Here is a 57,671-nt window from a genome sequence, read left to right as displayed (position 1 = left end):
GGCATTCAATCCCATTCCTGGTGCTTGCGCATACGGTACGTTTGCAAAGAGTCCCATGACCAGCGTTCCAATGACAGAGGCAATGATGGTTGCCAGAAAGACTGCTTGAAAAGGCATACCAGATGCGGAAAGAATCGAAGGATTAACAAAAAGAATGTAGCTCATTGCAAAGAAGGTGGTTACCCCAGCCATCACTTCTGTTGAAACAGTTGTTTTATTTTCTTTTAATTTGAAAAACTTTTCCATGTAAATCGTTCACTCCTACAAGATTAGTTAGTGTTTCTGAAAAGAAAAGAATAATTGCACTTTCCATCGAACAATTACAAATTATAGGCGAATCCCCTCTATTCCACAATAAAAAAATTAACAAAAACCAAATATTTTATCCGAATGTTCGTGTTTTATCGAGAAGCTGATTTTTTCCAGAAACTTACCATCCCCCTTTCATCTCTTGTGAAATCAGTAAAATGTGTTACACTTAAACAACTAGAAAAAGAGAATGGAGCGAGTCGAGTGAACAAAAAACTAATTGCCATCGATCTAGACGGCACTACTTTAAATACAGAGTCCCAAATTTCAAAGCGGACATTTGATGTTTTGACACGAGCAACGAAAGCTGGACATTATGTGACCATCGCAACCGGTCGTCCTTTTCGAATGAGTGATCAGTTTTATCGTCAATTAGCCCTAAAAACACCTATGATCAATTTTAATGGAGGTTTGGTACACAAACCTCGTCAAGTATGGGCAAATGAAACAGAATTCTCTGTGTCAAAAGAAATCGCTTTTGAACTAATGGCTCAAAAAGAGAACCTGAACTTAGATTTTGTTGCTGCAGAAAATCGGGAAACCTTTTTTATCGATCAACTTGAAGGCTTTGATCAGCGTTTCTTTTCTTCCGATAGTATTACTGAAGAAAACTTATTGAAGAACATGAAATCTGATCCGACTTCTTTATTGGTCAAAACACAAAATGAATTCGCTGAGTCTGTTGCTTTACGAATCAACGATCAATTCAATGACACGGTTGATGTCCGTACATGGGGCGGTCCTCATGCAATTTTGGAGATTGTTCCAAAAGGGGTCCATAAAGCATTAGGTCTATCAGTGATTTCCGATTATCTGAAGATTGATCCCAAAAATATTATTGCCTTTGGCGATGAACACAATGATCTAGAAATGTTGGAATATGCCGGCTGGGGTGTAGCTATGGCAAATGGAACCGCACAATTAAAATCTATTGCCAATGATGTAACGGATAAAACCAATGCCGAGGACGGCTTAGCTGACTACTTGGAAAATTTATTAGCCCTATAAAAAGACAAAAAGAAACACGAGGATTCGATGTCTCTCCTCTCCAAAGTCTGTATGAAAATGGACTTTAGAGGGACTACATCTGTCCTCGTGTTTTTAAATTGTTTCGTAAATGATTGTTTCTGCCTTAGGAATTTTTTCATCAATGAAGAATACTTTATACCAGGTCAAGAAAGTGTAGATCGTCCAGATTTTCCGTTGAAGTCCTTGTTTACCGGCGCGATGATCAGCCAATAATTGCAAAATCTTTTCTTGGTCAAAGAATTCTGCAGCAAAATCCGCTGTAAATAGTTCTTTGACGGTTTTGTAACCAGTCCCTTCTTTCAGCCATGCTCGAATAGGGACCGGAAAACCTAATTTTTCCCGATTGGCCCATTCTGTTGGGAGGTGACGATTTGCTGCTTGACGAAAGACATCTTTCGTATTGTACTGATTGATCAAATATTTTGTCGGAATCGTCTGTGCTACTTTCATGACTTCAATATCAAGTAATGGCACCCGTAATTCCAAAGAACTAGCCATTGACATCTTATCTGCTTTTAATAAGATGTCTTTGGGCATCCATTGATGAACATCCAAATACTGCATTTTGTTGACTTCTTCATCAAGATCTTTGACTTTTTCATAGTATGGGGCGACGATTTCCGCCACTGATGGTCCACTAGTATAGTCTGGATGCAATATCTCAGTGGCTTCTTGCTCTTCAAAGACCAGTGCTTGCCCGATAAAGAAATCTTTTGCAGGTGCGGTGGCTTCATAGAGATGAATTCGTCCATGGAAGTTTCTCATATTACCAATTGTCCGGCCTAATTTGAATCGAATATTCTTAGGTAATTTTTTCAATCCTTGAGCAAATACACGAATCATCTTGGAGTTCGTATGCCAACCATAAGCAGCATAGCCGGCAAATAATTCATCTGCGCCTTCACCAGATTGTACAACACGAACATGTTGCGAGGCGAGATTAGCTAAAAAGTAGAGCGGGACACAACTCGGATTGGAGTCAGGCTCATCCAAATGATACTGGATCAGTGGAAAAGCGTTGAAGGACATCTCGCCATCAATCACCGCTGCTGTATTGTTCAATCCCAGCATCTTGGTCAATTTTCTAGCTTCAATTGCTTCATTATAGGTCTTGTCATCGAATCCAATTGAGAAAGAATGATCTGGACGCAGAACAGCGGCAACATAACTTGAGTCGACACCGCTTGATAAAAATGACCCTACTTCTACATCACTGATTTTGTGTGCAGCAATCGATTCTTGAACGGTTTCATCGATTTTTTGGACCCAATCTTCTTTGCTATAGTTTTCTTTATGACTGTAGTCTGCATCCCAATATTCATGAATGTCCATGACGCCATTTTTATAAGTAAAATAGTGACCTTCTTGTAAGCGATAAACGCCTTTAAAGAATGTTTCGCCATTTAGCGGCGAATATTGAAAAGTCAAATAGGGTTTTAAGGCATCCTTATTCAATTCTTTTTCAAAATCTGGATGTGGTAAAAAACTCTTGATTTCTGAACCAAACATGAATGTACCATTCATTTCCGCGTAATAATAAGGTTTGATTCCGAAATGATCTCTTGCCCCAAAGAGTTCTTGCTTTTCGCGATCCCAAATGGCAAAAGCAAACATGCCGCGAACTCTTTGCAATAAATCAGTTCCCCACTCTTCATACCCATGAAGAAGAACCTCAGTATCTGCATGAGTCGTAAAGACATGTCCAGCTTGGATCAATTCTTCTCTTAAAGATTGAAAGTTATAGATTTCACCATTAAAAATGATTACTTTCGTTCCATCTTCATTATAAATAGGCTGCGTACCGCCTTCTAAGTCAATAATCGATAAACGCCGAAAGCCAAGAGCAACTTGGTCATCAATGAATTTTCCAGAACTATTAGGACCGCGATGAATGATTCGATCCATCATCTGTTCAATGATTTCGGCTTTTTGGTCTTTAGTATTAACGAAACCTACAATTCCGCACATATTTTCACATCCATTTTCATTTTCCTTTTTCATTTTCCCTGAAACAAATCTTATCTTACCATAAATTGAGTAAAATTAAATTTAAAAAAAATATAATAAATTAATTATTTAACCCAACAAAAAGAGTTTTTCAAGCAAAACCGCTTCATACCGCTTTTTACTCAGATACTAGAGGAGCTTCCTTACAAATTTGTTATTTGATTTTTTTAGATAACTTCTGTTCTCCTTAATAAATTTTTAGTAAACTTCCTCTACCATTCAGTTATTATTGGACAGACGCCAAGCAACGTGTTATTCTGATCATGGAATTTCGTTATCAACTTAACCGTTGCCTTTCGTTACGAATAACACTGAAAGGAGAATGACTATGACATTCTATAACACAGAACTACAATATCGAGTTACTCTAGATACAAAACTGAACCTTTTTATCGTTTTTGATAAAAAAGATGCTAACCGTTTTGCAACTGGTGTGACGATCGAACAAGCTGTACAAGAATTGACTAAAACTGCATAAGGAGTTCATCCAAATGAAGGATACCGATTCGTACTGAAAGCACCTCGCTAAGACTAATAGCAGGTGCTTTCTTGTTTTGTTATGAAATTAAACAGCTACTCCAACTGCTTTTCCTCTTCTGGCTCTTTCTTTTGTCCACTCTGCTGTTCATCCAACTGCATGATCTCATCTACTGATTCATCCTTCAAAAAAACGGATAGTCCCTTAACAGCTAATTTCGTTTGGCGCATGACATAATCTTTTTCAAACTCAGCCATTTTATCACCTTCTGCTTTCTTGTTCTCTTTCTTCTAGTTTAATCGATTTCGTTCAAAAAAAGAAGCAATGGCATGACATTATCAAAACTCGTTTCCTAAGCTCTCACTGCTGCCTGAATCAACTAATCAACTCATTAATTAAATTTTATGAGTCGTGTACGATGCTTTTCTCATACCTCGGGCCCCTCCTCCCCATGTCTTTACTTACAAAACAAAAAAAGCCTATCACCAAGGATAGGCCAAACGCTTCAAAGCGTTACTGTAAGGAGAGTACAGGATTTGAACCTGCGCGCCGGGATGAACCGGGTCGGCGGATTTCGAGTCCGCTGCATTACCACTCTGCCAACTCTCCATAACGTTTATTTTCTACTTTTTTCAGAAAAAGTCAAGAAAAAATCTGCAATCCATCCGAAAAAATGGTTGCAGATTCGTTATTATTGAAAAATAAAAATGTCTGTTCTATCTAAAATCCCAGTGATCGTTTCCTCGATCACCTTAATGATTTGTTCCTCCGTTGGCGTAATGATTCCAGCTGACATCAATGAAGCAATGCCGGTAACAACGATCCAAGCACCATTGTGCAAGGCTGTAATCGCTTCTTCCGATAGATCCGCATACTTTGGTTCGGACTTGATCAATTTTTTGAAATAATCAGACGAAAAATCGTGCATCAATTTCCCTCCGCCATAGTCATCTACGAAAAGAGCAATATACAAGTTGTGTTTTTCTTGTGCGAAGTGAATGTAGTTTAATCCTAAATCAATGACTTTATCACCAGTCCGTTCAACAGGAAACACGTTTTCTGAAAGATCTTTGAAGACCGCTTCAACTAAAGTGTTTTTCAAATCCTGCATGTTTTCAAATTCCAAATAAATCGGTTGTGTTGAAATCCCCATTTGCTTTGCTATATTTCGGGCGGTAAAGTTGCCAAATCCTTCTTTATTGATCAACTCATACGCGGCCTTCAAAATATGTTCTCTTGTATAGACCTTTCTTCGCATCAATAAATCCCCCTTTTCCTTTATCTAATTGTAACCGAGATTTTCCAAATTGAAAAACAATATACTCATTTCGTTATCTTATAACTGTCTGAATTGTTCTACAATTATATCCACACCGCTATTTGTGAAGTTTTTTACCAATTTAAATAAAATGGTTGCTTTCAAAAAATAAGATATTTTCTTTATTATTAGTTATTTAACTCACCGGATACTTCTCTTGTTGAATTGGAATGAAAAAGGTAAACTAATAGGAGGATTACTTTTCAAGATAGAGAGGCGTTAAAATGCAAGAAACAAATGAGTTATTGTTAGAAACTTGCCTCTTGGCAGGAAAAATCATGATGGAGAATGGTTCCGAAGTTTATCGAGTCGAAGATACCATGAATCGTATCGCTGCTAACGCTGGCGAAGCCAATAGTATCAGTTATGTGACCGCTACAGGCATCTTTATGGGATTACGAAGCAGTCACTACGCTCAAGTTGAAAATGTTCATGATCGTGTGATCAACTTGGAGAAAATAGTGGCCGTCAATCGGCTTTCCCGGTCGTTCGCAGAAAAACAGATCACATTACCGCAGTTGTATGCATCTCTTAAAGAGATCAATCAAGTCACACCAAGCTTTCCTCTCTGGTTACAAGTATTGAGTGCTGGAGTGGTCAGCAGTACATTAATGATTATTTTTGGCGGCAATTGGTCTGATTTCATTGTTACTTTTTTCATTGGCAGCATCGGGTTCATTACAGGTCTCTGGGTGAAAAAAGCGATTGATATCCGCTTTTTGGATATGTTCGTCGCCTCTTTAGTGATTGGCTGCTTAGCGATCCTATCTGTTCGCGGGGGCTTGGCGGGAAATGTTGACAACCTGATCATTGGTGCCGTGATGCCGTTAGTTCCTGGAGTGGCCATCACAAATTCATTTCGTGATATTCTAGCTGGCCATCTGATCAGTGGAACTGCGCGAGGAACTGAAGCTATCTTTACTGCAGCCGCAATCGGCGTAGGAATCGCTACAGTCTTCACCTTGTTTGGGGGGTTATCATGACCATTTTGATTCATGTCTGTTTTAGTTTTTTAAGTACCGTCACCTTTGGCATATTAACAAATATACCGAAACGTGCATTGATTGCAACCGGGATCGCTGGAACTGTTGGATGGATGATTTATTGGCAGCTGCATGAAATGGGTCATGGCATTGGTAGTGCCAATTTTTATGCTGCCTTTGCGGTTGGCTGTGTCAGCATCTTTTTTTCACGACGCAAGAAAATGCCCATGATCATCTTCAATATTCCTAGTTTAGTTCCTTTGGTCCCCGGTGGTCCGGCTTATAAAGCTGTTCGTGAATTTGCCTTGGGAGATAACCTTTTGGGATTAGAAAACCTCATGATTGTTTTGATCACTGCAGGAGCAATCGCGGGCGGGTTTATGATGACGAGTGTCGTTGAAAAGACCATCGCAAGTTGGCAAAACAAACGAAGAGAACGACTTGATAAAGAGGAGATAACTAGGAAATAAATATAAAAAATGAAAGCAATAACTAAGGATGAAAACAACTTGCCTATCGATCACTCGTGATAATTTGTACATGAATTGCTAAATTTTTCTTATTTCAGACTTTAGTACAATGCCTTCTTGCTATTCTTCTTTTATAATAAGGGTATCAAATCTTACAAATTTGTTTGACGAATGTCATTTATTTTGCTGGATTTTTCTAATTACACCACGTATAGTGGAATTAGAAACGAATAAAGGAGATGAAAGTCTGTGAGTATCGCCACTTCTCGTCGTATCATTAATACGATATCAATTATAGGATTAGGGCTATCTATTGCCTTAACGATTTACTTCATTAATCTAGGTGTCTTTAAAGATATTAATGCACTGCGTGGTTTGGTAGGCAACTCTGTTATTTTGGGACCAATCATCTTCATGTTGCTACAAATTTTACAAGTTGTAATTCCGATCATTCCTGGTGGGATATCCAGTGCGGCTGGCGTCTTGATTTTTGGACCATATCTTGGATTTGTCTACAATTATGTTGGCATTAGTATTGGTTCAGTGATCATCTTCTTGCTTGGCAGAAGATATGGTAAACCATTTATCCTCAGTATGGTCAGTGATAAAACATATGATAAATATATTGGCTGGTTGGATAACCAAAGTCGATTTGAAAAACTCTTTGCACTTGCTATCTTTTTACCGGTAGCACCGGATGATGCCTTGTGTTTGATGGCTGGACTAACGAATATTTCAGTCAAGAAATTCACTTTGATCATTTTATTGGCAAAACCATTATCGATTTTCTTATATAGTATGGCATTGATTTATGGCGGTACGTTTTTAACAGGGCTATTAGGCGGCTAAGTGCCGGGCTTAATAGCAAAAATAAATACAGGAAATTCCCGAACTATAGATGGTGGTCATTCCTTTCATTACAGGAATCAAACACGATAGTTCGGTTTTTTATAGTCTAGAGTTAGGATGAACAACATGAAATATCTAAAAAATAGTTTGATCAACACTTGGGATTTTCTAAAGGCAAGCGATGCTTATTTTCGAGATGTTCTGCTAATGCATGGTTTCTTGCTTTTTTTGGTTATCCCACTGCTTTCTTCTTCAACAAAATTTATCCTGCGTCGTGGGGGATTAGCCTATTTATCTTTCGACAATATAGGTAGTATTTTTACAGAGCATCCAATGGTTCTATTCTCGCTCTCTCTAATCTTGTTGTTGATTTTATTAGCAGTTTTTTTTGAGTTTACATTCCTGCTGCTGAGCGTCTATTTCATCAAGAAAAAGCAGCCGGTCCGATTGCGACAGCTGTTGCGAATGACATTTTTACAAATTCGCAAATTACGCCCCATGACCTTTTTGTTTTTCTTGTTTTATTTCTTTTTGATTTTGCCAATTGGCGGGCTAAGTTTTAACTCAGATTTGCTCTCTAAAGTGAAAATCCCTGCTTTTATCATGGATTTCATCTTTACGAATCGTGTATTGATTATCGGAGCCGTGGTTCTTGGCTACTTACTTTTGATTTATCTAGGGATTCGTGTGATTTTTGCTTTACCAGAAATGATCTTACGTGACCTTCCTTTTCGACAGGCCATTCGAGAAAGTTTGCAGACAACGAAACGCCGTTTCTTTGCGATTGTTGGCCAATTTGTCTTTATTGGCGGCGCGATCTTATTCATTTCAACAGTAGGATTTACTTTTTTGATTATCCTGCAAGCGATCATTGAAGAACTTTTCGCTGATTATGCGCTGTATTCAGCAGTCTTCATTATGACGCTCCTTCAACTCGTTTTGTTGTTGAATATCATTTTGTCTACCGTTGCCATCTTCTATATCATTGTTGATTTTATGGACGATGAAGGTTTCTTACCTGAGATACCACAATGGTTCAGTGAAGAACCATTGCCAGCAAGAAATTTTCAACGACTAAAAGCCTCTTTGATTACTGTAGTAGCCGTCTTCTTCGGGGTAGGAGTAAGTTTATACAACATGAATTATCTGACCTCTGCCGCTAATACTCGACCATTGACGATCTCGCATCGCGGCGTCAGCAATGGTCAAGGCGTTCAAAATTCATTAGAAGCACTGCGCTTCACTAGTGAGAACTACCATCCTGATTACGTTGAAATGGATGTTCAACAAACTAGCGATGGTCATTTCATTGTTTATCACGATTTTTCATTTAAAGCGTTGACTGGCTTCAATCAGAAACCGGAGCAATCAACTTTGGCACAAGCACAAAAATTAACCGTCTCTGAAAATGGACAAACGGCTCCGATTGCTACATTTGATGACTATTTATCCTTAGCGAATTCGTTGAATCAGAAATTGCTAGTAGAAATCAAGACACAACAAAAAGATACGACAGCATTAGTCCATTCATTTCTTGAACGCTACCGTGAAAATCTAGCCGAACATGAACATATTCTACAAAGCTTGACCTATAATGTAGTGGAAGAATTGAAACAAGAGGCTCCGGAACTAACTGCTGGGTATATCATGCCCTTCAACATCGTTGGCCCTCCATTAACAAGTGCTGATTTTTTAACGATGGAATATAGTACGATCAACCGCAACTTTGTTTCATCTGCTAAAACGGATCATAAAGATGTCTTTGTCTGGACTCCAAATGATGATGCCGAGATCAGTCGGATGCAGTTCTACGGTGTGGACGGCATCATTACCGATCGGATGGATATTTTGAACCAAACCCTCAGTGAGTCCACCGATGAAATGACTTACTCAGATAAGCTACTGAACTTTGTGATCGGCGTCGGCTAATTCACGCCAGCTAAAAAGAAAGACTGGACTCTAGTCAATAAAGATGAATCAGTGCCTACAAGCTGACTTTTCAGCATGCTGGCATAATACATTTTTATTAGCGAGTTCCAGTCTTGTTTTTATTAAGCCACAGCCACTGCGGTAATCTTATCAAATTTTACCAACATCCGCTGATTGCACTCCAATACAATGGATTGATCCTCCATCTCATAATCGGTCACTTTCACAAGAGCCGTATGCTCATACAGCTTCTCAATTACACCGACTAGCGATTTTTTTGCCCCAACAGGTTGACACACATAGGCATTTCCAATTTCAATATCTAGCATCTTACCACCTCAGAACTTCTTTTCTAAAAATATAATAACAAAAATACCGATTTATGCAAGCGCTTTTATGATAAATTTGGCACCTACTTATTTCCGCAGACAAGATGACAAAATCGTTCGCTTCTTATGACTGATGTGTTCGTGCATCTTCCAGAAAGTCCTAGTAACATAAAGGAAAGGAGATGAACAGAATGCCAGTAATCCAAACATGTATTTTTGGTCTCTTGACAGTCGCATTATTGATTGGTTTAAAGGAAAATCGTTGATGACTCCTTGATTGGTTAACTGTTCCTAAAGACCACAAATCAATGTCCTATTGTGACGGTCATTTTATGGTTAAATGAATAAGCGTCCTTATTCTGAACCATCCGCTTATATAAATGAAAAACCAGCCCTCAGAAGAATGATCGGAGGACTGGTTCTTTTTAGTTAGAACGATAAATTATAGACGTTCGTTCAATTCTTTTGCAAGCTCTTCAAAACCTGGTTTGCCAAGTAAGGCGAACATGTTTTTCTTATAAGCTTCCACGCCAGGTTGGTCAAATGGATTCACACCATTCAAGTAACCAGAAATACCTACAGCGATTTCGAAGAAATACATTGTATAACCTAATGTGTAGGCATCCATCGTTGGGATCTTAACCAATAAGTTTGGTACATCGCCATCTGTGTGAGCCAATAACGTTCCTTCGAAGGCTTTGGTATTTACAAAATCAACTTCTTTTCCTTGTAAGTAGCCAAGTCCATCAAGGTCAGCTTCTTGCGTAGGAATTGTGATTGATTTACGTGGTTTTTCAACTTTAACAACAGTTTCAAAGATGTTGCGGCGGCCTTCTTGGATATATTGACCCAATGAATGCAAATCAGTTGAGAAGTTAGCACTTGAAGGGTAAATTCCCTTTTGGTCTTTTCCTTCTGATTCTCCAAATAATTGTTTCCACCATTCAGAGAAGTATTGCATTCCTGGTTCATAATTGATCAGCAATTCGGTTACTTTTCCTTTGCGGTAAAGGATATTACGCATTGCTGCATATTGATACGCTTCATTTTTTTCAAGGTCATCACTGGCATATGCTTCACTAGCGTCTGCTGCACCTTGCATCAAAGCATCGATATCCGCACCGCTTGCAGCGATTGGCAATAGACCTACAGCTGTCAAGACAGAGAAACGTCCGCCAACATCATCAGGAATTACGAATGTTTCCCAATTTTCAGCATCTGCTTCAACTTTAACGGCACCTTTTGCTTTATCTGTCGTTGCATAGATACGTTTGTTTGCTTCTTCTTTGCCATATTTTTCGATCAAGCGTTCTTTGAAGACACGGAATGCGATCGCAGGTTCTGTCGTCGTTCCTGACTTAGAAATGACATTGACAGAGAAATCACGATCACCGATGATTTCGATCAAATCAGCTAAATAAGTCGAAGAAATTGAGTTTCCGGCAAAAAAGATTTGTGGTGCTTTCCGTTCATCTGATGAAAGCAAGTTATAGAATGAATGGTTTAAGAAATCAATCGCAGCTTTTGCCCCTAAATAAGAACCACCGATACCGATAACAACTAATACTTCTGAGTCCGATTGGATTTTTTCTGCTGCTTTTTTGATTCGTGCAAATTCTTCTTTATCATAATTTTTAGGCAAGTCGATCCAGCCTAAAAAGTCGTTACCTGCACCAGTACCTTCACGTAAGAGTTTATCTGCTGCTGTAACTTGACTTTGCATGTAGCTTAATTCGTATTCATTCACGAATGGTGCTACTTTTGAATAGTCAAATTTGATGTGTGACATGATTTGTCCTCCTTGAAAAAAATTAGTTTTTCATACAAGTACTACTTTACGTTTTTTTTGAACTTTTTTCAAGTAATTCCTTATTATATCGCCTATCTGGCAGAGTTAGACAAGTCCTTGAGAAAACATTGCTTTAGCAACTTTTTCAAATCCAGCCACATTTGCTCCTAGCATGAAATTATTTTTTTGATCAAATTCTTCTGCAGTGTCACGGCAAGCATCATAAATATTCTTCATGATCTCATCCAATTTTTGATCGACTTCTGCCTGCTCCCACTGCAAACGTTGTGAGTTTTGACTCATTTCTAAAGCAGAAACCGCTACGCCACCCGCATTAGCCGCTTTCCCAGGACAATAGTAGATTCCTTGCGCAATAAAATATTCTGCCGCTTCAAGAGAGCTTGGCATATTGGCACCTTCAGAAACAATCCGGACACCATTCGCTTTTGCCCGTTTGGCTTGTTCTAGATTGATTTCATTTTGAGTCGCACAAGGGAAGGCTAATTCCGCTTGAACATCGAAGTCCCAGACAGAAGCGCCTTCATGGTACTCTGCTGAGGGGCGTGCGTTGGCATATGCTGTCAAACGTTCCCGTTTCACTTCTTTGATTTCTTTCAATAATGCCAGATCGATACCTTCTTTGTCATAAATGAAGCCAGAAGAATCAGAGCAAGTGATGGCTTTTGCGCCCAACTCATGCAATTTTTCAATCGCATAAATGGCTACATTGCCGCTTCCAGATACAATTGCCTGTTTCCCTTGGAAGTTTTCCTTTAAATCTTTCAACAGATGCTTAACAAAATAGACTGCCCCGTAACCGGTAGCTTCCGTCCGATTTTTACTTCCCCAAAAGTCCAATGGTTTTCCTGTAAGGACACCAGCATCATATTGTTTCAGACGTTTGTAAGCCCCAAAGAGATAGCCAATTTCACGGCCACCAACACCAATGTCCCCCGCAGGCACATCTAAGTCAGGTCCGATATGTTTTGCTAATTCCGTCATGAAACTTTGACAAAAACGCATGACTTCTCCATCTGATTTTCCTTTTGGATCAAAGTCACTTCCGCCTTTGCCGCCACCAATCGGTAATCCAGTCAAACTGTTCTTGAAAATCTGCTCAAAAGCCAAAAATTTCAAGATACTTAAGTTGACGCTGGGATGAAAACGCAGGCCGCCTTTGTAAGGCCCTAATGCAGAATTAAATTGGATCCGATAACCGCGGTTGACTTGCCAATTGCCTTGGTCATCTTGCCATGGCACACGAAATTGAATAAATCGCTCTGGTTCTGTTAATAAATCAACCAAATTCGATTCAATGTATTCTGGATGTTTTTCTAAGAAAGGAATGATTGTTGGTAAAAATTCATCTATCGCTTGTAAAAATTCCGTTTGGTTCTGATCTTTTTCGTGCAGTTTCTCTTGGATCGCTTTTACATACTCTGAAGCATTTGTCATCAGGCATTACCTCCTTTAGTTAAATTCTATTTTATAGAAAATTTCAGAAATTGCATCTATTTTTTACGAAATTGTCAGAATTTTTTTTCGATTCATTGAACAAACAGCTTTCTCCCCGCTTGTTCCTGCAATATGGTACAATCCACAAAGAGGTGAAGGAAGATGAAGAAATCCTATGATGTGATCGTGATTGGTGCTGGGACCAGTGGCATGATGGCCGCTATTTCAGCAGCCGAAAACGGTGCAGACGTATTACTTATAGAAAAAAATAAAAAAGTTGGCAAAAAATTGCTTATGACCGGCGGCGGTCGTTGTAACGTGACCAATCATCGCTCTGTCGATGATTTGATCGCCCATATTCCCGGCAACGGAAAATTTTTATATAGTACATTCTCGCAATTCAATAATTTCGATGTGATGACCTTTTTTGAATCCCATGGTGTCCCTCTGAAAGAAGAAGATCACGGACGGATGTTTCCTGTCACAGACAAATCGAAAACGATCGTTGAAGGCTTATTACAGGCGCTCCATGAGAAACAAGTCACTTTATTGACCAATACAGTCGTCACTAAATTACTTCATGATGGGACTCAGATCCAAGGCGTTCGAACAGAATTCGAAGAATTTACTGCGCCCTGTGTGATCCTGACGACTGGTGGTCGAACTTACCCTTCGACTGGAGCAACTGGAGACGGCTACAAAATGGCCAAAAAAGTAGGGCATACCATCACACCGCTTTATCCTACCGAGTCTCCCCTCATATCAGAGGAGACATTTATCAAAGAACGCACACTGCAAGGGATCTCTTTACAAGATATTGCTTTATCTGTTTTGGATTCTACAGGAAAAACCGTTGTCTCTCATACCATGGATCTCTTGTTCACGCATTTCGGGCTTTCGGGTCCAGCTGCACTGCGCTGTTCTTCTTTTGTCAATCAAGAATTGAAAAGTCATACACCTGTCACAGTGATGCTGGATTGTTTTCCAGAAAAAACAGCGAATGAATTGGTGAATGAGCTAACAGTGGCAGCCCATTCGAAGAAAAAATTAGTCAATGCACTGAGCGGCATCTTGCCGGAACGTCTGCTAGAGTTCTTTATCCATCGACTGGCACTTTCTGATCTGGTGGCTGAGCAAACAACTGAAGACCAGCTACAGGCTTTAGCAGCTATCATGAAAGGCTTTTCTGTCACAATTTCTAAAACATTTCCACTGGAAAAATCTTTTGTGACGGGTGGAGGGATTCATTTAAAAGAAGTGAATCCCAAGACAATGGAAAGTAAGTGCATCAATGGCCTTTATTTCGGCGGCGAATTACTCGATATCAACGGTTATACCGGTGGATTCAATATCACTGCTGCCTTTTGTACTGGTCATGTCGCTGGCAAGCATGCGGCAGAAATGGCGAGCTATTTCCACTATTCACAAGGATAGTCTTTATTCTCTTAACGATCTGACACAATGAAATACAAGGAATTTCGAATCTTTCGCAGACTTGCATTTGAGTAAAGTTGCTGTCACATCCCATTGCTAGCGGGGTAGTGACAAAGCTTCGTTTTTTTGTTTGCATTTCTAGAAATTGCTTATTAGTTGGCGATTTTTGTGAGAAGGCGTAGACTGAAAGAGAACTTAAAGGAGGTTGGACAAATGAAACGTATTTCAAGAGGCAAATTTGAAAAAATGCAGAAACTTTCAAATGAAGATGGGGTGATTGCGGCATTGGCCATTGATCAGCGAGGATCAATGAAAAAAATGATGAAAGCTGCCACAGGGCCCGATAATTTTAAAATGGAACAAATTTATGACTTCAAACGGTTGGTTTCACAAGAATTGACAAAGTATGTCAGCAGCATTTTATTGGATGAAGAATATGGATTTCAAGGCATCGAAGCGAAAAATCCTAATGCTGGTTTAATTCTGTCTTATGAAAAAACCGGTTATGATGTCAATACTCCAGGACGATTGCCGGAGCTCTTGCCAAATGAGTCTCTGCAACGTCTAGTCCAAAAAGGAGCTGACGCAGCTAAAGTGCTGGTTTATTACAATCCTGATGAACCGCAAGAGATTCTTGATACGAAACATGCTTTTCTAGAACGTTTAGGTACGGAAGCACAAGCAGCCGATATCCCAATTTTTGTCGAACCAATCGTCTATGACGATGAAATCACCGACGATAAATCACCGGCTTTCGCTAAAATCAAACCTGGAAAAGTCATTCGTACGATTCAAGAATTGACCAAAGACAAATACCATATCGATATTTTAAAAGTTGAAGTACCCGTACAATTTGATTTGGTTGAAGGGTTTCAAAAAGAAGGCTTAGAAGCTGTGTATACCCAAGAAGAAGCTGCCAACTACTTTAGAGAAGCTAGCGATGCCGCTACTCGTCCTTTCATTTACTTAAGTGCAGGGGTTCCCGCAAACATCTTCCGAGAAGAATTACGCTTTGCCGGCGAACATGGGGCAAAGTTCTCTGGTATTCTTGGCGGACGTGCAACTTGGCGAGACAGCGTGGAAATCTATGGAAAACAAGGGGAAAAAGCACTGCTTGATTGGTTAGATACGCAAGGCCGGGAAAATGTCGAAGAACTGAATGCTATTCTAAAAGAATATGCTACACCATGGTACGAATTTTATGGTGGATTAGATAACATTGAAGTCTTTGATATTTCCGTTATGGAATAATTGTCCATAGAACAAACAACAGAGCCGCTGCATTGAAGTAGGATACTTCAATGCAGCGGCTCTGTTGTTTTGTCTGTTCCTGTTTAATCAACTTCAGAAATAGCAGTCAGCGAGACAAACTGTCCGCGGACTAATTTGCTCAAATCTGTTGGAGACAGTCCGATTTGTAAACCACGCTTTCCTGCTGAGATGATGATTTCTTCCAAATGTTGCGCACTTTCATCAATATAGGTTGGAAAGAGCTTCTTCATGCCGATCGGTGAACATCCACCGCGAATATACCCTGTGGTCTCTTCTAGGTCTCGTAAGTGCAACATTTCTACTTTTTTGTTGCCGCTGGCTTTAGCAATTTTCTTCAAATCTAATTCGTGATCTCCAGGGATGACTGCGACGATGGGACCCGTTTTATTGCCAACTGCTACCAGCGTTTTATAGATGGCTTCTGGATGAGCGATTTGCTGAGCAACAGACCCTGCATCCAAATGATCTTCTGACCATTCGTACGTATATTCCTGATAGGAGAGTTTCTTTTGTTCTACCATCCGAATCGCATTTGTTTTTTTTACTTTTGCCATGACGCATTCCTCATTTATCCAAACTTCTGGTTCTTTCTTTACGACTTCAATTTTAAGAGTCTCATTTAAGACTGCTCGAAACTATAGGACTAGTCTGCCCCATTTTTTTCTGTTTATGTTCCCGATTGTTTAATTTTTCATTGTTTCGATTGAAAACTCAGCTAAATAATCTTTCATCCGCTCCACTGGAATCTGACCAGGGGCAGAAGCTTGATCCAGCGCAGCAAAAGTCATGACTGAATCGATCAGACTGCCACTGACGCGGCTGATTTTGCCTAGATTTCCCATTGACATGACTGCTAAAGGTAATTGATTGAATCCCCGCGCTTTATTGATAATGCCCATCAAACGCAAAACGTCCTGCACATTGTGAGGCATCATTGCTAGTTTTCCGATATCAGCGCCAAATTGATTCATAATCCCGATTTTTAAGATCAACACAGCATCTTCTGGTGTTTTGTCGAAATCGTGACTGCTTAACACCAATTTCACTTGATGTTCTTTGATTTTCTGAATAAAGTTTCTGCCTAAAAACTCAGCTTTTTCCAGTTCCACATCAATCATATCGATCAATCCAGATTCTGCAACGCCTAGACATAAATGTTTATATTGTGTCAAAGTGAAAGGGATTTGTCCCCCTTCTTCGATGGTTCGAAACGTAAACAGAAAAACTTTTGATTTTAGAGTGGTCCGAACGTGAGAAAGTACATCCAGAACGTCAGATAAACTATCGACTTTTTTATAATAATCAGCCCGCCACTCAATGATCTCTGCATCCGAAGTTTCTGCGGCTAGGGCTTGCTTGATAATCTCCTCATTAGTTGTTCCGGTCAGCGGCACACAAATGCGCGGGTGCTTGCCATCCAACTCGATTGACTTTACTTGAACCATCCGTCTCACTCCTTTTTGATTTGGTAAAAGAATACTTTTAAGTAATTCCCTTCTAAAAAGTTAGGATCAACTGCAAAATCACTTGGCAGTCGATATTCTTGTATACATTGATATGTGACTTGTGCCTGATCCATTGCTTCCTCGATCATTTGTTGAAACTTCTTTTGGGAAAGGTTGGCAGCATTCGTTGAAGCAATCAACAAGCCTTCCTCATTCATAATCGCCAAACTATCCGTAACCAGTTCACCATAATTTTTTGCAACAGAAAAGACTTTTTTCTTGTTGCGGGCAAAACTAGGCGGATCTAAAATGATCATATCAAAGGTCAGCTCTTTTTTCTTAGCATACTTAAAATAGCCAAAAACATCCATCACATGAATCTTCTGTTTTTCTGGATCAAAGCCATTGATTGCAAACTGCTCTTTGGTCTTCTCCAAACTGCGCTTGGCAAGATCAACACTCGTTGTCTTTGTCGCACCGCCCATCGCAGCCGCAACAGAAAAAGCACCGGTATAACTAAACATATTGAGCACTGTCATGCCTGCTGACAGCCCTTCGGCGAGTTGTCCGCGTACTTCCTTTTGATCAAGGAAAATCCCGGTCATCAGTCCCTCATTAAGATAGGTAGCATAGTGAACGCCATTTTCTTTCACAATCAGCGGTTCGGGCGCCTCCTCTCCATAGACGGCTGCTGATTCTGGCAGATCAGAGTCAAAGCGGATTTTTTCAACCGCTCCTTTGACTTCTGGAAAAACTTGTTGGAACGCTTGGATCAATAGAGATTTATTTTGGTACAATGTTTCGTTATACCAAGAAAATACGGCAAATTCTCGATAGAGATCAATCGTTAATCCACCTAAGTGGTCACCTTCTCCATTAACGATACGAAAAGCATCTGTTTCTTCGCTGGCATAGTAAGCACTTCTTTTGGCTTTGGCTTTTGCAAAAGCTGCTTCAAAAAAGTCCTTGTTGATCGGACGATCTTCAAAAGCCAATACCCAGCCGATGCCTTTATTCTGTTTCCCTAAATAGCCGGTTCCGACAATTTTCCCTTGCGAATCGACAAAAGAGACCCAATCCTGTGTATCTTTGACTTGCAGGAGATCATCTTCTTGGATCAATGGGTTTTTTTTATGGAATTTTTTGATTCCTTTTTTGCTTAAATTCATTTTCATCGTTTATCTGCTCCATTCATTCTATTGATAAGTATAGCAAAAACCTGTTTCTTTGTCTGTAATCTTGAAAGTAAAGAAATACTTAATTCCGCACCACGACAGGGAATTCGATTGACACTGTTTCGATGGACTAGTAGAATATAGGATGATGTAAATTCGAATCTTATTCGTTTAAGCTGGAAAGAGAGAGGAAGATTCCTTTGAAAAAAAATAGAGTATCCACTTTTGTGAATACAAGAATGGGCTTTTTTTTCATATTGGCCCTATTATTTTGGTTAAAAAATATCTTTGCTTATTTGGTGGACTTCCACCTTGGGATTGAAAGCACTGTGCAATACTTCATCTTATTTATCAATCCAATCGCAACAACTTTATTTTTACTTTCGATCGCACTGTATGTGAGACGAACAAAAGCAGCCTATATCACCATGATCGCCATCTATTTCTTGATGACACTGCTACTGTTCTCAAATGTCAGTTATTATCGAGAGTTCACGGATTTCATTACCATCAATACGATGCTTGGTGCCGGAAAAGTTGCTAGTGGTCTGGGAGAAAGTGCGATTCGTCTTTTCAGACCTTACGATTTATTGTACTTCGTGGACTTCGTCATTTTGATTGCCGCTCTCGTTATGAAGAAAATCAAAATGGATCAGCGTCCCGTTAAAGCTCGGATGGCTTTTGCCATTTCAACATTGGCAGTAATGATCTTCTCAGGAAATTTATTCTTAGCCGAAGCAGATCGTCCAGAATTATTGACTAGAACTTTTTCTCGTGATTACTTGGTCAAATATTTAGGGATCAATGCATTTACTGTTTATGATGGTGTGCAGACGTATCAAGCTTCTCAAGTTCGAGCAGAAGCTAGTCCCAATGATATGAACGAAGTCGAAAGTTATGTCAAGCAGCATTATGCAGAACCTAATGACGACATGTTCGGGATCGCTAAAGGAAAAAATGTCATTTATGTCCATTTAGAAAGTACACAACAATTTCTGATCGATTATAAATTAAAAGATGAGAATGGCGTAGAACATGAAGTGATGCCATTCATTAATAGTTTGTATCATAGTAAAAGCACATTTAGCTTTGATAATTTCTTCCATCAAGTCAAAGCTGGAAAAACCAGTGACGCGGAAACACTTTTTGAGAATTCACTCTTTGGTTTGAATCAAGGGGCTCTCTTCACGCAACTTGGCGGGAAGAATACCTTTGAAGCAGCACCAGATATTTTAGGACAAACACAAGGCTACACATCAGCTGTTTTTCATGGAAACACTGGTACCTTCTGGAACCGAAACGAGACTTACAAACGCTTTGGCTATGATTACTTCTTTGATGCTTCTTACTATGATGTCAACGAAGATAACTCATTCCAATATGGGTTGCATGACAAACCATTTTTTGAACAATCAGCGCAATACTTGGAACGGTTGCAACAACCATTTTACGCCAAATTTATCGCTGTCTCTAATCACTACCCATACTCTGAATTTACCAATGATGAAGGTGGCTTCCCGTTAGCAACAACTTCTGATGAAACGATCAACGGGTACTTTGCTACTGCCAACTACTTGGATCGAGCAGTTGAAGAATTCTTCAACTACTTGAAAGAATCTGGTCTGTATGATAATTCTGTGATCGTCTTATACGGTGACCACTACGGTATTTCAAATTCGCGAAACAAAAACTTAGCAGAATTGCTTGGTAAAGACAGCGCTAGCTGGTCTAATTTTGATAATGCAGCCTTACAGCGTGTCCCTTACATGATCCATATTCCTGGACAATCGAAGGGCGGAATCAATCATACGTACGGTGGTCAAGTGGATGCTTTACCAACCTTACTTCATCTGTTAGGTGTAGATACTTCGAAATATATCCAATTAGGACAAGATTTGTTCTCGAAACAAAACGAACAGCTCGTTGCATTTAGAGACGGTGACTTTGTTACACCAGAGTATACTTATTACGGAGGCGTCCTTTACAGTAACAGTACTGGCATGGCGATCCCAAGTCCTTCAGCAAGCTTACAAAAGCAAGTGGATGAATGGAAAGCCAAAGTCGATAAGCAACTGTCGGTCTCTGATCAAATCAATAATGGAGATCTGTTGCGCTTCTATGCGAAAAGCGGATTGAAAGAAGTCGATCCAGATAACTATGATTACAAAAATGCCTTACAAAAACTGAGTGCCAAAGAAAAAGAACTCGGTGCCGATTCAACGAGTGTCTTCTCAAAAAATGGTGAGAAATCGACCGTCGATTTGTATCATACGAAGACCTATAAAGAATACGAAGAAATGGTCAAAGAGACCGATAAATAAGCTTCAATCAAAAGTACCGCTAGCGTTTGATCGCTCGCGGTACTTTTTTGCACAAAAAATCAAGAAGTCTCCGCTGACTTTCTTTTTTTTGTACAAGAACTTCATACTTTATTCAAACTCCCCTTTTATACTAGATAGTAGAATGAGGTGAATTGAATGAAAACTTTTCGTTTTGCTGTAGCCAGCATTCATTATCATAAAAAAGCATTGATCCTCTATGGATTGTTGACCTTTTTTGCCGTGATTGGTTTAATCATTAGTGATACTCTGCTCCACTCATTGAACCAATTATTTACACAAGCCAAAGATTATTTGATTGGTGAAGAAATGCCGGCAAAAATCGCACAAGAGATCCAACCGATTGCATCTATTTATCAGAATCTTTTTCTGTTGATTTTCGTCAGTTTCCTATTGGTCTTCACAGGTTTCATTATTTTTTATCAACGAATGAAAAGAAAGGAATTTCAGGCATGGCTGATGAGCGGAGCTTCCTCGCGGCAATGGGTAGGAATGCAGCTCTTGGAAGTCCTCCTGCCACTGCTTGCAATCATCGTCCTCGTCTTTGCATTGCTGATTCTATTTCAGCCTTTCTTTCAACGAGAAATGATTACCAGTCATATCACAACTTTCGACAGAGAAGATGCCTCCTTGCAGATTTGGCAGTCGGTCAATAGCCAAACAACAGCGGATTTCGGCATCACGATTCCACAAACAAGCCAAGCATTCATTCAGAATGTTGAATTGAACAGCAATGAATGGTTGTCAATGATTCTAAAAAGTTTACGCCAAACCTTTGTCCTACTCGTTGGTTCAGTCTCAATCATTACGTTAGTCGTCGTCACCAGCCACTGTTTTTATTGGAGGAATCAGCAATGGAAAAACCAAAAAATCAACTAAACATCCCAGGTCTTTTCTATCTTGCAGCCAATGACCTTGCTGCGAAAGAGACGTTGGCACACTTTCTGCAAACTAACCAAGCGGTTACCATCGAGCCAAAATGGCAGTATGTCCCCTTTCTATCATTGAAAGATAATCTTTCCTTAGCCAATAAAAAAGAAAAACCTTTGGAAGAGCTGTTAACTGCCGTTCATTTAGAACCGTCTTTTTTGAAAAGATCCTTAGATGAACTCACTTCTTTAGAAGAAGTTAAAGTACAATTGTTACTGGCACTTTTATTGGAAAAACCGGTCATAGTTTTAGAGACTCTTTCAAAAAATTTACATACCGCCGACATCCAAGCCCTTCTGCCTTTATGCAGTCAACTAGCAAAACAATTTCAGCTATCGATCTATTTAATGAATGAAGATGAACGCTTGGCTCATACCCCCTATATCACAAAACAATGAGACTTTTCTATTTTATAGGTACACAAAAAGGAAACCATCGATGACGATGGTTTCCTTTTTGTCTATCACTGCAAAAAAGCATACTGTATGTTTCTAGCTTATTCTTCTATTTCGATATCGGGAAAAGTCACTTTGAAGGTCGTTCCTTGCCCCAATTCGCTATCGACTTCGATTTTACCTTTGTGGAGGCGAACCAACTGTTCCACTATCGATAACCCTAATCCCGATTCACCAAATTGTCGATTTTTTCGAGAAGGATCAACTTTATAGTAGCGATCCCAAATATTTTTGACTTGTTCTTCGGACATACCGATTCCTGTATCAGAAATCTCAATGATCGTTTCTAGATAGCCTTTTTCGATTCGCACGCGGATCTCACCATCTTGTGTGAATTGAATCGCATTTTGGAGTATGTTAACCATAATTTGAACAAACCGGTCATAGTCGGCATAGACGTCGATCGGCTCCTCTGTTTCCAGAATCAAACGATCGTTTGCGACTTCTGCTTTGCTTTCCAATTGCGTCAACAAATTGGTCATTGTCTTGGTCGCATCAAACTTCTTAATGACCATAGAAATCTGATTGGTTCTGATTTTTTCATAATCCAGATTTTCATTCACTAAACGAATCAAACGATTGGTCTCATTTTTCATCAAGCGGATCGCATTGTCTCGCTGATTCTCTGGAATTGCATGGTATTCTAATCCTTCTAGCAACCCATTGATAGTGGTTAAAGGCGTACGCATTTCATGGGAAGCATCAGCCATAAATTGCCGTCGCCGTTCTTCCTGACGCTCAATTTCTTCATGCGACTCTTTCAATGACTGGGACATTTGGTTAAAGTCTTCTGCCAATTCATCAAATTCATCGCGATTATGAACAGGTAATGAGATGTCAAAATTCCCATTCGTAATTTCTTTGGTTGCCCGCTTCATCCGATTGATCCGCCGAACTTGGAAAGTCGCGAATAGATAACTGATCAATAGCGAAACAATGATCGAAATCAAGAAGACTTTGAATAAGTTCTGATTAAAAGCACTGACTAGATTCAAAATATTGCTAGCAGATTGTGAAACCACCATCACGCCATAAAAATCCGTCCGATTAACAGAAAAAGGAATCAACACATAGGAAGTCAACTCTCGTTCGCCGAATAAATTGGTATTCGAAGTCATTTGTAATCGACCACCATTTTGCAATGACTGCCAATCTGATTCTGAAATGCTAAAGTCGACCGCTCGTCCCGCCGTATCTAATGGATAGATTTGTTCTTTCGGACTTTTAAAAAAAGCAAAAGAAATATCTTGATTGCTCAGAATATTTTCAGCAAGATGTAGTGAATACTGCAAATATTCATCTCGCGTCATGTTCTGCTGAAAAAATTCTGAGTCACTGATCTGGGAAATTTTTGCTACGGAAGAGGCATACCCCATCAATTGCTCGTAATTGCGCTCTTGCAATGTCTGTCTGGTCATTTGGGTAAACGCTACTCCAATCGTCATCAAAATGACTAGAATCACAGCAAAAAACGCAATCAATTGTTGATAAAGATACCGCATTAGGCAGCACCTGCATCATCAAATTTGTAGCCAACTCCCCAAACAGTCTGAATCACTTGCGGTCCCACTTTTTCAATTTTTTGCCGCAACTTTTTGATATGCGCATCGACGGTACGCTCGTCACCAAAATATTGATAATCCCAAACCAACTCTAGTAATTGTTCCCGGGAAAAGACTTGTCGCGGTTTTTTCGCTAATGTATAAAGCAAATCAAATTCTTTGGGCGTCAGACCATCGATCAATTTGCCATTCAAATAAGCCTCCCGAGTCTTGGTATTCATTTTAAAGTGATCGGTAACGATATCAAATGTCGTGTCTGAAGTCTCAGAACTTGCCTTCTCAGCAATTTCACTCCTTCGATGCAGGGCTTTGATACGAGCAATCAATGTTAATGGACTAAATGGTTTCGTCACATAATCATCCGCGCCCATTTCCAGCCCAATCACTTGATCACTTTCTGAATCACGGGCAGTCAGCATAATAATGGGCACTGTATTAGAAATCTTGCGAATCTCTCTGGCAACGATCATTCCATCCATGGTAGGCAAATTTAAATCCAGCGTGATCATATCCCATTTTTCTGGAGTTTCGGCAAAAGCTTCCAGTCCCTCTTTGCCATCATATTTGAAAGTCGCATCCCAACCTTCATTCAAAAAAAACATTTGCATCATTTCTGAAACAGATTCATTGTCTTCAATCATTAGAATATTCATTGTCTTCACCCCTATGTTGTTCATCAAATTGTTGCAGCTTTTCTTCGATCAAACCAAAAATCGGTACAATAAACCAAGGAATTGCAATCATTTCTAAGAGAAAGAAATTGGTCCATCCCTGCCACTTCAGTAGGATTCCTATCAATGTCATGACTCCCCCAAACAGCAGAAAATACCGCGTACAGATCTTTTGTGCATACTGCCAATTTCGTTCATTCTGTTTTGCTAAATAAGAACGATAGCCGTAGATAAAATTGATTTTCTTTGAAGGGAGAATCAAAAAAACAAAACCGATCAAAAAGAAAATCGCTCCAATCACTAAAAAAATCATATTCCCACTCCATTCTTTCTCTAGTATACTCGAAAACCTCCTATCTACCAACAACTTCACGGTTTCTTCATAAAGGTTTGCGTTTTTAGCAATCTTTGTTAAGATTGATTTTGTAACTGTCAATAAGAGTAGGAGAAAACTGTATGAATTATAAAGCTTTAGCATTTTTTGATTTAGATGGCACACTACTAGATGAACACTCACAGATCACCCCCGAAATTTCTGAGGCCATGCATCGCCTACGCCAAAATGATGTTTTACCAATCATTGCAACCGGCAGAACGGAAACAGAAGTTCTTGCTATTCGCGAGGCTGCTGGGATCACCTCAAATATTGTCATGAATGGGGCATTCATTCGTATCGATGGCAAAGAAGTGTTTTCAGACACATTAGATAAAAATCTCTGCGCACGGATGTTGGAAGCCGTGAGAGATCATGGCGACGAACTTTCATATTATAACGAGAACGGTTACTGGGCAACTGGACACAATGATGAGATGATCGAGGCTTACAATTATGTCCGCAGCCCCCTTCCAGAAATCGATCCATTCCGTTATGAAAAAGACCGGATCAATATGATGCTCGTATTAGGTATCGCCAATGAAACAGTCTATAAAGAACAGTTCCCTGAATTGACTTTCTACCGCAATACACCTTTTTCAATTGATGTCGTGAAAAGCGGCACCTCTAAAGGAACGGGAATTAAGACATTGGTGAACTTACTAAATCTCAAAGATGTGCCAACATTTGGCTTTGGTGACGGTAGCAATGACTTCGCTCTTTTAGAAGCTTGCGACTATAAAATTGCCATGGGCAATGGCTTGCCAGAACTAAAAGAGATTGCTGATTTTGTTACTCTTAAAAATACTGAAGGCGGCATCGTGCATGCCTTGAATCATTTTGAATTGATCTAAATCTTTGCATATAGCGCAAATTATGTTATACTAATGGTTGGTAGCGATACCCCTTTTATCAGGGGGATGTTACGGATTCGACAGGCATAGTTGAGCCTGAATTGCGCTTCGTAGGTTACGTCTACGTTAAAACGTTACAGTTAAATATAACTGCTAAAAACGAAAACTCTTACGCTTTAGCTGCCTAAAAACAGTTAGCGTAGATCCTCTCGGCATCGCCCATGTGCTCGAGTAAGGGTCCTATTCTAAGTGGGATACGTTTTAACTTTCCGTCTGCAAGTTAAAAAAGAGAACATCAGACTAGCAATACAGACTGCCTGTCACTCGGCAAGCTGTAAAGCGAATCCTTAAATGAGCTGACTATGAGCGTAGATTTTTAGGTAGCAATATGTTTGGACGCGGGTTCGACTCCCGCCATCTCCATAGACTAAAATCGATTAGATTTTCGTAGTTTTTCCAAAGTGAGATGAACCTTGTTTCTACGAGGTTCATCTTGCTTCTTTTTTATTTTTAACCTGTCTTCTCTGAGATTATCAGTTAACAGTCAAGCTGACCAGCATCGCGACAGATGCATTCTTTTAGTCGCTTGTATAAGCAAAGAAGCCTCCTTACTCATAAAACAAGCAAGCGGGCTTCCCTTTGATCAAGCAAATTTATCCTTAGTGTGCTGGAAATTTATTTTAACTAAAATAAGAGAAAAAAACGAAAAGAAAACGTCTCTTCCTTATATATATTTTTCTACTTCATCCAACTCTTTTTGTAATTCTTTCTCATCATACGTTTCGTATTTACCTGCTTCGTGTGCGATCTTCTTGATTTCATGAATCGCTTTCTTCTCAACAATCCACTTCTTCATACTATGTTTTTTAGCATCTGCTTCTAGAGAATCTAATTCTGCTAAATTAGAATCTAACTTGTCCAAAACTTCTCCGATTTTTAACAATGCTTTTGATTCTTTTTCTTCATAGTTTGCCATAGATAACACTCCTTATATATTTGATAAAACTATCTTATGACCATCCTTAAATATTTTCAAGTTAAATGATTCACTAAAGGTTAATGGTACAGATAGCGATAAAATAAACTTTTCAGAGCAAGCATTTGCTCTTACTCATCAGATTGTGAGGGAGTGATCGTATCTTTTATTAGGGGAACCCTTTTCTTATTACTATTTGCTTTTTTACTTAAAATTACTAACGGACTATTTTGTGCTCGATTTCTAACCGAGTTTTAACTGATAGAAATGATCGAAGATATGAGATCGAGCGTAAAGCAGGAAAGTTTTTCTCCATTTTGTTTTTAACTATATCCCGCCGATTTTTAGTGATTTCGCTATTATTTTAAGGCTGACCTCCCTCGTTAAATAAAATTATTTGGCTTATTTAGTGATAATTTTTTAGATTTCCCTTAGTCCGCTATTGTGGCGAATAATTGTCTTTAGCTCAGAATGATACTTGCATCGCTATAAAGGAAGAGTAATCGTGAAACAAAATATTGCTCTTGTCATAAATGATTACGATGAAGCAATTGAATTTAGACTGAAAAGCTTGACCACACACTGATCGAAGATACGTATCAGCCTGAACAAAACAAACATTGAGTTGTACGATCACGCCAGAATTCACCATGGGAGGATCCTATCAAAACATGGTGGACGAAATTTCGTCCATTTAATACAAACTAGCTGATATCATGATAAAATACAAAAACGAAGAGTATTAGGTGTCTACAAAAAGTCTTCCCCAAGCCTTTTGTCCTAATACTCTTCTATGATTAATGCATGTTGCTCCTTAAAGATATTTGAAATAAACCATTTTTGCAACTATTTCGAACAATAGATACGAGTTGCTCATTCAATTGTTTTTTGTTTTGTCCTGTCTACTTACATAGAACTTCGTTTTTATCCTACAGATCGGCACGTATGCTTTGTAAAAAACATCTTTTCTTCCAAACGTATATTAATTAACTAAAGGGTCTTTTTGAAAAAAGGCATCCCTATAAATAAAAGGAACACCTGATGTAGCGTATCAACTTAAGAAAATATATAGTGTCTTATTTTCAACAAATTTATTGATTCTGCCAATCTGCCGGGAAAGTGACATAAACAAAGCGGGCTTCTTCTGCGACTGAAAACTGTATTTTGCTATTTTTAGGAATTAAAATGAGCTCACCTGCACTGGCAGAGACTTTCCGTCCATCAATAATAATATCTAATTTGCCAGAAATAACATAGTCGATTTCATCATAATCGAGCGTCCAGTCAAATGTTGTTTCTTTCATTACCATCAATCCACAACCTAGACGAGGACTCTCTTCGAGTGAGAACAAATCCTTTGTATAAACAATATCATTGGGGTTCCCCGTATCCAGACGATCTTCTTCAGAAACAGTGATCTCTGGTAGCTTGATCGATGCAACACCGCTAGGATCCACTTGTTTTGTTGGCATCAATTGTTCAGTTACGATTTGACGAACCAAAGTTTCGATCATTTTACGATTAAACTCTGTCATATCTTCACCTCATTATTTTGTTTCTATTTCTGGTTTCCCTAACATACGATTAGCCATAAAAATCGCTACAAAAATAGCAGTTATCCCACCGACTAATTTACCAATGATCATAGGAAAAATCATTTCTTTTGCTACCCCAGCCGTAAAGCCTAGGTGATCGCCTAAAACAAAAGATGCAGAAACAGCGAAAGCAATGTTGATGATTTTTCCTCTGTTATCCATATCTTTCAACATTTGGAACATTGGGATATTATTTGCTAATGTTGCCACCATACCGGCAGCAGCCACTTCATTCATCCCTAAAACTTTCCCTAATTTCATTAATGGTTTGTTAAACACTTTCGTAATCACAGCAACCAAACAAAATGCCCCAGCTAAAGTCAATGCGATGCTCCCTACGACTTCGATTCCTTCTGTAACAGGTGCAATGTCAGGAATGACTGTAATTCCCACAAGTAACTGAATCGCTCCGACAATCAAACCGATAATCGCAACGATGACAACACCTTGACCAAAAATCTGGAATCCTTTGATCATACCGTTTGGTGCCAACCATAATCCCACGATGATCAATGCAGCAACGATAATGATAGGTAGCAAGTTAGGAAGGATCATAGACATTGGCATTCCTGCGGTTAAACCACCGGCCAATAACCCGAAAGGAATGGTAATAATTCCACTTAACACCCCTGTGGCTAAAAACTGTTGATCTTCTTTTTGAATAATCCCCAACGCAACAGGAATGGTGAAAACAATTGTTGGTCCCATCATAGCCCCAAGGATTGCTCCAGCAAATAACCCTGCTTGGGGATCATTTGCTAATTGCTGTGCCAGAGCAAATCCCCCCATATCATTTGCTAGTAGTGTTGTCGCGAACATTGCCGGATCAGCACCCAGCAATTCATAGACGGGAACAACGATAGGACTTAAAAGATTCGCCAAGACCGGGGCTAACGTGATGATCCCCACCATTGATAACGCTAAAGACCCCATCGCCATGATACCTTCTTCAAATTGTTTTCCAAGTCCTAATTTATTCCCGATGCATTTATCAATGCCTCCAATGATCATAAAAAGAACCATAATATACATAATAATTTCATTAATGCTCATAGATTCAACCTCCTTATTCTTCCTCTGCAGCATCGATGACGCCAACGATCATTGCGTCAATAGGTACTTCTGGATTTTCAGCAGAAATTCGAGCAGCATTACCTTGACTGATCAATACTTTATCGCCAATTCCTGCGCCAGCATTATCCGCTGCAATAATAAAGCCTTGTTTTTGTTCTTCTTGATTCAAAATGTCTACCATCATAAATTTCCACCCGTTTAATTTCTCGTCTTTTCTTGTAGACCACAAACTGCCGGTAACTTTTCCTAAAAGCATGCTTTTTCCCCCTTTATAAGCAACTTTTGAGTGTGCGCATAATCTTGTGCTAATGGTGTCAATTGCGCATTCTTTATTGGAGGAATGCGGTATTCTAGCATTTTTTTCAATTGTTTTTCGGTGATGAAGGTCCGCTTAGGCAATGCCTTAGGCACTGATTTTTTCTGACAGGATTTCCAAAAATCAGCATAGTCTTGCGGGGAGCGATAGAATGTCAGACCAAACTGCTGACATTTGTCTCGATATTCTTGAATTGTCTTTTTCACTTGATATTTAAGCGGTGTTTCTTTCGGAATTGCTGGCAAAGTTTCTAAAACAAGAATCGGTTTTCCTTGTAACAAAAATGAAAGTATTCTTCGGGTCAATAGATCGTTTTCTTGCAGTAAAGCAATACTGGACATTTGAGAAATCGTTAGTTGTTTCACAATCATTCCAGCCGACTCTTGATCTTCACCGGTTCTCCACTGAACAGTGGGAAACTGGGTATATAATTCGGCAGGAATCTCTTTTTTCTCTTGCGAAAAAGCAAGAGCAAGGGTAGGCTTTGGGAGTTGCTGACAGATACGATCAGTAATTTGTTGAACCAGTTCTTCTATTTCAGAAACTTTCATTGTCCAACCTCCTCTTACTTAATGATGTAACCATGAACACCTTTTGATAAACCACAAGCGTTTGCTTCATCATAATCAATATGCATATACGTCGCGAAATGAGGACTGACACGTATCACTACATCATCAAAAATCAATGGTCGCGTGCCTAGTACTTTTACTTGGACGATTTGTCCGTTAGTCACATTGTTTGCTAGGGCATCTTCTGGTGTCATATGGATGTGTCGTTTTGCCACGATCAATCCGCGATCTAATGAAACAGTCGTTGCGCCATTCATCAATGTCACCCCTGGTGTTCCTTCAATCTTTCCACTTTCTCTAACTGGCGCGTTAATACCTAAAATTCGAGTATCTGTCATTGACACTTCGACTTGTGCTTCCTTACGTTCAGGACCTAAAATCACGACATTTTGGAACAGTCCTTTTGGTCCTGCAACAGTGATTCGTTCTTTACATACATATTGACCAGGTTGTGACAAATCTTTTACTTTCGTTAACTGATACCCTGATCCAAATAAATGATCGATTTCTCGACGAGACAAATGGACGTGACGTCCAGAAGCTTCTACTTCAAATGTGTGATTTTGCAGTTGAATTCGTTTGATAACTTCTTCAACAATTTCATTGATTGAATCCAATGTGTTCATCTCCTAGTTCAGTTTTACTACAGTCATTGTTTGGATCAACGCATCCGCCCATTCTTGGAAATACTGATAGCGCCTATCAGGCTTTTCTTCGAACAAGAATAGGATTTTGTTCAATTGAAGTTGGATTTCTTTTGAAGAATAATCCCATTGTCTTTGCTGACTGCTCTCTATCACTACTTGCTCTTGATCAATCGCTTGTTCAATCACCGAGAATTTTCCTTGAATGATATTCTCCAACCAAGCTTGTTGTTTCTCAAAGTACAGCCATAGTTCTGCAGGAAACGTGTCATCTCTCAACATAGGAAAATAAAGAAGATGCTTCAAGTGCTGGATTTCATATTCTATCTTTCGTGATAGTGACTTTGTTTTGATCGAGGAGGTCCGAATAGGACAACTATCGGCTCTTTTCTGAGTACTTGTCGTTACGCTAGTGATATGATGCTCGCGCAAATAACTTTTTGCAGCTGGTGTCAGCAAACTTCCTGAAGGAATAATGAGATCCATTCCCTCATATAACTCTTTACTAAGTACCTTTTTGCGAAGTTCATCTTCGGTAATGACTGTCATAACACCCCTCCTCACTTAATGTTTAGGACAGAAGCCATACTCACTTCTGTCCCAAACATTTAAGATGATCATTCAGTTACAGCATGTGGTAAAATAGCATCTACTTCCGTATGTGGACGAGGGATCACGTGAACAGATAACAATTCTCCTACTCGTTCAGCAGCGGCAGCGCCAGCATCTGTTGCTGCTTTGACAGCACCGACATCTCCACGAACCATGACAGTAACTAATCCGCCACCAACTTGTTCTTTCCCAATCAATGTGACGTTTGCCGCTTTAACCATTGCATCTGCTGCTTCTACCGCACCTACTAAACCACGAGTTTCGATCATTCCTAAAGCGTTTGTACTTGACATTATATTTTCCTCCTAAAATGTTTGTTTTTATTTTTAAAAATTCAAGACGATCCTCAAATGGATTTCAGTCTTAAACTTTAAATCCTAAAGTTATTTTGTTTGCAGTTTCTTTTGTAGTTTCTTTTGTAATTTCTTTTGTAGCTTCTTTGTGCTTGTTGAGATGGCTTATTTAAGCCGATCCATTACTTGAGCGATGATCGTATTGATCAACTCCTCTTTGTTATCCGTGATAGCTGTGTTTGGTGTGATCGTTGTCTGACTAAATTCTCGACGAATATCCTCTAGATCACGAACGCCATAAGCAACTCTACGTAAGTTGAATAAATTTTCAACACCAATATTGTCTGAAGTTGAACTTCCTCCAACAGCGCCGCAGCCGAGAGTCAGTGCTGGAACTAAATTCGTTGATGCGCCAATACCACCAAGTGTTCCAGATGTATTGACAAGCAATCGCGATACTGGCTTTTTGGCACCAAATGCTCGAATGACTTCCTTATTTTCAGTGTGGATGCCCATTGTGTGGCCTGCACCTTCACCTTTGAGGATCTCAATCGATAAAGTACAAGCAGCTTCCCAATTCTCCACTGTATAAAAAGCGATGATTGGTGCCAATTTTTCTCTTGAAAATGGATACTTCAATCCAACATGGGTTTCTTCAGCCACAATCAAGCGACGATCTTGCGGTATAGCCAAACCAACTAGGGATGCGATATGTTGAACCGAGCGACCGACGATTTGCGGATTCATTGTTCCATTTGGTCGTAAGATAAATTTAGCTAACTTATCCGCTTCGTCTGTACTCAAGAAATAAGCCCCTTGCTTGATCAATTCTTCTTTGACCGCTTCACGATTGACATTTTCTACAATAATGGATTGTTCAGAAGCACAAATGGTTCCATTATCAAATGTCTTAGAGTCCATGATTTGCTTAACTGCATGAGGAATATTAGCACTTCGTTCAATATAGGCTGGACCATTCCCAGGCCCCACTCCGATTGCGGGTGTTCCAGAGGAATACGCAGCTTTGACCATTGCATTGCCGCCAGTTGCCAAGATTAAGTTCGTATCGCTATTTTTCATCAATTCACTTGTTGCTTGCATTGTAGGTGTTTGAATGACCGAGACACAGCCTTCAGGGGCACCTGCCGCTGTTGCTGCTTGTTGAATGATCTCAACAGTGGCAACAATCGATTTTAGTGCATTGGGATGGGGGGAAAACACAATGCTATTTGCTGCTTTTAAGGAAATCAGCGCTTTATAAATGACTGTTGACGTAGGATTGGTCGAAGGAATAAGTCCAGCAATCACACCTACTGGTACAGCGATTTCTGTGACCTTTTTAGCCGCATCATCATGAATCACGCCCACAGTCGCTTTATCTTTCAGCTCGTCATAAACGACCTTTGAAGCAAAGGCATTTTTGATGATCTTGTCCTCATAAATACCAAAACCTGTTTCCTCATGGGCCATTTTTGCTAGTTTTTCTCGTTGGGCAAAGGTGGCCTCAGACACAGCTTTTACGATTGCGTCGATTTGTGTTTGTGAGAATGTTGCTAACTCTTGCTGCGCTTCCTTGGCTTTTCTGATCAAATTTCTTGTTTCTTGGATGGAACGTAAATCTTTATCTACTAATTCCACTCGTCTTCACTTCTTTCTATTTCTGCCATAATTGCTTGGATCAACGATTCTTTATTTGCTAATTTGATTTCACTTTTCTTTAATGTGCTCAAATTCATTTTGTATGCTTGTTTGCGTAAATCCACTACTCGTTTACGTTGTAGTTCTTTTAATTGAGCGGCATCGACAACAGGTACTTTGTCTGATGCTTTGGTTTCTAGCACTGATGGCACTGCGTCAGACTTATCTTTAGGCTCTGGCATCACTCTTGATTCTGATTCAGTGTTTGGCAGTGTCACTTTAGATTCTGTTTGTGTTTGTAGATCTGATATTGGGTCTGTTTGTGGTTCTGTCTTTACTTCTGATTGCGATTCTTTTTTTGGCTCTAAATCAGACAAAATGATCTCTGTTTGGGCATCCACTCGAGAAATGACGTGGTGTGCTATCAAGCAATTCAGCTCCTTAGCTACTTCAACACCCACTTCTACTGCTGCATTGACGGCTGCCACATCACCAATAACTTCGACGGTTGTTAATCCACCATGAATAATTTCCGCTTTTAATAATGTGACATCAGCTGCTTTAACGGCTGCATCTGCCACACTGATGGCACCTAAGAAGCCCCGTACCTCGACCATACCTAATGCTTTCATCTGCTACACATCCTTAATAACCCAATGGATTATCGGCAATATTCTGTACTGCCTGTTCAAATGCACTACAAGCAGCTTTACAGGCAGATTGACTTCCTGTCAACAATGCCCCACCAAAATTTGTTTCAGAAGGTGGGCCATAAAAGACGCCCATTTGCACATCTGCAGCCTTCATGGCAGCATCTAAAGCAACCATCGCTTCTAATGGTGGTGCAATAAGGTAAGCAATTGCTTCGCCTTCTGGGATATTAGCTTGTTCAGAAAGAAAACTACCAGTTCTAGAAACAACGTGTGCAAAATATACGATACTATCGTCGTCATTGGCACTATAAAAGCTTGCCTCTTCTTCAATGACTTGGTTTATCACACTTAATCCACTATTAATTTCTGCTGGACTGGGTCCCGCAATGATGCCTATCACTTCACCGGCAAGCTTCGTTGATGCATTTCCGGCTCCAGCATACATACTTTTTCCGTAAACGACTTCGACATCCGCCGCTTTTGTTGCTTCATCCAGTGCAACGTATGTCACATCATCACAATCAGAAGTCACAATTCCTAGGGATCGATGTTCTGGCTTTAACGATAACTCTTTGGCCAAAGCTGGATCCACGTTGGGAATGACTTTCATGCTTAATACGTTGGCACCTAAACGATCATTTTTCATGTCCTTCCTCCTTTACTCTGCTTCTTTCAAATCAATACCCGATTTTTTCTTATCGAGCATTTTTTTGATAACTTCAGCAATATAAGCGCCTGCTTCAACCGCTGGAGTACCACCACGATGAATGTTTGAGATCACTGTTCGTCGGGCTTCCGGCATACCGACAGTTGGCTTATATGCAATATACGCACTCATCGACTCTGCCGTTACCAATCCTGGACGTTCTCCTACTAATAGACAAACAACATCTGCATCTGTGATTTCACCAATTTTATCCATTGCTGGAACGCGACAATATTTTACAAAGAGAACTTGATCAAAATCTAATCCATACATTTTCAATCCTTGTTTGATGGCAGGCAAAACTTCTTTGACATTGGCCTCGATTGCAGCTGAACTCAAGCCATCACCAACAACCATTTGCACTTTTGCTTTCGGTGTTGTATTTTTGCGAATGATCTCACAGTTTTCTTCATCGAATTGTCGTCCGTAGTCTGGTCGCGTAAGGTATTCATCTTTGCTCGTACAAATCGTTTTTGTAGCAATAAAGCCCATTTCTTTCACTAACTCTTCACTGACATCTGAAAAGACAGCATCTTGTGCTGCTGCATGATCCGCACGAAAACGCAGTGTAGAAGGTGTCAAGTAGCGGGTGCCTGTACGCCCAACCCCTAATCTCGCTGGTGTGTAAGCTTTCATTTTCAATAATCCTTCTGGATCTTTTGCTCCTTTTAGCAATAATTGTTTCCGTAAATCAACTTCTGTGATATCAGGTATCATCCCTGTTTCTATTTCAGCAGTTTCTGTCACTTGAGTTGCTGGTTTTTCTTCTGTAAGAACAGTTGCAGGCGCTACATGGTCGTCCACCATTTCGGACAAAATGCCAACGATCATTTCTTTTAATTCTTTTTCATTCATTCGTGTACTCACCTCGTTTATTTAATAAAAACAGATGCATCTCCAGCGCAACTGGTCAGCTTGCCATTCTCCATAAAGCCCATCTTTTCCATCCACTCTTCAAATTCCTTAATTGGTCGTAGCCCTAACGTCTCACGGATCGTAGCAGTTTCATGGAAGCCTGTTGTTTGATAATTCAACATGACATCATCGCCATGAGGGATCCCCATAATATAGGTACATCCTGCTGTTGCCAGCAACATAGCCAGATTTTCCATGTCATTTTGATCCGCTTTCATGTGGTTGGTGTAACATACATCACATCCCATTGATATTCCAGTCAATTTCCCCATAAAGTGATCTTCTAACCCAGCGCGAATTACTTGTTTTGAATCATATAAATATTCAGGTCCGATGAAACCAACTACTGTATTAACGATGTAAGGGTCAAATTTTTTCGCTAGTCCATAACAACGTGCTTCCATCGTTACTTGATCAGCACCAAAGTTGGCTTCAGAAGAAAGTTCAGAACCTTGTCCAGTTTCAAAATACATTACATTCGGTCCAGCCGCTTGCCCACTGTGTAATGCCAAATCTTGTGCTTCTTCCAAGATAGCGGCATTTAAGCCAAATGCGGTATTCCCTTTTTCAGAACCAGCAATGGACTGGAAGACTAGCCCTGTAGGTGCCCCTTGCCGAATGGCTTCCATTTGTGTGGTCACATGAGCTAAAACACAGGTTTGTGTTGGGATTTCCCATTCACTCCGAAATTCTTCAAATTTATTTAGAATTCGTTTGACACTTTCTGTGGAATCATCTACTGGATTCAAGCCAATCAAAGCATCACCTGCTCCATAAGAAAGTCCTTCCATGACAGAAGCCATAATGCCATCTACATTATCTGTTGGATGATTCGGCTGTAACCGATTGGAGAATGTTCCCGGGCGGCCAATGGTCGTGTTCGCAGTTTTTTCGATGTGAATTTTTTTGGCACCGACGATTAAATCCATATTCGACATTAGCTTACATACAGCAGCAACCATTTCTGAAGTCAAGCCGCGAGAAATACGTTTGATATCGAAATCAGTCGTTTCTGAAGACAAGATAAACTCCCTTAGTTCAGCTACTGTCCAATGTTTGATACTCTCAAAAATTCGCATATTGACTTGATCGATAATAATCCGTGTCACTTCATCTTCGTCATAATCGACAACAGGATGATTGAACAAATCATTTAATGTCAGCTCAGCTAGAACAACTTTTGCCGCCACCCGCTCTTCTGCAGAATTTGCTGCAACGCCAGCTAGTTTGTCACCTGACTTTTCTTCATTTGCTTTGGCTAATACTTCTTTCACTGACGTAAATTGGTATACGTTGCCAAATAATTTGGTTTTTAAAATCATATCCGTGTCGCTCCTTTTTAATTAAATACTAATGTCTTAACAATCACAGGCAGGACTGCACCTTCTGCAACTGGTAGGCCGATATCCGCATAGTCGCCATTTTCCACCTTGACAGAATCGATACAGATGAAAGGATATTCTGGAGGTAAATTGGCACTTAGCGCATGGCCCAAAGCTTTAGCCATATCTTCGTCCACCATAACAATGATAGGAATGGCTTCTTTCACTAGACTGTCCAAACCTGCCACGATTCCTTTTCCATATCGCTGAATGTCGTCAAAAGTCGGATTTTTATCCCCTCTGATGGCCAAAGCCACTTGGGGTGTCCCTTCTGTTGTATGCCAATTGAGCTTTTCTCGAATCCGCTCACTCAATTCGGAAGCCGCCAATTCTTCATCTTCTTTGGCTAATTTCAAAATGGGGATATTTTTTATAGGTAAAATCTGTTCGCGATAAGCAATCGTACTGCCACTGATTTCAGCCGTATGGGAGCCTGCGCCAACCACAGTTGCACGAATCGTTTCATTGCTTTGAAGCACTTCTTTTTCCGAAAAAATCAGCGACTGGCGGAGATATTTTCCTAATAGCAAGCCGATGTCCCAGAATTTGAATGGCTCCTTTTCTTCGGCAACAAAGCAGTCCGCCACCCCACCGGAAAATGTGACAAGCGGGATTTCTTCATTCCTTTTGAGGGGATGGTTGGTCACTAATAAATCAAAGAAAGGACTTTTTTCTCCTAAACCCACACTGTTTTCCAAGACATGAACAAGTTCTAAAAGAATCGGCTTGAGAGTTGCTTCCGTCACCTGATCCCCAATGGTAAGAGAAAGCTCTTTTTTCCTAATTATTTCTTGGATTTTTGGTGCGAGATAAGTGACTCGCTGCTGTTTATCGACTTTGATCAACCGACCACCAATATCAAAGCAAGCCGTGTCTATGACCTCGCCATCTTTAAAAACAGCTAAATTGGTCGTTCCACCACCGATATCCAAATTAACGACTGGTTTTCGTTTGCTCTCCGAAAACGTTTGGGCTCCTGCTCCTTTTCCAGCAATAATGCTTTCTAGGTCTGGGCCTGCCGTTGCGACGACAAAATCCCCAGCATACCCGCTTAATGCGTCTAAAACTTTATTCGCATTGGCCTTTCTGGCTGTTTCACCGGTGATGATGACGGCACCCATCTGGATATCTTGCTTTTTAATCCCAGCTTTACGATACTGTTCCGCGACAAATTCATTGATCGGTTCTGCATCAATCTCTGTCTGATTCAATAAAGGTGTAAAGATGATATCACTCCGATAAATGACTTTTTTATTGGAGATGGAGATTCGGGGAACTGTAAAAGCCGAAGCAAAGTTTTCAACCGTCAATTCCGACAATACGAGTTGCGTTGTGGATGTCCCTAAATCGATCCCAACCGTCAAGAGTGTCTCCTTAGACATGTTTTCCCTCCTTTTGCATACAAAAAAGCGCCTAAAGAATTCGTAGAAAATTTCTTTCTACTTTTCTTTAAGCGCCTTTGCTTAATCACTGAACAACATCACTGGTGTTCTGTTCGAAATAAAAACAGGTTTTGGTCCCCTGATCATTTGATTCTATCATAATTTTTCCCTTTAGTTTGTCCTTAACATAGCTTTTTACAATCATTAAGCCCAAACTATTCTCATTCTTTTGATGAACATCATAGCCTTTACCGTTATCCATCACTGTGATAGTAATCATTTTGTTATCTAATGTTCCAATCACTTTCACAACGCCGCTAGCTGGTGAATCAAACGCATGATCGAAAATATTTTGCAGCAGTTCGTTGACGATCAAAGAGATCGTCACCATTTGCTCACTGGAAACCATAATTGCTGGATCCACATCCATGGTCATTTCTAACGATTGTGCCCCTTGAAAAAGATGCCGAAAATTATACATCACTGCTTCCAATGTTTGCCGTAATGCCACGTCGTCCTTGACCTGTTTGGACAGCAATTCATGGGTGGCCGCAATGGCCATGATTCGGTTCACACTTTCATGAAGGACCTTTTTTGCTTCTAAGCTCTGTGTTCTTCGTTCTTGAATACGCAATAAAGAGACAACAGATTGCAAATTATTTTTGACACGATGATGAATTTCACGAATCGCAACTGATTTGGAAATGATTTCGGCTTCTTTTTCTTTGAATTCCGTGTTATCTTGAATGATCATCACTAATTGCGCTTCGGATTCCAGCCAAACTTTGCGGATTTTAAAATAATAATTCAAGTAAGTTGTGTTGCTTTCAATTGGTTGATTGCTGACTTTATACCTCATTTGGTAAAGAACATACTCAAATGTCGTGTAGTCAATGGACAAATTATCATAGCTCATACCAATAATATTATCGCGATAGCCCAATTTTCGATACAATTCCTGTGCATTATTATTGGTAATCAATAGATGCCCCGCTGCATCAAAAATCAAAACAGCTTCAGCTAATTGATCAATAAACAACGCATCTACTTGACTCGTTGATTTCGCCACTTTAGCTAATTGGCAATGATTCAGCTCTTCCTTATGCAGATCTGCTTGAATCTCTCCATCTGCTGCCATCTCAACAATAATGACACCAATTGTTCGATGCTCATTTCGAATCGGATAAATATTTTGCTTGATCAACCGATTTTCTTGCGTCACAGCTAGCAGGCCGATACTGTTCAAGCTTGTTTGCATGGTTCGCAACACACCTGGTTCATTTTCTAACAATGCTTCCATACCAACAACATCACCACTGTATAAAGAGTCTGCTTTTGTAGGTGGTTTGTGATAAACGACTAATGCTTGTTGCGACATTTCTTTATACACATCAATGAATACATCCGCACTTTGGTAGAGTGTTGTTGAAGAAAGATAGTTTGCTGTTCGTTGTAACTCTTTGATATCTGACTCAGAAAGATTGGTATATTGTCTACATAATTGCGCTAATCGTTTCATCTACTCATCATCCATTACAATTAGTTCAGCAATTTCACCCATCCGCGCTCGTTTATTCATACTTAATGTCCTTAACATTTGATAGGCTTCCTCTTCAGTAATATGATTCTCCTTAACAAGGATCCCCTTGGCTTTTTCGATAATTTTTCGTTCTTCCAACTTCAAACTTAATTTATCGATTTGACTTAGTAAAGATTGCGTCTGTTTTCCTCGTTCAATGCTCATTTCAATTGTAGGTATCAACGACTTTTCATCTAATGGCTTGACTAAATAACCTAGTGCACCGAGTTTCTTTGCCTTTTCCGTATTCTGGACATCACTATAGGCGGACAAAAAGACAATACTACTGGCTAGCTGGTCTTGAACGATCTTCTTACCAGCTTTTAAACCATCTAAAATTGGCATTTGGATGTCCATAATCACTAAATCAGGACGTGTCTTTTTACAAACTTCAATCGCTTCAAATCCATCTGCCGCTTCACCGACCACTTCATATCCTGCCTCTGCCACAATATCACGAATATCCAATCTCGTAATAGGTTCATCATCGACTATTACAATTCGTCCATCCATTCTCTTCACGCCCTTGTCCGTTCGAGACTATGTTCTAGTGATTTTACAAGTTACGGAGAAATTTAAAATCTGTTGCAATCCTTCGATTACTGCTTGTAAAGCCGCCTCAACCGAACTAACATCTCCTGAAATAACGACCGAACCAGAAAACCGATCGATGAAACCGATTTGGATATCCCCGCTTTTCGTTGCAATATCCACTGCGATGATTGCTGCTTCACTCGGGGTGATCGTTAAAATTCCTAGCGCATTGCTTGTTCCTTCAGGTAACCCCAACTTTGTATAAATCTCTTTATTGGGACTTGCAATGATATGCGCCAATGTGACTTGTTTCCCAGGAACATATTCTTGAATCATTCGTTGTTTTTCTTCCAACAAGACTCGCTCCCTTAATTTAGCAAATAAAAAATCCTCAATAAAAAACGTAAAGATTCCACTTTCGCTTTCTACTAAGGAGCTTCTTTGCTCTTAAATTTTGAAGCACGCCGTTGTGCTACCCACATTATATTTTATTGGCTACATCCTGTCAATCGCTTATAAGACAGAGTTCAAAATTTCTATGACTTCTTCTTTTGTTGGCTGAATGGGATTCGTTCTCGTGCAGCCATCTATCAGAGCAGCACTCGCGATTTTCTCACTATTCTCACGTACTTCCGCTTTTGTTAACCCATATTCAGTAAAAGAAGCTGGCATTTGTAGTTTTCTCCGCAATTGCTTGATTTGTCGAATGAGTTGCTGAACGCCGATTCGAGCATTCGTTGTTTTCGTAGAGTAGATACAATCAACTAGCTGTGCGTAACGTTTTGCTGTTGCTTCATTTGTTACTTTTCCACTTGCCAAACCACTATTGAATGCAATCACATCAGGTAGCAAAATCGCATTCATACGCCCATGGGGTACATGCAATCGTGCTCCTGCCGCATGGGCGATCCCATGGTTGAGCCCTAATGAGGTTACATTGAAGGCCATGCCAGCCATACAAGAAGCTAGGTGCATATTTTCTCGAGCTTGCTTATTGTTGCCATCATGATAGGCGATTTCTAAGTTTTCAAAAACCAATCGAACCACTTTTTCACATAGAGCATCTGCAATCGGATTTGCTTCTGTCGACACGTATGCTTCTATGACGTGAGTCAACACGTCCATTCCAGTATCAGCGGTAATCTTCGGGGGAACACTCATGACTAAAGCTGTATCTAAAATGGCCACATCCGGTTGGATTTCATCCGTAACCAAAGGTATTTTTGTTCCAGTTTCAGCAATTGTGATCACAGAAAAATTGGTGACTTCTGAACCGGTCCCACTCGTTGTTGGTACAGCAATGAATTGATCCACTTTGATGTTCATCGTCTGTTCTCCAAAAAACTTCATTGCTTTTGCTGCATCAATCGCCGAACCTCCGCCTAAAGCGACAATCGTATCTCCTTTAAAATCAACCAATTGCTTGATACCTGAAACAATCTTGTCAATCGGCGGATCTGGTACGATGTCACTAAAAATAAGGTATTTGTTGTGTGACAAATGCTTCGTTAAATGATCCACAAAACCTGATTCAACCATGAATGGATCGGTAACCACAAAAACTCTTTTTTCTCGAAGCTTTTCAAGATTGGTTAATGCCCCTTCCCCTGCCCATATTTGGGTAGGAAAATGAATAGTTTCCATATGGATTCCTCCTAATCAAAAAATAGCAAAAAAACGCCTCAAACAAACGAAAAACGTCTGTTTGAAGCGTCTTTGCTTCATTATGTATACGCCATTGTACACCAAACCTTACAAATAGAGTACAACGTCATTAAATGATTGTCAATAAGAAAAGGGAATCTAGCAGTACACCGTTGTACCTGAAATCTCCTTCATCGTTGAAAGACCAGCCCAAAATTCCCTAGACGCACGCCTTCGTGCGAACATATGGATTAACACAAATATCTTGGGCTGGATTTTCAACACAAGCGTTGGAAAGAAACATCCTGTTTTGCCTCGAAACAGTATGCCCAATAATGAAAAATTGAAAAGACCTGACTTAAAAGCAACCCTGCTTTATCACAGTGGCGGGACCGTGCCAGATTTTCACTGACTTCCATTCATATTCTTCATAAAATATTCGTTTAATCTACTTGGAATTTACCACATCTTACTTAGAAAAGCAACTGTCTACAATCCCTCCTCTTTTATTTTATGGAAAACCTTTTCTCCTCTTTCATAAAAAATATCCGGTTCATTGGCTTGAACATTAAGATAGCGTGCCAATGCATAAAAGTAATCTGACAATCGATTCGTAAAAATCAGCACTTGCTCATTGATCTTGGCTGTCCAGTTTAGACGAACAATCGCGCGTTCCCCACGACGAGCGATCGTTCGCGCCACATGGACCATACTAGCTTCTGGTGTGCCACCGGGTAAAATAAACCGATCTATATCCGGAGATTCGGCAGTAAAATAGTCGATTCTTCCTTCTAACCAAGTGACACTTTCTGGTTGTAGTTTAAATGGACGCTTGGCTTCTATTGGTGTTGATAAATCCGTTCCTACATCAAAAAGAAAATTTTGCAAAAGTTTCAATTCATTTTTGACGACTTGATTTTCTGAAGGTAGTTGACTGATGATATACCCTACCCACGAATTCAATTCATCGATCGTCCCATAACTTTCTACCCGATCGGAATCTTTAGCGACTGTGGTACTGCCCACGAGTTTGGTCATACCTTTGTCCCCTGTTTTTGTATAAATTTTCATCATACCTCATCCTCTTCTAAATAATTGATCAATTCTTGTAAACCCGTTTTTTCTACAGAAGATACTTCAAAAATCTCCTTTGCCCCCGCATTTTTCAGTTGCTGATGAATATGCGCTAATTGATTGGGGTCATTCACTAAATCCACTTTCGTTAAAATGCCAATCACTTTTTTAGGGAATATGCTACCAAATCCTGGGGAAAAAATCTGTTCTGTCTCGAGAGCACTCTGTACTAAGCCAATGACATCAGCTTCAGCTGCTGTGACGTTTAAGGCATTGTAATACTGACGATGCAATATAAACTCTCCTGGTGTATCAATCATCGTTGTATGGAATTCGACTGCTTGTGTCTTGGCATAACGCAATTCTTTCCCTTGCAGCGCTTGGCATAAAGTTGTTTTTCCGCAACCTATCGCTCCCATAAGAATCATTCGTTTCATACTTTCCTCCATAAAAAAAGCCTAAAGCACGTGTAGTCATACACGAAAACTTTAGGCTCCGTTGCCATTTATTGAAACACGTCATTGTGTTTTCTTTTATATTACCTGTTAAAAAAATACTTGTCAAAAGTTACTGGATATTTTTCCAAGCTTCATGTTGGTGTTGAAAATAAGAGACGATATCTACATCAAAAATATGCTCAAGAAACGCTTTCGAAGCGATGTCTTGAAAATCTCCTTTCGCAGCAATAGTCCCCTCTTTCATAAAAACGATTTCTTCACTCAATGTCAGTGCTAAACGAATGTCATGAAACACACCAATAATGGTTTTTTTAGAGTGAGTGCCCCATTCATTCAACTGATGAATCAATTCTTGCTGATAGCGAATATCCAGATGATTATTAGGCTCATCTAATAAAATGATCTCGGGATCCTGCAGGAATAGTTTGGCTAAAAAAACACGTTGTTGCTGTCCTCCAGAGAGTTGATTGACAACTTTATCTTTGATATCGATCAGATGAGCAGTCTCTAGGTAATGAAGAACCCGTTCTTTTTCTTGTTTAGAGACGATAGGCAAAAAACGATGTGACTGTTGGCGATAAGCCCCCATCAAGACGATTTCATAGACCGTGTAATCGAAGGCCACCGTTGTAAACTGACTCATCATAGCAACTTTATCAGCTAAGAATTTTCTTTTTAATCCGCCTACTTCTTGTCCATCAATCATGACAGACCCTTTATAAGGAATCAAGCCAGCAATCGTTTTTAGCAAGGTCGTTTTCCCACAGCCATTAGGTCCCAAGATACAGGTCTTGCTTCCTTGCTGAAAGGTTAAAGAAATGTCTGTTAAGATACGAGATTGCTGCAGAGTCACTGCCGCTTTTTCTAATTGAATCATGCTACAGCTCCCCTTTTTTGGAAATAAATATACAAAAAGAATGGGGCGCCAATAAGCGCCGTCACCGCACCAATTGGTATTTCTCTTGGCGATAAGATCGTCCGTGCTATCGTATCTCCTAGCACCATCAATGTCCCTCCTAATAGAGCCGATCCGGGGATTAGCCACCGGTGGGTAGCACCTAAATAACGGCGAACAATATGCGGTGCGATCAAGTCTACAAAACCAATCACACCAACAAACGACACGGCACTTCCTGCCAGTAAACTTGCAAAAAGTATGATTCTTAACTTCACAGTTTTCACTTCAACTCCTGAAAGCATGGCTTGCTCCTCACCTAAACCCAGAACATCCAAATTATTTGCGTCACCCCATAAAAATAATGTACTTAGGATAGCGATAGGGCAATAAATGACGATTTTTGTCCAATTACTGCCGGAAAAGCTCCCCATTTGCCAAAAGACGAGTTCTTTTAAATAATCTTGAAAGAGCGCCGTAATCAACGTTAAAATTGCACCAACAAATAAAGTCATGACCATTCCCACTAAAACGACTGTTTGATTGGACATCTGGCGATCCATCGTACGAGTAAATAGTAAAACAAGAAAAACAGTCGTTAACCCGAAGAGAAAGCCCGTAAAAGGTAATAATAGACTGCCAATGATCGTGGCTGATATACCTGCGACCATGATCAATGCTGCTCCGAGGGAAGCCCCCGCTGAAACGCCTAATGTATAGGAAGAAGCCAATGGGTTTCCCAAAAGAGATTGCATCACTGTTCCACTAACAGCCAACCCAGCACCTACTAAGTATGCCAGCACGACTCGCGGTAAACGAACATTCCAAATAATCCCTTCCAAAATACCATCTTCAGAAATCTTCTTTCCTGCTAGAATGTTGAACAGATCACTGCTGGAGATTGGCACACTGCCAATCTTGATGCCAAGTAAGAGCATTCCCAAACTAATGACGATCAATAGTAAGAGAAAACGCTTTTTATTCATCTTTCAAATCCTTGTACGCTTCTGGATAAATGGCTTTTGCCATTTGCTTTAAAGCTTTTGTCATGTGGTGATTTGGCAAAGAGCTCGATCGATTATCAATGGCAAATACTTCTTTGTTTTGAACCGCAGGTACTTTTTCCCAATTTTTCCGTTCCAAGATTTCTTTTGCCGGATCGTCAATATAGTCAACATTCGTTAGGATAACATCGGGTTTTGCAGCAATTGCTGCTTCTTCTCCGACAGGAAGCCAGCCTTTCTCGTTTGCTAGAACATTTTTGGCACCAATCGTTTCGATCATTTCATTTAAAAATGTCCCACTTCCAAAACTATAAATATCTGGTAATGCAGCTACTTCAAATAAAACACTCTTTTGATTCTTGATAGTTTTGCCGATTTTTGCAACATCATCAATTTCTTGAGTCATCTTATCGACTAGTTTTTGTCCTTTCTCATGCTCTGACAAACTATCAGCAATGAATTGGACGTCTTCTTTAATGGCTTGAATACTGGTACTTGTCGGTATATTGACAATCGTGATCCCGGCATCTTCTACTTGCTGCCAGACACTTTCAGAACTTGCTAAATTAATGTCATTCACATAGACGATTTGCGGTTTCAATGCAATCAATTTTTCTGCATCAATCGCCATCATATCCATTTGAGGTAATGCCTGAAGCGCTTCATTCAGTGACCCGCTTTGCATGTCAACAGCAACCAATTCATTCGTTTTTCCTATATCATCAATAACTTCTGTTACTGATGGAACCAGTGAAACGATTTTAGTTGCCTCTTTAGGCAATGAGATCTCTTTCCCACTACGGTCTTTCGTCGGCAAATTTTGTTCTGTTTTCTCAGTTGAAGCCGTAGCTTCGTTTTCTTGTTTGCCGCAACCCGCTAATCCAATCCCAGCAACTAGTCCGATGGTCATGATCGTCATTAGAATTTTTTTCATCTTTTTTTCCTCGCATTCAACTTTTTTTGAATTTTTTCTTCCAACCCTTACGGATAAATCGATTATTATTCTTTCCTACGGTTTGTCTATCCCTCCTTTTACTTTGTATCAAAAAACAAAAAAAACCACTTTTCCTTTAATAGAAAAAGTGGTTCATTAACAGTACTAACAGTAGATCAAGCCAGTTATCGTCGAAGCCCCTTCTTTTTCCTACAAAAGAATGAATAGACTTATCAAGCCGGTATCCTGACTTAGCTTCTTCTTACTCCCAATCCTTCCAGAATAGAATCATTCTGTGGTTCTATTGGTTTCATCCACCATACAGTAGGTAGGTCTGTAGAGGATTCACACCTCTTTCCCTGACACTTCATAAGTATACGTTTATTGTATCTTCTTTGATAGCTAGTTTTCAAAAGGATCAGCAGACGTCCTTGTCAACTAATACACCCTCATTATAGCGTTTACGAATATTTTGTCAATCCTCTTAACGTCTTACGGCAGGTTCGATAGCATAAGAGATACAAAGGTTGTGCTGGCTAGCAAATAAATCAGCTTTCTTTATGCCCTGTAAATCAAAAAAATTTTTTATTAAAAACAGGGTTTCTTTGATCAGCCAACTCATTTTATCTGCTAGATACTGGAGGGTTCCCAGTTTTTTTCTTTCGCCGCTTATACCACCAAATACAAAAAACGAGGAAGCCGCAGGCAGTAAAAATGAGGATCCACAGAAACTGCTGTTGTTGCTGTTTGACTTTCTTTATGTCATCAGTGACTTTCGGATGATAAGGAATCCGGTGTCCTCTTACCAATAATCGATGACTATTGATCATGTAGGGAGTGCAGGTCAACAATGTGACAAGATCTTTACCAGATTCAATCTGAAGGTCTTGTGTATCGGTGGGGACAACAGTTTTGATTTGATCGACTTGATAAACGAGTGTTTCGCCGTAGACTTCTAAATAAAACTCATCGCCTTCCTGCAATTCTGGCAAATCAGTAAATAGTTTTGCTTGCGGCAATCCACGATGACCCGAAATGACGGCGTGGGTATTTTTGCCTCCTGTAGGAAAAGAAGTCCCTTCCAGTAATGAGCTGCCTTTTTCCAACAATGCTGAATTGGTCTTGTCAAAAATAGGGACTCGTACATTGATTTTGGGGATCGTTAACACACCGATCGTATGGCTTTCAAAATACGATTTATCTGGTTTTTTACTGATTTTCTCTGCTTCAGAGAATGGATCCAGTCCGGGGGAGTCGCCTTCTTTGGCTAACTGTTGATTTTTGTCGATCTGCGCTTGCAACTTCGCCATTGCGGCGGCATTTTCTTGATTTGCTTCTGCTTGGTAATGCGCAATGATCTGTTGGTCCAAATAATTATTCAGTGCATCGCTAATGAATGGATAGGAAAAAATCCCTACACCAATCAACAACAAAAGGATCATCAATCGATCGACTATCTGGTGTCCTCTTTTTTGTTTCATCGTTTCCTCCTCAAAAAAATTAAAGGAGCTGTGACAAAAGACTTGTCACAGCTCCGTTTTCCGAACAAGTGGTTCAACAAGCGGTTAGAATCAGCTTCTTCAAAAATAGCTTTTCAAAAAAATGGGAAAAGCTATTTTAGAAAATCCTTTCTTATTTCTTGAAGCGGACCACGTCTGTTGCAACCTCCCGTTTTTATCTGACTAGGTCGAAATAGCTGAGATCTGCTTTTGAGGCTGCCAATTTTTCTAGAAGTGAAAATCTAGCAAAACAGAAACTCAACGAGTTTCTTTTCGTTTCATGAAATACAAACCCACAATGATCAAGATCAGCGTACCGCTGCCTAAATAAAGATAGATGCCTTTTCCGCCTGTAGAAGGCAATGTTCCTTTGTGTTTGTTAGGCACTTTTTCAGGAGCAACTAATTCTTCTGTGGTTCCGTAAGAATGCTCATCCACTGTAAATTGGATTCGATTTGTTAGTAATACATAATTTTCTGGCGCTGCAGTTTCTTCCAAATAATAGGAACCATATTTTAGTCCAGTAATGACGACTAGACCATCAGCTTGCGTCGTGAATGTTGTTGCATCTGCTTTGTTTGCCACCCAAGTCACTGTTTTCGCTGCTTCATCGACCTTCAAATAGTTTGCACCCTCACTATTTTGATCACGTACAACGAAAGAGGCACCTGCTAGAGCTTGCGTGGATGAAACATCCCCATCGACTTTGATAAATCGTTTCCCACCGGTGACGACTTCTACTGTTGGTGGCGTTTGGTCATTGGTATGACCATTATCAACATTGGCTTCGTTTTTAAAGCCTTTCGTTGGATCTGCTTTTTCATTTAGATGCATGAAGTAAACAAATTTTAATGTACCTCCTGGTGTTAAAGAAGGGATGAACGCTGGATCGACAGCGACGGTGAAACCGTTTGTCTGTTCAGTTACTTGATAGTTTTCAGATGCGATCAGTGTATCACCATCATAAAGAGCATAGGCTGTATCTCCTGAAGGTGTATTGTCAAAGGTCAATGCATCATCATGGGTATCTACTAAGTTAAATTTATTGTATTTATTGGCATTTCCTTCTTTATCAGCAATACCTAATGGAATATTGACCGCAATCTCGTACTTGATCTTTTCACCAATCGCTACATCTTTGCCGTTTAAATTAGGCGTTGTTTTTTCAACGTTTGATGTATCATTTTTAACGGTTTTTTCTACTGGGGTTTGATTATCCGCTTCAATAGTGAAGGGTGTCTTTGTTTGATCATCAATCAATTCAGCATTGTTCGGTGCTTTGACCTCTTCAAGCGTATAGGAACCCACTTCAAGATTCTTCACCGTTAGTTCACCAGTTTTCTCTTCAGATTCTGTAAAATCATCTTCGCCGATTCCATAGCTTTTACCAGTAACAAAATGCTTTGCTTGTCCTTTGTCGGTTGTCCAAGTGTGGAGACCATCTTTTACCCCTTGAATATACTTGGTCGTACTTGGGGAACCTTCATTTTTTGAGAGTACGAATTCTGCACCATTCAACGATTCATTTTCAGCAGTACCTCTTTTTTTCACATGTAATGCCCCATCATTTGAAACGATATTTTTGGGGTAAACATGAACCGTAGATAATTCTTCTGTCCCATAGTTATACGAGCCGTCTGATTGCTTGATCATCTCATAAACCGGGAAGGCAATGACCATATTGGCAGCAGCCGCTACCCCAGATTTTGGTTCTTCTTTGATGACGTAGACAGCATCTTTGTCGTTTTGTTTTTTCGGTACATTTACGGTAATATTGCCATCTGCATCTGTTATACCTTCAGCTATTGGCGAACCTGGGGTTAGACCTTGAACTGCTTGTTTTGCAGCTTCGACAGTTGCCCCGGCTGCTCGTTGCGCATAAAATTCTGACGTCACATTATAAATGCGGAAAGTGACATCTGCAAGACCTTGATATTGATCAAAATCACTCATCTCTTTCCCACTATTTTGAATGAGCGGATCCGGAAGATCGGTCATTTTCTTTTTATGAATGACGATTTGGGCATTGCTTGCATTTTCCTCAGCATAAGCTGCTGTACCCAACCCATTGATAAAAACAGGTAATGTTAGTAATAGCGTACTTAGTAAGTACCATACTTTTTTTGCTTGTTTCATTTTCTTTCTCCTCGTTTTTGTTTTTGGTCAATCAGCCCAGCAATGACAAAACCTATCAATGCTACACCGGCTAAGATCAATCCTGTTGCTTGTTGCTCATTAGTCTTTGGTAAGAAACCAGTATGTTTCTTGTTGATGATTGCCAGTGGGGTAGCTGCTTTTCCATTTGTTGTATAGGAATTTTTTTCAACCACAAACGGAATGGCTTTTTGATTAAGCAAGTAATTTTTTGGGGCTTGGATTTCTTCCAAGAAATAGTGGCCATCTTTTAACCCTTTGACGGAAAATTCTCCGGCTTGATCAGAAGTGAATCGTTTAGCTCCCGCTTTTTCTCTTTGCCATTGATAACCATTGGCTGATTCATGCAAATAGGCTCCCATTTGATTTTTTACGACGAATACGGCATTTGCCAATGTTCGCTGCGGATCTTGACTATCTCTTTTGACGAACCGTTTCCCACCAGTCCGTATGTCAACTTTTTTGTTGATGATATGTTTATCTGTCAGCAATTGCCCTTCATTTACGATCTCTGTGTCAGGCTCTGCATTCATTACTTTCATTTGGTAAGAGACTTGCAATTTTTGATTGGCAAATTTTTCTAGCTGCTGAATAGAGAAATCCAGGACAAAGCCATGATCCGTTGTTTGAAGTGTATATCCTGTCATAACGGATGTTCCTACTTTTACTGTGATCGTTTCTGGTAAGAGAAATAAGGCAGAATCTGCTGTATCCGATAGTTGGAATTGTTGGTAATCCAAGATATTTTCTGGGATATGTGTTGACAGCTGATAATCCACTCTCTCGCCATAGGTAAAATCAGAGGTTTTGGACTGCACTTCTTTTTCAAGAGGCGGCAAATCGTATGCCTTCTCTTCATTTTTTGGGTACAAATGAATCGTGGTCATTTGATTCCCTTTCTGATCAAGAACTGGCAAAACAACGACCAAGTTTCCGGCTTTCTCTTTCACGACATTAGGAGCCTCTGCTTCCACGAATAAATAGACCTTATCCCGCTGCTGGCTGTCCTTGGCTGCTAATGTGAAGCTAAGTAAACCATCTTCTCCTTGGATCTTCTCGGTCTTTCCTTCGGCAATCAGGGATCCGGCTGCAGGACCTTGCTCAGCCAACTTTTTTTGCGCAGCTTCCACCGATTCACCATCTTCCCGTAATTGATAGAAAGAATTGGTGACATCGTATACGTGATAGGTGACATCATTTAAACCGCGGTAAGCTTGAAGCAATGTACCTTCTCCGGAATTGATTTGTTCCTGGGGTAACTGCCCTTCAGGAAATAGTAACTTGTGTAACGTGATGCGAACATTCGCTTGCATTTCTCCTGCTGAAACTTGTTGGGAGAAACCTAGTAACACAACTAGAAAAATGCATACACTAAACCAACGCATGCTTTTCATCCGCTACCCCCTCCTTTCTAATCGCTGGAGGTATAAGTAGATACCAGCGATGGCGATCGAACTAAAGGCGAGTAGATAAATCCCTAATCGACCACTTCCACCTGTTTCCGGCAGTGGAACTTTCGCCTGATTGGTCACATCTAGTGTAATCTGGTTGTTTTTTTCTCCAGCAACTAACACATCAGCGACTTCTTCGCCAGCAATCTGTACTGAGCCATCTTCATTGATCACAATTTCAATTGGCTCTTTCAATCCTTGATACCCTTCTGGCGTATATGTTTCCGTCAAGACATATTTTCCCGGCTGTAACTGATCAAAGACAAACGTATCCGTCTCTTCTCCTGATCGTTCAATGTCTGTATTTGGACCCGTCAAACGGAATTCCGCCCCTTTTAATGGCGTCTGATCGTCGGCCTTTTTGTGGACGGTCAAGTCAAAGGCTTTTAACTGGTTTTGATGATTCAACGTCCATTCTTTACTTTGTTTATCCACATTTTTGCCGTCGTAGTGAATCTTTCCATATTTATCCACCGTAAATTCATAGTTGCCGGCGATCGTGTCATACCCCAATGGACCTGAATCTTCGACCATTCGGTATTGACCTGGCTGATCCAATATAAAATGGGCTACCCCTGAATCCGTTGTTTTTTCCGTAGCGATCGTTTGATAACGGTCTGAAGAATTTTTCTTTTGCAACGAAAATGTTGCCCCAGATAAATTTACTTCATTCCCGTCTTGCAGCGTATACTTGCGAATGCCGATTGGCAATTCTGAAAATTGATTAACCACGGTCAGTGTGATCACTTGTTCTTCTGTAGAAACCTCATCCCCATCGATTGTCACAATTCCCTCTGAAGTGACTTCGATTTGCCAAGTTGTTTTCCCACGTTCATGTCCAGCAGGAGCTTGCACTTCTGTGAGAGTATAGGTTTCACCTTTTTGCAGTCGGACATTTTGCGGCAAGGAGTAGCTGCCATCTTGATTATCGATCAATGTCGTACGGCCATTTTTGCCAGTTAATTCAAACACAGCACCTACCAGATTTTTTTCGCCAGCAGAAGAGTTTTTGATCACTTTAAGTGCTAATGGCTGAAACTGTTTCGTGTTTTTCCACGTTGTTTCATCTACTTTTTCTTGCTCATAACCGGGGACAGTTAGCTCTCGAGTCGTTTGATAGCTGAAATCTTGTCCCCGATTATTGTATTTGGGTAGACCTAAGGTTTCGGCATAGGCATCATCTGCTGACTTTGAAAGCTGTGTTACACTAGTGCGTTCCCATAAGCTTCCGGTATCATTTGACGGTTGCGAAATCTTGATGTAGCCTGTTTGCCAATTTGTCGTATCTGAAACTTGTTTTCTGGTCACTTCATAGATAACATTTTCTGGGCGGCTGCTCGGATCATGATCATATTCTTCCCAGATTTTTTTGAAATCAAGCTTGACTCCTGGTGCTTTCCCCGATGGCACTCCAAAATCTACCACTTCATCTGCTGTTGCTACTGGTTGGAAGGTTGTTCTGCCATTCATCGGGTACCAGAAATCAGGTTTGAACGTTACTGATTCTGTCTGGATCCTGACTTGATAATGGATCTGAATTTCTTGATCTTTCCCTAAATAAATTTCATCACTACGAACGGTGTTCCCTTCAAATGAGAGTGTGGGCATGGCTTGTACTTGAAGGGACCCGACACTTTTGACTGTTAATGTATTTGGTTCGTAACTAAACGGTTCAGCAATCGGATCGGTTACTTTGCCGTTTGCCACAGTTCCAGATATCTGAACCGCTTTTCTCGCGAGATAATCAGAAATATCCGGTGCATGATCGGCTGATTCATAGTAAAGATCACCATTCTCATCCGCAGACACCATTTGCCGCATCTTGTTTTCTACTTCTTGTTTGGATAATCCCGCATTAGTATCACTTTGCAGTTGAATGCCTAATCCATGAATTTCAATTCCTCGCTGCTTTAATGCCATTGCTTCACCAATGGTTGCGATAAACGTACTGTTGATCAATTTATTGGTATTTCTTTGGTCTGGAGCATAGTAGCTGTTAGAAATACGAGAAGTACTGCCCGGCTGGTCTTGTCTATTGGTAAATTGGGTGCCGTAATAGCTGCCATTCGTTTCTGTTTGAACTTTGCTGACTTGGTAGGAAAAAGTGGGAACACCATCTGTCAGTAGAACAATCACTTTTTTGTGTCCATTTGGTGTTGCCAACATGTTTCCGGCATCTCGCAGGGCTTTTTGCGTGAAGGTTCCCCCAGTAGTACTGCTTGGAGTAATCGTCTTAATGGCATTTTTGACCGAATCAAAGGGGCCCATCGCGACCGAATCATTCTTGTATCCATCACTTGAATACCCAACATAGCCCATATGAATGTTGTCTGTGATTCCACTTTCTGCTAGCGTATCTACAAATCGATCCACCCCTTTTTGGACCTCGCCAATTCGATTGTTGTCATTCATACTACCTGACCAGTCAACTACTAAAACCAAATCTAACGGTGCGATCTCCTTTTGGACATTTCCGCGAATATTTAGGTATACATCAAATAATCCAGGTGTCGTGGTCTCTTTGGCATACTTGCGAATGGCATAGTCTGCTTGGGAACCAGTCCCACCATATTCAATATAGGAATTGGTTTTGTTCGTTGGTTCCCCGTTCCATTCCGTTTGCCCATCCCATTGTGCAGCTCCGTCTTTGTTTCCTTGATGGTTGCGCACATTCTGATTCCCAGTCGGTTGCCAGCTTGCTGTCGGATAGGTTCCTGACGCATCTGTCGTATACTGAGGCAGGATTGCTTTATGACTGCGATCGAACACTGGATCAGAAGCAACGCTAGGGAGTGAAAAAGGTTTTATCACTTCATCTGCAGCTGTTGATCTTTCAGATGCTTCAGATGCTTCAGGTCCTTCTGTTTCTCTGTTTTCTGTCAGCGTTTCGTTGGTATTTGATGGATTTATTGATTTTGACTCTTCGGATTCTGCTGAATGTGTATCTGTAGCAGCTGTTTCCTTTACAGCATCCGTTTCTGCTCTAGAAGTATTGTCCTGGGTGTCAGTCGGTTTTTCCTTTGTTGCCTGCGGCATGACAACAGAGACCTTTTGGATCTGACCTTCGTAAATTAATTCTGGTGCTTGCTCGGTCAAAAAAGAATTTTTCTCAACGGGCAGCGTCAGTTGAATGGTCTGATTTAGTTGAGGCTCTATTGTCAGATAGAGGGTATTGTGTTTAATTTGATAACCGTATCCCTCTTGTTTTTCTTCTACTTCTTTTAGCTTGGCATGATCCATTCTTATTTCTTTTTTTATGGGCTCATTTGTTTGATTCGTGAGTGCGACATCTAGTAATAGCTGTGGCTGCTCAGAATCATCTGATATGATTTTGGCAGATAGAATAGCTGCCCCATTAATAGTTTCTGCTCTAACGATTATGGATGTGAAATAGGAGCTAACCAGCATAAATACTGCTCCTAAAACCCACAACTTCCTCAGTATATTAATTTTCATTCTCCCCTTTCATTTGCGAACCAATAGCAAATCCCAATAGCCTGCATGCTGGAAATTTGTTATTCTAATCAGATACCTAAGTATACATAGAAGGGAAGAATCAAATCACACCAGCTTTCATACCAAGCGGTTTCATTATTGAGATTGCGTTATTGTTTCGTTGATTGTTTTATTAAAGTAAAGGACTTGGGAGGAAATGAAATGATTAGGTTTTTGGAGAAAAATTATCGGAAGATGGAAGAAATCATTCGTGTGTTATCCATTTCTGATAAGTGGATGACTAAAAAAGAACTTGCAAGACACATTGGTAGCAGCGAATCAACGTTTATCCGATATATTGAAGAGATCAAGCAACGCTGGGGAAATGTTTTAACCATCAAAACATCGCATAAATTAGGGTATCGTCTAGAGAATTTTAATGCTACATTGTATCTTCAAATACTCACAGATATGGCGAGAACTTCAACAACGACACAACTCCTTCATGAATTTATTCAACAGCCAGGCAAAACGATCGATTATTATTGTGAGGCAATCAATATCAGTCGATCATCTTTTGCACGAAAACTAAAACATTGCAATAAAGTGTTGGCTGCCTATTCACTTCGGGTCATTGTGGATCGCGGGTATCAGTTAACGAGTCAGGACGATGAGCTGTCTCTGCGGATATTTACGACCTACTTTTTTTTGATGTATTATGGCCATTGTGATTTGCCTTATCACTTTGATAAACAAGAACTAAAACAAGTGATGCGGCGCAATCACTGCATTTTGAATAGTATCAGCTTGGACAACAGCTATGAACATGACTTTTTCATTATGTATTTTATCGTTGATTTGTTAAGAGAGAGTCAAGGATTTCGGCAACGCCCTATCACCAAGATAGCCGTGAAAGCAAAAATCAGTAATGAAGACTATTCATTGATTAAACGCCATTTGAGTGGTATTAGTTTAGAGTCTTGCCAAACAGTCATTGACTACTTTCAAAAAGGGGCTTTCCAGCAATTTTATTCAGAGAATAGATCTGTGATCAGTGAGAAGATACGTGACAATTTGACCTTCAATACTTTTCTGCAGTTGGAACAAATCACAGACGAGGTCGGCGACTTCGTTGTACACTTGCTGACTTGTCTTTATTCCTATGCGCAATTACTGCCTTTTGATACGACAGAGCTGACACAGCGTGCCACTTTTTTTACAAGACATATCAAATTTACACAGCGACAATTGTATGCACGACTCAAAGCAGAACTGCATTTTTTTTCTGAATTGTTGGAAACGAATCTGATCAGTTATTTGTCTTCTTATGTATTCTGGTTATTGACTTCTTTTCCGGAGATCAATCAGACTTTGGTGTCAAAAAAGATCTTAGTGATCAGCGATATGGGGATCAATCACAGTCAATACATCAGTTACTATGTTCAAGATATTCTTGATCTGCATAAAATTCGTTCAGATATCCTGCCCATTAATGGTGAGCAATTAGGTAACTATGACTTGGAATCCTTTGATTTGATCATCACGAATCAGCCGATTTCTGAAACAAAAGTTCCCAGTGTTGTTATCAATGACGCCTTACTATTTTCAAATAAAAAAAAATTACTGGACTTATTGTATTTCAAAGATTTTTTTTAATATCTGAAAGTAAAAAAATTATTTCTTGTTTTCTTCTCGTAGTTTCAATGAACGATTATCATAAGAATACGCTTTTCCTTTGAACCGTTTTTTTCAGCATCAGAATAGATAAACTCCCCAGCTACCTACTACAAAAATTTCGACGGCAAATCACACGAAAAAAAGATCTGCGGTAATGACACACCGCGGATCTTTTAATTGGAGAGATGACTCTTCGTTAAACTAAGTTATTTTCTACTTATCTATCTTTGCATCGACCATTGTGTGGCCGATTATTACACCATCGTTTTTGTTGTGAAACTCTTGGAAACCGCAAAAATCCGGGGCTGTTTCAATTGTAACCACTCTTTCTTCAATTGCAATGAAAAAACTTCTTGGGTTTCATAAGGATTGAAATAGTAAGTACCATTTGTCACATTATAGACCACTCGATACTGAGTATACTCAGATTGACCATTATCTTCGACCATCAGTCCTTTGGGGATCGTGGCATTATTTAAGAGATGGAACATGGCATTGACTGTTTCTTCGGCAGTCTCTCCTACATTCACAAACTGTTTGTTATAAACGGTTCGAACAAATCGTTCAGGGGAAGTCAATCCGCCCGGTAAAATAGATGTTCCATTTCCAAGACCAAAGGGGAGCACCTCTACTCCATTGACTGTTGCGGGAGGAAAATTAGCAGGTCTCGCAGCTAAATAGTTGCCAATATTTTTTACATGCCACTCCAATTCTGGACTGTTAGTCATCACGCCGATTGGATTTTCTTTTATTTCGATAAAACCACGATTGGTTTCAATGACAACACATCTTCCGGTAGTATCCGTTACAATAAAATGCAATGGGACTGTGATACCTAGTAGCGCCGTTTCTATCTGTACTAGATTGATCCTGCTGATTTTTTGGTACAAATCAGGGATGTCTGCTACGTTTCCTAATACCCATTGTAACAATTCATGGGGTGCAAGGTTTATTTTCTCCGCTGTGTATTCGCAATAAACAGCTTCATTCGAAAAGTAGAGTTCAGCAATCGTTAGTCCCTTCTCATTGACCCCATCAATAAAAAGAAATTCTTCTAACTGTTTGCCCGTTCCAACAAAGCCATAGGTATTGGTGACCTGTCCCCCTAGTTGTAAAGACC

At 40.0% G+C, this 57,671-nt stretch carries 54 protein-coding genes, 1 tRNA gene, 1 other RNA gene and 2 riboswitches (2 of these 58 only partly in view); of the genes, 14 read left to right on the top strand and 42 right to left on the bottom strand.

Features of this window, described 5'->3' with window-relative positions; all coding sequences use genetic code 11:
• Window positions 1–246: the 5' end (the start) of an NCS2 family permease gene (locus FE005_RS09435; protein ID WP_003127853.1), read on the bottom strand. The gene continues 1,194 nt to the left of window position 1, outside the view; only the first 246 of its 1,440 coding nucleotides appear in the window; the start codon lies at window positions 244–246; its stop codon lies off the left edge, out of view.
• A 267-nt stretch (window positions 247–513) separates the two neighbouring features.
• Here FE005_RS09435 and FE005_RS09430 point away from each other — a divergent pair, with 267 nt between their 5' ends.
• The gene (locus tag FE005_RS09430) at window positions 514–1,317 is read left to right on the top strand and encodes a Cof-type HAD-IIB family hydrolase (RefSeq protein WP_003127852.1); all 804 of its coding nucleotides are present in this window, start codon (window positions 514–516) and stop codon (window positions 1,315–1,317) included.
• A gap of 93 nt (window positions 1,318–1,410) precedes the next feature.
• Here FE005_RS09430 and asnB read toward each other — a convergent pair whose 3' ends face one another.
• Window positions 1,411–3,306, bottom strand: a complete 1,896-nt coding sequence (asnB, locus tag FE005_RS09425) for an asparagine synthase (glutamine-hydrolyzing) (RefSeq protein ID WP_138372205.1) — start codon at window positions 3,304–3,306, stop codon at window positions 1,411–1,413.
• 367 nt (window positions 3,307–3,673) lie between these two features.
• Between asnB and FE005_RS16845 the strand changes: the two genes are divergently transcribed.
• A complete protein-coding gene (locus FE005_RS16845) occupies window positions 3,674–3,823 on the top strand; it encodes a hypothetical protein (protein WP_003127849.1) in 150 nt (49 codons plus the stop codon).
• 95 nt (window positions 3,824–3,918) lie between these two features.
• On the opposite strand, the gene FE005_RS16840 is transcribed toward FE005_RS16845, so the two are convergent.
• The 3 genes from FE005_RS16840 to FE005_RS09415 all read right to left on the bottom strand — a co-directional run bounded on the left by FE005_RS16840 (window position 3,919) and on the right by FE005_RS09415 (window position 5,081).
• Entirely contained in the window at window positions 3,919–4,080 is a 162-nt protein-coding gene (locus tag FE005_RS16840; protein ID WP_003127848.1) for a hypothetical protein, read from the bottom strand.
• A gap of 264 nt (window positions 4,081–4,344) precedes the next feature.
• A tRNA-Ser gene (locus tag FE005_RS09420) sits at window positions 4,345–4,432 on the bottom strand.
• 82 nt (window positions 4,433–4,514) lie between these two features.
• Window positions 4,515–5,081, bottom strand: a complete 567-nt coding sequence (locus FE005_RS09415; protein ID WP_005472096.1) for a TetR/AcrR family transcriptional regulator — start codon at window positions 5,079–5,081, stop codon at window positions 4,515–4,517.
• Between the two features lie 284 nt (window positions 5,082–5,365).
• Here FE005_RS09415 and FE005_RS09410 point away from each other — a divergent pair, with 284 nt between their 5' ends.
• The 4 genes from FE005_RS09410 (at window position 5,366) to FE005_RS09395 (ending at window position 9,372) form a co-directional block, all read left to right on the top strand.
• Window positions 5,366–6,124, top strand: a complete 759-nt coding sequence (locus FE005_RS09410; RefSeq protein WP_103301305.1) for a threonine/serine exporter family protein — start codon at window positions 5,366–5,368, stop codon at window positions 6,122–6,124.
• The gene (locus FE005_RS09405; protein WP_138371694.1) at window positions 6,121–6,594 is read left to right on the top strand and encodes a threonine/serine exporter family protein; all 474 of its coding nucleotides are present in this window, start codon (window positions 6,121–6,123) and stop codon (window positions 6,592–6,594) included. Before FE005_RS09410 ends, FE005_RS09405 begins: the two co-directional genes overlap by 4 nt.
• Before the next feature lie 249 nt (window positions 6,595–6,843).
• A complete protein-coding gene (locus FE005_RS09400; protein ID WP_138371693.1) occupies window positions 6,844–7,443 on the top strand; it encodes a TVP38/TMEM64 family protein in 600 nt (199 codons plus the stop codon).
• A gap of 126 nt (window positions 7,444–7,569) precedes the next feature.
• Complete coding sequence (locus FE005_RS09395) at window positions 7,570–9,372, top strand: glycerophosphoryl diester phosphodiesterase membrane domain-containing protein (protein WP_103301304.1); 1,803 nt, start codon at window positions 7,570–7,572, stop codon at window positions 9,370–9,372.
• 122 nt (window positions 9,373–9,494) lie between these two features.
• Here FE005_RS09395 and FE005_RS09390 read toward each other — a convergent pair whose 3' ends face one another.
• From FE005_RS09390 to gdhA, 3 genes are all read right to left on the bottom strand, one after another.
• Window positions 9,495–9,701, bottom strand: coding sequence for a hypothetical protein (locus FE005_RS09390; protein ID WP_113849956.1), 207 nt, complete (start codon window positions 9,699–9,701; stop codon window positions 9,495–9,497).
• A gap of 442 nt (window positions 9,702–10,143) precedes the next feature.
• Window positions 10,144–11,490, bottom strand: a complete 1,347-nt coding sequence (locus FE005_RS09385) for a glucose-6-phosphate isomerase (RefSeq protein ID WP_005472008.1) — start codon at window positions 11,488–11,490, stop codon at window positions 10,144–10,146.
• A 105-nt stretch (window positions 11,491–11,595) separates the two neighbouring features.
• Window positions 11,596–12,945, bottom strand: a complete 1,350-nt coding sequence (gene gdhA, locus FE005_RS09380; RefSeq protein ID WP_005472006.1) for an NADP-specific glutamate dehydrogenase — start codon at window positions 12,943–12,945, stop codon at window positions 11,596–11,598.
• Between the two features lie 162 nt (window positions 12,946–13,107).
• On the opposite strand from gdhA, the gene FE005_RS09375 reads away from it, so the two are divergent.
• Together FE005_RS09375 and FE005_RS09370 are read left to right on the top strand one after the other, a co-directional pair.
• Entirely contained in the window at window positions 13,108–14,379 is a 1,272-nt protein-coding gene (locus FE005_RS09375) for an NAD(P)/FAD-dependent oxidoreductase (protein WP_138371692.1), read from the top strand.
• 213 nt (window positions 14,380–14,592) lie between these two features.
• Window positions 14,593–15,630 carry a tagatose 1,6-diphosphate aldolase gene (locus FE005_RS09370; protein ID WP_003127836.1) on the top strand — a complete coding sequence of 346 codons (1,038 nt, stop codon included), beginning with the start codon at window positions 14,593–14,595 and terminating at the stop codon, window positions 15,628–15,630.
• Window positions 15,631–15,713: 83 nt separating this feature from the next.
• Here FE005_RS09370 and ybaK read toward each other — a convergent pair whose 3' ends face one another.
• The 3 genes from ybaK to FE005_RS09355 form a co-directional block, all read right to left on the bottom strand.
• Window positions 15,714–16,205, bottom strand: coding sequence for a Cys-tRNA(Pro) deacylase (gene ybaK / locus FE005_RS09365; protein WP_086269428.1), 492 nt, complete (start codon window positions 16,203–16,205; stop codon window positions 15,714–15,716).
• 129 nt (window positions 16,206–16,334) lie between these two features.
• On the bottom strand, window positions 16,335–17,096 hold the full coding sequence (gene aroD / locus FE005_RS09360) for a type I 3-dehydroquinate dehydratase (RefSeq protein WP_060815281.1): 762 nt from the start codon (window positions 17,094–17,096) through the stop codon (window positions 16,335–16,337).
• A gap of 5 nt (window positions 17,097–17,101) precedes the next feature.
• The gene (locus FE005_RS09355; RefSeq protein WP_081131283.1) at window positions 17,102–18,271 is read right to left on the bottom strand and encodes a class I SAM-dependent rRNA methyltransferase; all 1,170 of its coding nucleotides are present in this window, start codon (window positions 18,269–18,271) and stop codon (window positions 17,102–17,104) included.
• 239 nt (window positions 18,272–18,510) lie between these two features.
• On the opposite strand from FE005_RS09355, the gene FE005_RS09350 reads away from it, so the two are divergent.
• From FE005_RS09350 to FE005_RS09340, 3 genes are all read left to right on the top strand, one after another.
• Window positions 18,511–20,592, top strand: a complete 2,082-nt coding sequence (locus FE005_RS09350; protein ID WP_081131302.1) for an LTA synthase family protein — start codon at window positions 18,511–18,513, stop codon at window positions 20,590–20,592.
• Window positions 20,593–20,748: 156 nt separating this feature from the next.
• Entirely contained in the window at window positions 20,749–21,489 is a 741-nt protein-coding gene (locus tag FE005_RS09345; protein WP_103301298.1) for a hypothetical protein, read from the top strand.
• On the top strand, window positions 21,465–21,938 hold the full coding sequence (locus tag FE005_RS09340) for a hypothetical protein (RefSeq protein ID WP_103301297.1): 474 nt from the start codon (window positions 21,465–21,467) through the stop codon (window positions 21,936–21,938). The genes FE005_RS09345 and FE005_RS09340 overlap by 25 nt, the downstream gene beginning before the upstream one ends.
• Window positions 21,939–22,036: 98 nt before the next feature.
• Here the strand turns inward: FE005_RS09340 and FE005_RS09335 are convergent, their stop codons facing one another.
• The 3 genes from FE005_RS09335 to FE005_RS09325 are packed head-to-tail and all read right to left on the bottom strand — an operon-like array spanning window position 22,037 to window position 24,541.
• Window positions 22,037–23,497 (bottom strand): HAMP domain-containing sensor histidine kinase, encoded by a 1,461-nt coding sequence (locus tag FE005_RS09335; RefSeq protein WP_103301296.1) that lies wholly within the window; start codon window positions 23,495–23,497, stop codon window positions 22,037–22,039.
• A complete protein-coding gene (locus FE005_RS09330; RefSeq protein WP_003127824.1) occupies window positions 23,497–24,210 on the bottom strand; it encodes a response regulator transcription factor in 714 nt (237 codons plus the stop codon). Before FE005_RS09330 ends, FE005_RS09335 begins: the two co-directional genes overlap by 1 nt.
• A complete protein-coding gene (locus FE005_RS09325) occupies window positions 24,191–24,541 on the bottom strand; it encodes an SdpI family protein (protein WP_003127822.1) in 351 nt (116 codons plus the stop codon). Before FE005_RS09325 ends, FE005_RS09330 begins: the two co-directional genes overlap by 20 nt.
• 143 nt (window positions 24,542–24,684) lie before the next feature.
• Here FE005_RS09325 and FE005_RS09320 point away from each other — a divergent pair, with 143 nt between their 5' ends.
• Complete coding sequence (locus FE005_RS09320) at window positions 24,685–25,455, top strand: Cof-type HAD-IIB family hydrolase (protein WP_003127820.1); 771 nt, start codon at window positions 24,685–24,687, stop codon at window positions 25,453–25,455.
• A 62-nt stretch (window positions 25,456–25,517) separates the two neighbouring features.
• Window positions 25,518–25,881, top strand: a transfer-messenger RNA (tmRNA) gene (gene ssrA, locus FE005_RS09315).
• 298 nt (window positions 25,882–26,179) lie between these two features.
• Here the strand turns inward: ssrA and FE005_RS09310 are convergent.
• The 27 genes from FE005_RS09310 to FE005_RS09180 all read right to left on the bottom strand — a co-directional run bounded on the left by FE005_RS09310 (window position 26,180) and on the right by FE005_RS09180 (window position 54,847).
• Window positions 26,180–26,431 (bottom strand): hypothetical protein, encoded by a 252-nt coding sequence (locus FE005_RS09310; RefSeq protein WP_138371691.1) that lies wholly within the window; start codon window positions 26,429–26,431, stop codon window positions 26,180–26,182.
• A gap of 1,091 nt (window positions 26,432–27,522) precedes the next feature.
• Window positions 27,523–27,966: a cupin domain-containing protein gene (locus tag FE005_RS09305; protein ID WP_003127755.1), complete on the bottom strand. Its 444-nt coding sequence runs from the start codon at window positions 27,964–27,966 to the stop codon at window positions 27,523–27,525.
• A gap of 12 nt (window positions 27,967–27,978) precedes the next feature.
• Entirely contained in the window at window positions 27,979–29,079 is a 1,101-nt protein-coding gene (gene eutH, locus FE005_RS09300; protein WP_021149532.1) for an ethanolamine utilization protein EutH, read from the bottom strand.
• Window positions 29,080–29,092: 13 nt separating this feature from the next.
• The gene (locus tag FE005_RS09295) at window positions 29,093–29,356 is read right to left on the bottom strand and encodes a EutN/CcmL family microcompartment protein (protein ID WP_002345851.1); all 264 of its coding nucleotides are present in this window, start codon (window positions 29,354–29,356) and stop codon (window positions 29,093–29,095) included.
• Window positions 29,347–29,967 carry an ethanolamine utilization protein gene (locus FE005_RS09290; protein WP_138371690.1) on the bottom strand — a complete coding sequence of 207 codons (621 nt, stop codon included), beginning with the start codon at window positions 29,965–29,967 and terminating at the stop codon, window positions 29,347–29,349. The genes FE005_RS09295 and FE005_RS09290 overlap by 10 nt, the downstream gene beginning before the upstream one ends.
• Window positions 29,968–29,981: 14 nt before the next feature.
• On the bottom strand, window positions 29,982–30,614 hold the full coding sequence (gene eutD / locus FE005_RS09285) for an ethanolamine utilization phosphate acetyltransferase EutD (RefSeq protein WP_025478888.1): 633 nt from the start codon (window positions 30,612–30,614) through the stop codon (window positions 29,982–29,984).
• 3 nt (window positions 30,615–30,617) lie between these two features.
• Window positions 30,618–31,181 carry a hypothetical protein gene (locus tag FE005_RS09280; protein WP_254696980.1) on the bottom strand — a complete coding sequence of 188 codons (564 nt, stop codon included), beginning with the start codon at window positions 31,179–31,181 and terminating at the stop codon, window positions 30,618–30,620.
• Between the two features lie 68 nt (window positions 31,182–31,249).
• Window positions 31,250–31,537, bottom strand: coding sequence for an ethanolamine utilization microcompartment protein EutM (gene eutM, locus FE005_RS09275; protein WP_002345855.1), 288 nt, complete (start codon window positions 31,535–31,537; stop codon window positions 31,250–31,252).
• Window positions 31,538–31,702: 165 nt separating this feature from the next.
• Window positions 31,703–33,175: an acetaldehyde dehydrogenase (acetylating) gene (locus FE005_RS09270; protein ID WP_081131279.1), complete on the bottom strand. Its 1,473-nt coding sequence runs from the start codon at window positions 33,173–33,175 to the stop codon at window positions 31,703–31,705.
• On the bottom strand, window positions 33,166–33,807 hold the full coding sequence (locus FE005_RS09265; protein ID WP_138371689.1) for a BMC domain-containing protein: 642 nt from the start codon (window positions 33,805–33,807) through the stop codon (window positions 33,166–33,168). The genes FE005_RS09270 and FE005_RS09265 overlap by 10 nt, the downstream gene beginning before the upstream one ends.
• Window positions 33,808–33,820: 13 nt before the next feature.
• Entirely contained in the window at window positions 33,821–34,474 is a 654-nt protein-coding gene (gene eutL / locus FE005_RS09260; protein ID WP_002345858.1) for an ethanolamine utilization microcompartment protein EutL, read from the bottom strand.
• Between the two features lie 12 nt (window positions 34,475–34,486).
• The gene (eutC, locus tag FE005_RS09255; RefSeq protein ID WP_077454595.1) at window positions 34,487–35,389 is read right to left on the bottom strand and encodes an ethanolamine ammonia-lyase subunit EutC; all 903 of its coding nucleotides are present in this window, start codon (window positions 35,387–35,389) and stop codon (window positions 34,487–34,489) included.
• A gap of 17 nt (window positions 35,390–35,406) precedes the next feature.
• Window positions 35,407–36,771 (bottom strand): ethanolamine ammonia-lyase subunit EutB, encoded by a 1,365-nt coding sequence (locus FE005_RS09250; RefSeq protein ID WP_002345860.1) that lies wholly within the window; start codon window positions 36,769–36,771, stop codon window positions 35,407–35,409.
• 17 nt (window positions 36,772–36,788) lie between these two features.
• Entirely contained in the window at window positions 36,789–38,213 is a 1,425-nt protein-coding gene (eutA, locus tag FE005_RS09245) for an ethanolamine ammonia-lyase reactivating factor EutA (RefSeq protein WP_138371688.1), read from the bottom strand.
• Between the two features lie 85 nt (window positions 38,214–38,298).
• Window positions 38,299–39,732, bottom strand: coding sequence for a sensor histidine kinase (locus FE005_RS09240; protein ID WP_041119374.1), 1,434 nt, complete (start codon window positions 39,730–39,732; stop codon window positions 38,299–38,301).
• A complete protein-coding gene (locus FE005_RS09235; protein ID WP_041119376.1) occupies window positions 39,733–40,305 on the bottom strand; it encodes an ANTAR domain-containing response regulator in 573 nt (190 codons plus the stop codon).
• 27 nt (window positions 40,306–40,332) lie between these two features.
• On the bottom strand, window positions 40,333–40,680 hold the full coding sequence (gene eutS / locus FE005_RS09230; protein WP_002345864.1) for an ethanolamine utilization microcompartment protein EutS: 348 nt from the start codon (window positions 40,678–40,680) through the stop codon (window positions 40,333–40,335).
• A 159-nt stretch (window positions 40,681–40,839) separates the two neighbouring features.
• Entirely contained in the window at window positions 40,840–41,970 is a 1,131-nt protein-coding gene (locus FE005_RS09225) for a 1-propanol dehydrogenase PduQ (protein WP_002345865.1), read from the bottom strand.
• Window positions 41,971–42,265: 295 nt separating this feature from the next.
• Window positions 42,266–42,415: riboswitch (adenosylcobalamin (AdoCbl) riboswitch) on the bottom strand.
• Between the two features lie 44 nt (window positions 42,416–42,459).
• Window positions 42,460–43,041, bottom strand: coding sequence for a cob(I)yrinic acid a,c-diamide adenosyltransferase (locus FE005_RS09220; RefSeq protein WP_138372204.1), 582 nt, complete (start codon window positions 43,039–43,041; stop codon window positions 42,460–42,462).
• Complete coding sequence (locus tag FE005_RS09215; RefSeq protein ID WP_138371687.1) at window positions 43,041–43,481, bottom strand: EutP/PduV family microcompartment system protein; 441 nt, start codon at window positions 43,479–43,481, stop codon at window positions 43,041–43,043. Before FE005_RS09215 ends, FE005_RS09220 begins: the two co-directional genes overlap by 1 nt.
• A gap of 130 nt (window positions 43,482–43,611) precedes the next feature.
• A complete protein-coding gene (locus FE005_RS09210; protein ID WP_138371686.1) occupies window positions 43,612–44,379 on the bottom strand; it encodes an ABC transporter ATP-binding protein in 768 nt (255 codons plus the stop codon).
• Complete coding sequence (locus tag FE005_RS09205; protein WP_002345869.1) at window positions 44,376–45,383, bottom strand: iron ABC transporter permease; 1,008 nt, start codon at window positions 45,381–45,383, stop codon at window positions 44,376–44,378. Before FE005_RS09205 ends, FE005_RS09210 begins: the two co-directional genes overlap by 4 nt.
• Complete coding sequence (locus FE005_RS09200) at window positions 45,376–46,335, bottom strand: ABC transporter substrate-binding protein (protein WP_002345870.1); 960 nt, start codon at window positions 46,333–46,335, stop codon at window positions 45,376–45,378. Before FE005_RS09200 ends, FE005_RS09205 begins: the two co-directional genes overlap by 8 nt.
• A gap of 218 nt (window positions 46,336–46,553) precedes the next feature.
• A riboswitch (cobalamin riboswitch) is annotated at window positions 46,554–46,720 on the bottom strand.
• A gap of 238 nt (window positions 46,721–46,958) precedes the next feature.
• Window positions 46,959–47,816 (bottom strand): class C sortase, encoded by an 858-nt coding sequence (locus tag FE005_RS09195; RefSeq protein WP_138371685.1) that lies wholly within the window; start codon window positions 47,814–47,816, stop codon window positions 46,959–46,961.
• 276 nt (window positions 47,817–48,092) lie between these two features.
• Window positions 48,093–49,970, bottom strand: coding sequence for a SpaH/EbpB family LPXTG-anchored major pilin (locus FE005_RS09190; protein ID WP_113850064.1), 1,878 nt, complete (start codon window positions 49,968–49,970; stop codon window positions 48,093–48,095).
• Window positions 49,967–51,382, bottom strand: a complete 1,416-nt coding sequence (locus tag FE005_RS09185; RefSeq protein WP_138371684.1) for a SpaH/EbpB family LPXTG-anchored major pilin — start codon at window positions 51,380–51,382, stop codon at window positions 49,967–49,969. The genes FE005_RS09190 and FE005_RS09185 overlap by 4 nt, the downstream gene beginning before the upstream one ends.
• Before the next feature lie 3 nt (window positions 51,383–51,385).
• A complete protein-coding gene (locus tag FE005_RS09180; RefSeq protein ID WP_302674724.1) occupies window positions 51,386–54,847 on the bottom strand; it encodes a SpaA isopeptide-forming pilin-related protein in 3,462 nt (1,153 codons plus the stop codon).
• A 249-nt stretch (window positions 54,848–55,096) separates the two neighbouring features.
• On the opposite strand from FE005_RS09180, the gene FE005_RS09175 reads away from it, so the two are divergent.
• The gene (locus FE005_RS09175; protein WP_081131270.1) at window positions 55,097–56,530 is read left to right on the top strand and encodes a helix-turn-helix domain-containing protein; all 1,434 of its coding nucleotides are present in this window, start codon (window positions 55,097–55,099) and stop codon (window positions 56,528–56,530) included.
• Between the two features lie 275 nt (window positions 56,531–56,805).
• Here the strand turns inward: FE005_RS09175 and FE005_RS09170 are convergent, their stop codons facing one another.
• On the bottom strand, window positions 56,806–57,671 hold the 3' portion of the coding sequence (locus FE005_RS09170; RefSeq protein ID WP_138371682.1) for a choloylglycine hydrolase family protein. It continues 112 nt past the right edge of the window; 866 of the gene's 978 nt are visible here — the last part of the coding sequence; its start codon lies off the right edge, out of view; the stop codon is at window positions 56,806–56,808.

This window comes from Enterococcus sp. M190262 (assembly GCF_005843965.1).
GTDB classification, from domain to species: Bacteria; Bacillota; Bacilli; order Lactobacillales; family Enterococcaceae; genus Enterococcus_D; species Enterococcus_D gallinarum.
Note: the sequence above shows the minus strand (reverse complement) of the source record. Positions and strands in the feature narration are given on the sequence as shown.

Bases quoted from the DNA above. Each gene is read 5' to 3' on its own strand.
- FE005_RS09200 (WP_002345870.1), bottom strand. From the start codon at position 46,335: ATGAAAAAAATTCTAATGACGATCATGACCATCGGACTAGTTGCTGGG.
- FE005_RS09240 (WP_041119374.1), bottom strand. From the start codon at position 39,732: ATGAAACGATTAGCGCAATTATGTAGACAATATACCAATCTTTCTGAG.
- FE005_RS09205 (WP_002345869.1), bottom strand. From the start codon at position 45,383: ATGAATAAAAAGCGTTTTCTCTTACTATTGATCGTCATTAGTTTGGGA.
- FE005_RS09225 (WP_002345865.1), bottom strand. From the start codon at position 41,970: ATGGAAACTATTCATTTTCCTACCCAAATATGGGCAGGGGAAGGGGCA.
- FE005_RS09410 (WP_103301305.1), top strand. From the start codon at position 5,366: ATGCAAGAAACAAATGAGTTATTGTTAGAAACTTGCCTCTTGGCAGGA.
- FE005_RS09320 (WP_003127820.1), top strand. From the start codon at position 24,685: ATGAATTATAAAGCTTTAGCATTTTTTGATTTAGATGGCACACTACTA.
- FE005_RS09185 (WP_138371684.1), bottom strand. From the start codon at position 51,382: ATGAAAAGCATGCGTTGGTTTAGTGTATGCATTTTTCTAGTTGTGTTA.
- FE005_RS09180 (WP_302674724.1), bottom strand. From the start codon at position 54,847: ATGCTGGTTAGCTCCTATTTCACATCCATAATCGTTAGAGCAGAAACT.
- FE005_RS09350 (WP_081131302.1), top strand. From the start codon at position 18,511: ATGGGCTTTTTTTTCATATTGGCCCTATTATTTTGGTTAAAAAATATC.
- FE005_RS09305 (WP_003127755.1), bottom strand. From the start codon at position 27,966: ATGACAGAGTTTAATCGTAAAATGATCGAAACTTTGGTTCGTCAAATC.
- FE005_RS09250 (WP_002345860.1), bottom strand. From the start codon at position 36,771: ATGATTTTAAAAACCAAATTATTTGGCAACGTATACCAATTTACGTCA.
- FE005_RS16840 (WP_003127848.1), bottom strand. From the start codon at position 4,080: ATGGCTGAGTTTGAAAAAGATTATGTCATGCGCCAAACGAAATTAGCT.
- eutD (WP_025478888.1), bottom strand. From the start codon at position 30,614: ATGAACACATTGGATTCAATCAATGAAATTGTTGAAGAAGTTATCAAA.
- FE005_RS09280 (WP_254696980.1), bottom strand. From the start codon at position 31,181: ATGACAGTCATTACCGAAGATGAACTTCGCAAAAAGGTACTTAGTAAA.
- FE005_RS09330 (WP_003127824.1), bottom strand. From the start codon at position 24,210: ATGAATATTCTAATGATTGAAGACAATGAATCTGTTTCAGAAATGATG.
- eutM (WP_002345855.1), bottom strand. From the start codon at position 31,537: ATGTCAAGTACAAACGCTTTAGGAATGATCGAAACTCGTGGTTTAGTA.
- FE005_RS09190 (WP_113850064.1), bottom strand. From the start codon at position 49,970: ATGAAACAAGCAAAAAAAGTATGGTACTTACTAAGTACGCTATTACTA.
- FE005_RS16845 (WP_003127849.1), top strand. From the start codon at position 3,674: ATGACATTCTATAACACAGAACTACAATATCGAGTTACTCTAGATACA.
- FE005_RS09210 (WP_138371686.1), bottom strand. From the start codon at position 44,379: ATGATTCAATTAGAAAAAGCGGCAGTGACTCTGCAGCAATCTCGTATC.
- FE005_RS09175 (WP_081131270.1), top strand. From the start codon at position 55,097: ATGATTAGGTTTTTGGAGAAAAATTATCGGAAGATGGAAGAAATCATT.
- FE005_RS09370 (WP_003127836.1), top strand. From the start codon at position 14,593: ATGAAACGTATTTCAAGAGGCAAATTTGAAAAAATGCAGAAACTTTCA.
- FE005_RS09220 (WP_138372204.1), bottom strand. From the start codon at position 43,041: ATGAAAATTTATACAAAAACAGGGGACAAAGGTATGACCAAACTCGTG.
- FE005_RS09355 (WP_081131283.1), bottom strand. From the start codon at position 18,271: ATGAAAATGAATTTAAGCAAAAAAGGAATCAAAAAATTCCATAAAAAA.
- FE005_RS09375 (WP_138371692.1), top strand. From the start codon at position 13,108: ATGAAGAAATCCTATGATGTGATCGTGATTGGTGCTGGGACCAGTGGC.
- ybaK (WP_086269428.1), bottom strand. From the start codon at position 16,205: ATGGCAAAAGTAAAAAAAACAAATGCGATTCGGATGGTAGAACAAAAG.
- FE005_RS09295 (WP_002345851.1), bottom strand. From the start codon at position 29,356: ATGCTTTTAGGAAAAGTTACCGGCAGTTTGTGGTCTACAAGAAAAGAC.
- gdhA (WP_005472006.1), bottom strand. From the start codon at position 12,945: ATGACAAATGCTTCAGAGTATGTAAAAGCGATCCAAGAGAAACTGCAC.
- eutL (WP_002345858.1), bottom strand. From the start codon at position 34,474: ATGAAAAATGATCGTTTAGGTGCCAACGTATTAAGCATGAAAGTCATT.
- FE005_RS09195 (WP_138371685.1), bottom strand. From the start codon at position 47,816: ATGAAACAAAAAAGAGGACACCAGATAGTCGATCGATTGATGATCCTT.
- FE005_RS09395 (WP_103301304.1), top strand. From the start codon at position 7,570: ATGAAATATCTAAAAAATAGTTTGATCAACACTTGGGATTTTCTAAAG.
- FE005_RS09325 (WP_003127822.1), bottom strand. From the start codon at position 24,541: ATGATTTTTTTAGTGATTGGAGCGATTTTCTTTTTGATCGGTTTTGTT.
- FE005_RS09405 (WP_138371694.1), top strand. From the start codon at position 6,121: ATGACCATTTTGATTCATGTCTGTTTTAGTTTTTTAAGTACCGTCACC.
- FE005_RS09335 (WP_103301296.1), bottom strand. From the start codon at position 23,497: ATGCGGTATCTTTATCAACAATTGATTGCGTTTTTTGCTGTGATTCTA.
- FE005_RS09390 (WP_113849956.1), bottom strand. From the start codon at position 9,701: ATGCTAGATATTGAAATTGGAAATGCCTATGTGTGTCAACCTGTTGGG.
- eutH (WP_021149532.1), bottom strand. From the start codon at position 29,079: ATGAGCATTAATGAAATTATTATGTATATTATGGTTCTTTTTATGATC.
- FE005_RS09265 (WP_138371689.1), bottom strand. From the start codon at position 33,807: ATGAAAGCATTAGGTATGGTCGAGGTACGGGGCTTCTTAGGTGCCATC.
- FE005_RS09215 (WP_138371687.1), bottom strand. From the start codon at position 43,481: ATGAAACGAATGATTCTTATGGGAGCGATAGGTTGCGGAAAAACAACT.
- FE005_RS09340 (WP_103301297.1), top strand. From the start codon at position 21,465: ATGGAAAAACCAAAAAATCAACTAAACATCCCAGGTCTTTTCTATCTT.
- FE005_RS09345 (WP_103301298.1), top strand. From the start codon at position 20,749: ATGAAAACTTTTCGTTTTGCTGTAGCCAGCATTCATTATCATAAAAAA.
- FE005_RS09290 (WP_138371690.1), bottom strand. From the start codon at position 29,967: ATGAAAGTTTCTGAAATAGAAGAACTGGTTCAACAAATTACTGATCGT.
- FE005_RS09310 (WP_138371691.1), bottom strand. From the start codon at position 26,431: ATGGCAAACTATGAAGAAAAAGAATCAAAAGCATTGTTAAAAATCGGA.
- FE005_RS09415 (WP_005472096.1), bottom strand. From the start codon at position 5,081: ATGCGAAGAAAGGTCTATACAAGAGAACATATTTTGAAGGCCGCGTAT.
- aroD (WP_060815281.1), bottom strand. From the start codon at position 17,096: ATGGTTCAAGTAAAGTCAATCGAGTTGGATGGCAAGCACCCGCGCATT.
- FE005_RS09235 (WP_041119376.1), bottom strand. From the start codon at position 40,305: ATGGATGGACGAATTGTAATAGTCGATGATGAACCTATTACGAGATTG.
- asnB (WP_138372205.1), bottom strand. From the start codon at position 3,306: ATGTGCGGAATTGTAGGTTTCGTTAATACTAAAGACCAAAAAGCCGAA.
- eutC (WP_077454595.1), bottom strand. From the start codon at position 35,389: ATGAATGAAAAAGAATTAAAAGAAATGATCGTTGGCATTTTGTCCGAA.
- eutA (WP_138371688.1), bottom strand. From the start codon at position 38,213: ATGTCTAAGGAGACACTCTTGACGGTTGGGATCGATTTAGGGACATCC.
- FE005_RS09385 (WP_005472008.1), bottom strand. From the start codon at position 11,490: ATGTCACACATCAAATTTGACTATTCAAAAGTAGCACCATTCGTGAAT.